50 protein-coding genes and 1 riboswitch (1 of these 51 running past the window's edge) are annotated in these 57,671 nt (G+C 45.0%); of the genes, 15 read left to right on the top strand and 35 right to left on the bottom strand.

Translation table 11 applies throughout. From position 1 onward, the window contains the following. A partial coding sequence (locus tag DXA36_RS33365; protein ID WP_207666380.1) for a hypothetical protein occupies window positions 1-193 on the top strand: 193 nt, incomplete at its 5' end. 104 nt (window positions 194-297) lie between these two features. Here DXA36_RS33365 and DXA36_RS25280 read toward each other — a convergent pair. The 8 genes from DXA36_RS25280 to DXA36_RS25320 form a co-directional block, all read right to left on the bottom strand. Next, window positions 298-1,413: a slipin family protein gene (locus DXA36_RS25280; RefSeq protein ID WP_118682159.1), complete on the bottom strand. Its 1,116-nt coding sequence runs from the start codon at window positions 1,411-1,413 to the stop codon at window positions 298-300. A 730-nt stretch (window positions 1,414-2,143) separates the two neighbouring features. Beyond that, entirely contained in the window at window positions 2,144-3,379 is a 1,236-nt protein-coding gene (locus tag DXA36_RS25290; protein ID WP_118682161.1) for an RtcB family protein, read from the bottom strand. A gap of 222 nt (window positions 3,380-3,601) precedes the next feature. Continuing rightward, window positions 3,602-4,573: an ArsR/SmtB family transcription factor gene (locus DXA36_RS25295; protein WP_118682162.1), complete on the bottom strand. Its 972-nt coding sequence runs from the start codon at window positions 4,571-4,573 to the stop codon at window positions 3,602-3,604. Between the two features lie 23 nt (window positions 4,574-4,596). Next, window positions 4,597-5,745 carry an enolase C-terminal domain-like protein gene (locus DXA36_RS25300; RefSeq protein ID WP_118682163.1) on the bottom strand — a complete coding sequence of 383 codons (1,149 nt, stop codon included), beginning with the start codon at window positions 5,743-5,745 and terminating at the stop codon, window positions 4,597-4,599. A 50-nt stretch (window positions 5,746-5,795) separates the two neighbouring features. Beyond that, the gene (locus tag DXA36_RS25305; RefSeq protein WP_118682164.1) at window positions 5,796-6,686 is read right to left on the bottom strand and encodes a carbohydrate ABC transporter permease; all 891 of its coding nucleotides are present in this window, start codon (window positions 6,684-6,686) and stop codon (window positions 5,796-5,798) included. A gap of 10 nt (window positions 6,687-6,696) precedes the next feature. Further along, window positions 6,697-7,632, bottom strand: a complete 936-nt coding sequence (locus DXA36_RS25310; protein ID WP_243114740.1) for an ABC transporter permease — start codon at window positions 7,630-7,632, stop codon at window positions 6,697-6,699. A 114-nt stretch (window positions 7,633-7,746) separates the two neighbouring features. Next, the gene (locus tag DXA36_RS25315) at window positions 7,747-9,438 is read right to left on the bottom strand and encodes an extracellular solute-binding protein (RefSeq protein WP_118682165.1); all 1,692 of its coding nucleotides are present in this window, start codon (window positions 9,436-9,438) and stop codon (window positions 7,747-7,749) included. Between the two features lie 474 nt (window positions 9,439-9,912). Then, window positions 9,913-10,926 (bottom strand): hypothetical protein, encoded by a 1,014-nt coding sequence (locus tag DXA36_RS25320; protein ID WP_118682166.1) that lies wholly within the window; start codon window positions 10,924-10,926, stop codon window positions 9,913-9,915. 357 nt (window positions 10,927-11,283) lie between these two features. Between DXA36_RS25320 and DXA36_RS25325 the strand changes: the two genes are divergently transcribed. Genes DXA36_RS25325 through DXA36_RS25340 form a run of 4 tightly spaced genes read left to right on the top strand, consistent with a single transcriptional unit; the run spans window position 11,284 to window position 15,365 of the window. Then, the gene (locus DXA36_RS25325) at window positions 11,284-11,721 is read left to right on the top strand and encodes a MarR family winged helix-turn-helix transcriptional regulator (protein WP_118682167.1); all 438 of its coding nucleotides are present in this window, start codon (window positions 11,284-11,286) and stop codon (window positions 11,719-11,721) included. A 55-nt stretch (window positions 11,722-11,776) separates the two neighbouring features. Next, window positions 11,777-13,117, top strand: coding sequence for an MATE family efflux transporter (locus tag DXA36_RS25330; protein WP_118682168.1), 1,341 nt, complete (start codon window positions 11,777-11,779; stop codon window positions 13,115-13,117). Further along, window positions 13,101-14,396: a WYL domain-containing protein gene (locus tag DXA36_RS25335; protein WP_118682169.1), complete on the top strand. Its 1,296-nt coding sequence runs from the start codon at window positions 13,101-13,103 to the stop codon at window positions 14,394-14,396. The genes DXA36_RS25330 and DXA36_RS25335 overlap by 17 nt, the downstream gene beginning before the upstream one ends. Window positions 14,397-14,399: 3 nt before the next feature. Continuing rightward, window positions 14,400-15,365 carry a WYL domain-containing protein gene (locus DXA36_RS25340; RefSeq protein ID WP_118682170.1) on the top strand — a complete coding sequence of 322 codons (966 nt, stop codon included), beginning with the start codon at window positions 14,400-14,402 and terminating at the stop codon, window positions 15,363-15,365. On the opposite strand, the gene DXA36_RS25345 is transcribed toward DXA36_RS25340, so the two are convergent. Both DXA36_RS25345 and DXA36_RS25350 read right to left on the bottom strand, forming a co-directional pair. After that, window positions 15,343-16,149, bottom strand: coding sequence for a CPBP family intramembrane glutamic endopeptidase (locus DXA36_RS25345; RefSeq protein WP_118682171.1), 807 nt, complete (start codon window positions 16,147-16,149; stop codon window positions 15,343-15,345). The genes DXA36_RS25340 and DXA36_RS25345 overlap by 23 nt on opposite strands. A gap of 135 nt (window positions 16,150-16,284) precedes the next feature. Beyond that, the gene (locus DXA36_RS25350; protein WP_118682172.1) at window positions 16,285-16,950 is read right to left on the bottom strand and encodes an HAD hydrolase-like protein; all 666 of its coding nucleotides are present in this window, start codon (window positions 16,948-16,950) and stop codon (window positions 16,285-16,287) included. A 441-nt stretch (window positions 16,951-17,391) separates the two neighbouring features. Here DXA36_RS25350 and DXA36_RS25360 point away from each other — a divergent pair, with 441 nt between their 5' ends. The 9 genes from DXA36_RS25360 to DXA36_RS32735 all read left to right on the top strand — a co-directional run bounded on the left by DXA36_RS25360 (window position 17,392) and on the right by DXA36_RS32735 (window position 24,497). After that, window positions 17,392-18,180, top strand: coding sequence for an ABC transporter ATP-binding protein (locus DXA36_RS25360; protein WP_118682174.1), 789 nt, complete (start codon window positions 17,392-17,394; stop codon window positions 18,178-18,180). Between the two features lie 9 nt (window positions 18,181-18,189). Then, window positions 18,190-18,993 (top strand): ABC transporter permease, encoded by an 804-nt coding sequence (locus DXA36_RS25365; protein WP_118682175.1) that lies wholly within the window; start codon window positions 18,190-18,192, stop codon window positions 18,991-18,993. A gap of 104 nt (window positions 18,994-19,097) precedes the next feature. Beyond that, on the top strand, window positions 19,098-19,847 hold the full coding sequence (locus DXA36_RS25370) for an ABC transporter permease (RefSeq protein WP_243114744.1): 750 nt from the start codon (window positions 19,098-19,100) through the stop codon (window positions 19,845-19,847). Window positions 19,848-20,062: 215 nt separating this feature from the next. After that, the gene (locus DXA36_RS25380) at window positions 20,063-20,749 is read left to right on the top strand and encodes a response regulator transcription factor (RefSeq protein WP_118682178.1); all 687 of its coding nucleotides are present in this window, start codon (window positions 20,063-20,065) and stop codon (window positions 20,747-20,749) included. Between the two features lie 195 nt (window positions 20,750-20,944). After that, window positions 20,945-21,868: an ATP-binding cassette domain-containing protein gene (locus DXA36_RS25385; protein ID WP_118682179.1), complete on the top strand. Its 924-nt coding sequence runs from the start codon at window positions 20,945-20,947 to the stop codon at window positions 21,866-21,868. Then, the gene (locus DXA36_RS25390; RefSeq protein WP_118682180.1) at window positions 21,861-22,547 is read left to right on the top strand and encodes an ABC transporter permease; all 687 of its coding nucleotides are present in this window, start codon (window positions 21,861-21,863) and stop codon (window positions 22,545-22,547) included. Before DXA36_RS25385 ends, DXA36_RS25390 begins: the two co-directional genes overlap by 8 nt. A 13-nt stretch (window positions 22,548-22,560) precedes the next feature. Beyond that, complete coding sequence (locus DXA36_RS25395) at window positions 22,561-23,298, top strand: ABC transporter permease (RefSeq protein WP_118682181.1); 738 nt, start codon at window positions 22,561-22,563, stop codon at window positions 23,296-23,298. Between the two features lie 45 nt (window positions 23,299-23,343). After that, window positions 23,344-24,243: a sensor histidine kinase gene (locus DXA36_RS25400; RefSeq protein ID WP_118682182.1), complete on the top strand. Its 900-nt coding sequence runs from the start codon at window positions 23,344-23,346 to the stop codon at window positions 24,241-24,243. Next, entirely contained in the window at window positions 24,222-24,497 is a 276-nt protein-coding gene (locus DXA36_RS32735) for a hypothetical protein (RefSeq protein WP_147366651.1), read from the top strand. The genes DXA36_RS25400 and DXA36_RS32735 overlap by 22 nt, the downstream gene beginning before the upstream one ends. A gap of 39 nt (window positions 24,498-24,536) precedes the next feature. Here the strand turns inward: DXA36_RS32735 and DXA36_RS25405 are convergent, their stop codons facing one another. The 22 genes from DXA36_RS25405 to DXA36_RS25505 all read right to left on the bottom strand — a co-directional run bounded on the left by DXA36_RS25405 (window position 24,537) and on the right by DXA36_RS25505 (window position 53,052). Beyond that, window positions 24,537-25,847: a glycerate kinase type-2 family protein gene (locus tag DXA36_RS25405; RefSeq protein ID WP_243114741.1), complete on the bottom strand. Its 1,311-nt coding sequence runs from the start codon at window positions 25,845-25,847 to the stop codon at window positions 24,537-24,539. 306 nt (window positions 25,848-26,153) lie between these two features. Continuing rightward, complete coding sequence (locus tag DXA36_RS33135) at window positions 26,154-26,300, bottom strand: hypothetical protein (protein WP_182479261.1); 147 nt, start codon at window positions 26,298-26,300, stop codon at window positions 26,154-26,156. A 270-nt stretch (window positions 26,301-26,570) separates the two neighbouring features. Continuing rightward, window positions 26,571-28,247, bottom strand: coding sequence for a thiamine pyrophosphate-dependent enzyme (locus DXA36_RS25410; RefSeq protein ID WP_118682184.1), 1,677 nt, complete (start codon window positions 28,245-28,247; stop codon window positions 26,571-26,573). Window positions 28,248-28,307: 60 nt separating this feature from the next. Then, the gene (locus DXA36_RS25415; protein WP_118682185.1) at window positions 28,308-29,687 is read right to left on the bottom strand and encodes an FAD-dependent oxidoreductase; all 1,380 of its coding nucleotides are present in this window, start codon (window positions 29,685-29,687) and stop codon (window positions 28,308-28,310) included. 18 nt (window positions 29,688-29,705) lie between these two features. After that, on the bottom strand, window positions 29,706-31,079 hold the full coding sequence (locus tag DXA36_RS25420; protein ID WP_118682186.1) for an FAD-dependent oxidoreductase: 1,374 nt from the start codon (window positions 31,077-31,079) through the stop codon (window positions 29,706-29,708). A 59-nt stretch (window positions 31,080-31,138) separates the two neighbouring features. Next, entirely contained in the window at window positions 31,139-33,703 is a 2,565-nt protein-coding gene (locus DXA36_RS25425) for a hypothetical protein (protein WP_118682187.1), read from the bottom strand. A gap of 16 nt (window positions 33,704-33,719) precedes the next feature. Then, window positions 33,720-34,556, bottom strand: coding sequence for a carbohydrate ABC transporter permease (locus DXA36_RS25430; protein WP_118682210.1), 837 nt, complete (start codon window positions 34,554-34,556; stop codon window positions 33,720-33,722). Between the two features lie 14 nt (window positions 34,557-34,570). Further along, complete coding sequence (locus tag DXA36_RS25435; protein ID WP_118682188.1) at window positions 34,571-35,497, bottom strand: carbohydrate ABC transporter permease; 927 nt, start codon at window positions 35,495-35,497, stop codon at window positions 34,571-34,573. A gap of 149 nt (window positions 35,498-35,646) precedes the next feature. Beyond that, the gene (locus tag DXA36_RS25440) at window positions 35,647-37,074 is read right to left on the bottom strand and encodes an extracellular solute-binding protein (protein ID WP_118682189.1); all 1,428 of its coding nucleotides are present in this window, start codon (window positions 37,072-37,074) and stop codon (window positions 35,647-35,649) included. A 74-nt stretch (window positions 37,075-37,148) separates the two neighbouring features. Further along, on the bottom strand, window positions 37,149-38,417 hold the full coding sequence (gene larA / locus DXA36_RS25445) for a nickel-dependent lactate racemase (RefSeq protein ID WP_118682211.1): 1,269 nt from the start codon (window positions 38,415-38,417) through the stop codon (window positions 37,149-37,151). A 22-nt stretch (window positions 38,418-38,439) separates the two neighbouring features. After that, window positions 38,440-39,393 (bottom strand): D-2-hydroxyacid dehydrogenase, encoded by a 954-nt coding sequence (locus tag DXA36_RS25450; RefSeq protein ID WP_118682190.1) that lies wholly within the window; start codon window positions 39,391-39,393, stop codon window positions 38,440-38,442. Window positions 39,394-39,430: 37 nt separating this feature from the next. Then, window positions 39,431-40,333: a sugar phosphate isomerase/epimerase family protein gene (locus tag DXA36_RS25455; RefSeq protein ID WP_118682191.1), complete on the bottom strand. Its 903-nt coding sequence runs from the start codon at window positions 40,331-40,333 to the stop codon at window positions 39,431-39,433. Window positions 40,334-40,348: 15 nt separating this feature from the next. Further along, window positions 40,349-41,614, bottom strand: a complete 1,266-nt coding sequence (locus DXA36_RS25460; protein ID WP_330425100.1) for a glycerate kinase type-2 family protein — start codon at window positions 41,612-41,614, stop codon at window positions 40,349-40,351. 264 nt (window positions 41,615-41,878) lie between these two features. Further along, window positions 41,879-43,024 carry a CdaR family transcriptional regulator gene (locus tag DXA36_RS25465; protein ID WP_118682192.1) on the bottom strand — a complete coding sequence of 382 codons (1,146 nt, stop codon included), beginning with the start codon at window positions 43,022-43,024 and terminating at the stop codon, window positions 41,879-41,881. 202 nt (window positions 43,025-43,226) lie between these two features. Further along, window positions 43,227-44,180, bottom strand: a complete 954-nt coding sequence (locus DXA36_RS25470; RefSeq protein WP_118682213.1) for a D-2-hydroxyacid dehydrogenase — start codon at window positions 44,178-44,180, stop codon at window positions 43,227-43,229. Window positions 44,181-44,216: 36 nt separating this feature from the next. Further along, the gene (locus DXA36_RS25475) at window positions 44,217-46,295 is read right to left on the bottom strand and encodes a beta-galactosidase (protein WP_118682193.1); all 2,079 of its coding nucleotides are present in this window, start codon (window positions 46,293-46,295) and stop codon (window positions 44,217-44,219) included. Between the two features lie 16 nt (window positions 46,296-46,311). Continuing rightward, window positions 46,312-47,175, bottom strand: a complete 864-nt coding sequence (locus DXA36_RS25480; protein WP_118682194.1) for a carbohydrate ABC transporter permease — start codon at window positions 47,173-47,175, stop codon at window positions 46,312-46,314. Next, window positions 47,168-48,070: a carbohydrate ABC transporter permease gene (locus tag DXA36_RS25485; protein ID WP_243114742.1), complete on the bottom strand. Its 903-nt coding sequence runs from the start codon at window positions 48,068-48,070 to the stop codon at window positions 47,168-47,170. The genes DXA36_RS25480 and DXA36_RS25485 overlap by 8 nt, the downstream gene beginning before the upstream one ends. 70 nt (window positions 48,071-48,140) lie before the next feature. Next, window positions 48,141-49,532 carry an ABC transporter substrate-binding protein gene (locus tag DXA36_RS25490; RefSeq protein ID WP_118682195.1) on the bottom strand — a complete coding sequence of 464 codons (1,392 nt, stop codon included), beginning with the start codon at window positions 49,530-49,532 and terminating at the stop codon, window positions 48,141-48,143. A gap of 21 nt (window positions 49,533-49,553) precedes the next feature. Next, window positions 49,554-50,456 carry a sugar phosphate isomerase/epimerase family protein gene (locus tag DXA36_RS25495; RefSeq protein ID WP_118682196.1) on the bottom strand — a complete coding sequence of 301 codons (903 nt, stop codon included), beginning with the start codon at window positions 50,454-50,456 and terminating at the stop codon, window positions 49,554-49,556. Between the two features lie 13 nt (window positions 50,457-50,469). Next, window positions 50,470-51,723, bottom strand: a complete 1,254-nt coding sequence (locus tag DXA36_RS25500) for a glycerate kinase type-2 family protein (RefSeq protein ID WP_182479262.1) — start codon at window positions 51,721-51,723, stop codon at window positions 50,470-50,472. A gap of 201 nt (window positions 51,724-51,924) precedes the next feature. Beyond that, complete coding sequence (locus DXA36_RS25505) at window positions 51,925-53,052, bottom strand: CdaR family transcriptional regulator (RefSeq protein ID WP_118682197.1); 1,128 nt, start codon at window positions 53,050-53,052, stop codon at window positions 51,925-51,927. Window positions 53,053-53,301: 249 nt separating this feature from the next. Next, a riboswitch (TPP riboswitch) is annotated at window positions 53,302-53,405 on the top strand. Window positions 53,406-53,554: 149 nt separating this feature from the next. Between DXA36_RS25505 and DXA36_RS25510 the strand changes: the two genes are divergently transcribed. Next, entirely contained in the window at window positions 53,555-54,115 is a 561-nt protein-coding gene (locus DXA36_RS25510; protein WP_118682198.1) for an energy-coupled thiamine transporter ThiT, read from the top strand. Between the two features lie 148 nt (window positions 54,116-54,263). Here the strand turns inward: DXA36_RS25510 and DXA36_RS25515 are convergent, their stop codons facing one another. From DXA36_RS25515 to DXA36_RS25525, 3 genes are all read right to left on the bottom strand, one after another. Then, the gene (locus DXA36_RS25515) at window positions 54,264-55,145 is read right to left on the bottom strand and encodes an aldose 1-epimerase family protein (protein ID WP_118682199.1); all 882 of its coding nucleotides are present in this window, start codon (window positions 55,143-55,145) and stop codon (window positions 54,264-54,266) included. A 92-nt stretch (window positions 55,146-55,237) separates the two neighbouring features. Next, complete coding sequence (locus DXA36_RS25520; RefSeq protein WP_118682200.1) at window positions 55,238-56,065, bottom strand: energy-coupling factor transporter transmembrane component T family protein; 828 nt, start codon at window positions 56,063-56,065, stop codon at window positions 55,238-55,240. After that, window positions 56,058-57,671: the 3' portion of an ABC transporter ATP-binding protein gene (locus DXA36_RS25525; protein WP_118682201.1), read on the bottom strand. The gene runs 96 nt beyond the window's last position; 1,614 of the gene's 1,710 nt are visible here — the last part of the coding sequence; its start codon lies off the right edge, out of view — the gene reads right to left on this strand; it ends in the stop codon at window positions 56,058-56,060. Before DXA36_RS25525 ends, DXA36_RS25520 begins: the two co-directional genes overlap by 8 nt.

A 57,671-nucleotide genomic window follows, 5' to 3' on the forward strand; every position in this document is an offset into this window, starting at 1 on the left:
CGGGGCAGGCAACCCACAGGGCACCGCCGCATCCGCACATGAGGAAGAATCCATTTTGGTTTTCACTGCTTTTATATACGCAAAAAAGGTCGCAAAGAGACTTTTATCCGCCTCTTTGCGACCTGTGGGTTATTATAAAACAATTTTTTTTATTTGTAAACAGGAAATTTTTCTAAGTTGTCAGATAATCTGACAATAAATTGTATTAGTTCTTAGTTGTCTGATAATTATTGAAGTTTAGCATCACGGTATCGCCGCGAATCCTGCCAGGCATTCCTTAATCAGTCGGTTCTACTCCTATCCGGATACCTCCTTTCCCAATGTCAGCTCTGAAAGCTGCTCCAGAACACTTTTACCGCCGTTTAAGGTGATGCTGCCCACCTTATCGCAGATTTTTTCCAGATATTCCATTTCCTTAAGCCGCATGAGCGTTTTATTTTCTTCCATCAGCTTGGCGGTGTTTAACAGGCTCCGGGTGGATGCCACCTCTTCCCGGCGCATGATAACATTGGCCTGGGCTTTCTTCTCCGCGACCAGGACGGTGTTCATGATATCACGGATTTCACCGGGAAGGATGATGTCCTTAATGCCTACGTTTGTCACCTTCACACAATATTCTTCCTGCTTTTCCTTCATTTTTTCCAGGATGATACCCGAAAGTTCCTCTTTCCCGGCAAGCAGCTCATCCAGACGGCATCTGCCCACATATTCCCGGAGAATGAGCTGGGCACAGGTATAGAGCAGCGATGCTACACCCTCCACCCGCTCCACCAGCTTTTCCGGGCTGGTGACGGCATAATTCAACACCACATTCAGACGTACCCCCACCTTATCTGCGGTGAGGATCTCCTGACCGGATATATCCATCTGCTGGATTTTCATATTGAAAATCTTGCAGGTCACCTCACGGCCATAGTTCCAGAAATAATAGGTGCCTGTGGACAGGCGCTTTTCAAAATGCATATCATAATACAGCAGGCCGGCTTCCCCGTCTTTAATTGTGATCTTTTTATAGTATTTTACAGGCATCAGATCCATGTAAATACGGGGAAGGGTATCTTCCATGCAGGGCTGTGTGATGTCAACAAGCCGGAACTCATTTTTTTCATATACGTTCCAGAACAAAGTCTCCGCACGGGTGAGCACCTCCCGGTATGCCTTATTCACGAAACGGATGGCGATGCATTCGTCGGGAATGACAACCTTCACCACACGTGAAGCAAAATTGTTATCCTGCATGAGGATTTCCTCCGGTATGCCGCAGGTTTTCACTTCCCCTGTCATGGGGATGATCTCCACCGTATAGCCGAAAACCCGGGGATATGTATATTTACCGGCAGTGAGCAGGCGGAGGAACTTACCGTTCCTGCACAAATAACCGCATTCCTGTTCTTTGATAATATAGTTTGTCATATAACGCACTTCCTTTCTTTTGAAGTAACTGTTTATCACCCTTCCCCGCTCTTGTCCCCGGGGAGGTATTCTGGCCCTTTGGCCCGTTCCCTCAGGCGGGATGTTATTCCATGGGTGCTTTATATCCCATGGAGAGGAGACCAATCTGCAGCGGCAGCCTCATCTGCCGCTGCAGATGTCCTGGGCTCATCGGAATGTTTGGGAGATCCAGCACCCATGGAACAACATCCCGCCTGAGGGCGCGGGTCAAAGGGCCAGAATACCTCCCCGGGGACAAGAGCGGGGAAGGGTGATGAACAGTTACCTTTTGAAAAAGAATCCTGTCCCGCTTCCTCCTTTTTTGGCGGGTCCTTTTTTAAGCTTCCCCGGCAAACGCAAGGGCGGATGCCGCCGCTTTCCGGCAGCCCCTGCCTTACGCCCTCAGAAACGGTATCCAAAGAGACACTGGCCGCAGAAGGAGACTGCGAAGGCGGAACAGTTCCTTTTTCCATGGTGGAAACATTTGGTAGATGTTTCATAATGATCGCTATACCCGCTTAGCTACGTGTGATACACGGTGGGATTCGAACCCACGACAAATCATGCTCTTTCGGAGAACCCTGACCGGCAGGAACCCTCCTCTATGCCAACTGTCCGGAATACCTCTCCGCCAAAGGCGGCGGCACCGTTGAGGCACGCCGCCGCATCCGGTTTCCCGTAACATGCGCGGCCCTGTAAGCCTCAGACAGTATCAGCCCTTAACAACGCCTATGGTTTTCAGCCGTTTTACGGGCACCACCAAATCGGTCTGGTTATCCATGACGTCTTCGATATTTTTGTAGGCAAACCGGCTTTCCTCCGCCACATCCGCCTTTCCTTTCTTTCCCAGAATAACACCCTGCTTCTGCAGATCCAGCATAACCTCTTCACAGGTGAAGGCCGCCATGGCGCCCTTCCGGGAATACTGCCGTCCCGCCCCATGGGAGGAGGAACAGAAGCTTTCGGGGTTTCCTTTTCCCATCACCACATAGCTGTAGCTTCCCATAGCACCGGGAATTACGGCCAGCTCTCCGTTTCCGGCACGGACCGCACCTTTCCGGTGGACCCATACGTCCTCCCCATAGTGGTTCTCCAATGCCGCATAATTATGGTGGCAGTTGATATCCCCTGAAAATGCGAGGGACAGATCCGTATATTTTCCGATCCATTTTTCCAGGATTGCCTTGACGGCGAGAAGCATTTTCTCCCGGTTTTCTTTGGCAAAATCCATAGAAAGCTGCATCCAGTCCAGGTAATGCCGGCCCTCACTGGTATCCGCCGGCAGGAAAGCAAGCCGGTATTCGTCGGGCACCTGGGTATACCATCTTCGGCCCAGCTCCCGGGCCTTAGTATGGAAATAATCGCAGACGGATTTTCCGAAATGACGGCTTCCGGAGTGAAGCATCACCGCCAGATATCCGTTATCGTCCTCCTGAAGCTCGATGAAATGATTCCCGCCACCCAGCGTTCCTATCTGGAAATATCCCGCCTCCAGCTGGCCCAGCAGCTCGGCGTCCTCCTCGTACCGATCCATCTGCTCAAAAGCCACATCCAGAGTGTAACAGGGCATTTCTGTCTTATGGTGGGCAAATCCTACGGGGATATTCCGCATGATGTCTCCGATTATGGCCTGGATGAGGCTGCCGTTTCCGGTCATTACCTCCCTGATATCCTCCACTTTAATATTGGTCTCGGTATAAGCCATGCCGCAGCCGATATCCACACCTACAGCATTGGGAATCACTACGCCTTTTGCGGCGATGACACCGCCGATGGGCATTCCCATTCCGGTGTGAGTATCGGGCATCAGGCTTACCCATTTATGTAAGAATGGAAGCCGGGAAAGATGATATGCCTGTTCCATACACCCCTTTTCCAAATCCTTTTCCTCCCTGAGCCATACCCGAACCGGGACCTTCATCGTATCCGCATTATACATTACAAACATATCCTCACTTCCTTTCTTCTTTTTTATCCGCAATGTATCTTGGTTACAGGCTTATCATAAGGGATTATATGGTAATTATCATTTAAAAAAAGGTGCGAGGTTAAGAAACGGAACTTTCTCCGGTTTGGGTACGGCATCACCGCGTCCTTCTTTAGAAGGATCCAAGAAGGGGCTGCGGCCTCCTTATCAGAAGCCGGCAACCCCTTTCATTCCCGCAGCTTGCTACGGGATATTTGACTTTTCCAGCTGATACCCCAATTTAAGTACCAGCGGCTGTGCATAATTCCCGAATTTATCTCCGAATAAATTCACACCCCCTTTATGTACAGCATCCTCCGCAACACCGATTTTTACACTGATATATGGAAGCTCGGAAAAATGGATGTCGGAAATCGTAAGCCTGCTGGTCCTGATCCCATCGAGATATGTGCCGCTCTCATCCAGCCTCCATGTGATTAAGAATCCATATTGCGTCGATAATATGCTGTTCCAGGAAGGCGTCAGAACGCCTCGGGCGCCCCCGCAGTCGCAGGGGCTTTCAAAAATCCCAAGTTTTTCTCCGTTTACATAAACACTGATATCGCTCTTCCACGGATCCCTGTACATCGACGCTTCCGAACACGTTTCAAAGGATATTTCCAGCCATTTCAGCATAATATCATACATAAATGCAAAGGAGAAACGATATTCCAGAAAACCGGAATGAAACCAGACTCTCTGGGCGAGAAATCGATCCGGATGAAAAAAACAAAGCGGGTTATCTTTTTCCCCTATTATCGAATACTCATTGCACATACCACAGGTGGACGTGATCTTTTGTGCGTCGGTATAGCATCCTATCGGCATATTCATGGTAAGACTTTGGGGTGTCTCGTCCGTTTCAACGGATCCGATCCTGTTCAGATTGAAAATCACCTGCGATACGCAGGGCGAGCAGAGCTTTAACATGCCACGTTCCTGTGATTTGTTTTTGGCAATAATCAGCCCGCTCTCTTCTAAAATACACACCGAAGTCGAAACGGTAGACATGGGGATTTGCAGTTCCTCAGACAGTTCACCGATGCTTCTGCTTCCGGACTGCAGTGTTTCAAGAATAGCAAGTCTTGTTTCCGATGAAAGCGCCCTTGCCATCTTCCGCAGACCATGCTTATCATTCAAACTGAACTTTGCTGTTTTCTTCCCGCTGTCTATCATGTCAAGCCCTCCGCTTCCTCCCTTCAGGAATCCGTTATGTCACAGGCCCAGATAAGTTCCATGCCAAAACCCGGTTTGTCAGGAATCCGTATCGTACCTCTTTCCAAACAGTAGCCGTCAATATCCACACCCTCTATCGATCCCAGAACAGCCTCCACACAGGGGATGTGATGCGGATAGGCGGCGGCCAGATGCGTACAATAATGGGTTTTGGTTACATTCCCCCATGCATGCGGGGAAGCCAGCCAGCCATTACGGCTGATTTCCTTCATCAATGCTCTCCATTTGGTAAATCCATACCCACAGACATCCGGCTGCCACACATCAAGAAGCTTCTTTTCTGCCAACCCTCTTAACAAGGGGATATCCGTTCCGGATTCTCCGTCCGCAAGCAGGGTTCCCGGCCGTTCTTTCGATAAATAGGCTTTCAGCTTCCGGTTTTTTTCTTCTTCTTCACGGAACGGCTCTTCAAACCAGAATATTTCCGTATCACCGATTCCTTCCAGAAAAGCAAGGGTATCTTCCAGCGTATACCCATCGTTTGCATCCACCATGAGCGCAATTCCCGGCAGCGCTTCGTGTATCCGTCTGACGATCTCCATATCCCTCGCCAGTCCTTCGTCATGCTCCATCCAACGATACCCCCGGCCGATTTTTACTTTCAGCATGGTATGCCCCAAACGCACATCCTCTATGCTCTCCTGTATCACCCGATCTACCCCAAAGGGTGCATCCTCCGGTATGATATCGTTCATGTAAACCGCCCCATCATACACAGGTGCTCTGAGCGCCGATTCCGGATTGATCATACGGCATACCGGAATTCCCAGAATTTTCCCGGCCAAATCGTGCAGAGGGATATCATAGGCCTGCAGCTTTTCGTCCCGGATTCCCGTCCCGGAATCAAATAATTCCGTAAAGGGACGTTTCCGCAAAAGCTCCCGGCTCTTTTCCGCTTCCGCCATACCTCTGCTCAGCTGTCCCCAGCCTGAAATCCCATCTTCCGTTGTCAGTTTAGCCACCTCAATCTCTCCGCCGAAACCATGATAGCCCCGGATTGCATTCTTCCCATGCAGTCTCGGATATCTGGCCCGGCATCGGAAAAATTGCACCCTTTCAATTTGATGCCTTTTTAACTCCTGATTCCATTCATCATAACAGGATTGTTTCATTTCTTATTTCCTCCTCCTTTTCTTATTCGCTGATTTTGGGTTATCCGATTTCAGCCCTTAATCGATCCAATCATAACACCTTTCGTAAAATAACGCTGTACAAACGGATAAACAAGCAGCATAGGCACACAGCTGACAACAATAACCGCATATTTTATTGTAACACCGAGTTTAGAATTTTCCGCATAGGAACCGTCTCCTGAACTCACCTGATTCGCTAAAAGAATATCCCTCAGCACCAGCTGGAGATTGGCTTTCTCCGAAGAACGCAGGTAAATCAACGCATTAAAATACGTGTTCCAGGAATCAACCGCATAATACAGGGCAATCACCGCCAAAATGGGTGCCGATAACGGTATTACAATCCGGAGAAAATATTTCGTATAGCTGCAGCCATCCAGGAATGCCGCCTCCCTTAATTCTTCAGGGATTGTGGAGTTGAAATACGTTCTCATGATAATCATATTTGTCGTTGAAATCGCAGTCGGTAACAGCAGTCCCCAAACGGTATCCACCAGATCCAGCTTGCTTACGAGCAAAAAAGTCGGAATTAAACCCCCGCTGATATACATGGTAATTGCGACAAAGACAGTGATTAGATTCCTTCCGGGCAGCTCCTTTCTGGACAGGGGAAACGCCAAAAGCATGGTAAGTGACATATTAATAAGAACGCCGAGGCCCATATAAATAATACTGTTCCTGAATCCATTCAGAATTTGGGAATTTTGTACCAGCATCTTATAGCCTTCCAGGCTGAATTCCACCGGCCACAAATAAACCTTTCCCAACGATATGGCATCCGAGGAACTGAAGGAAGCGCTGAGCACATAAATCAAAGGATAGGCTTCCACGATTAAAATAAGAATACCTGCAATATTGAAGAAAAGGCTGACGGCTCTATCCTGCGGAATTTCTTTTTTCCCTTTTACTCTCTGTATCATTACCTGCCTCCTACCATAGGCTCGTCCCATTCACCCGCTTGGCAACCGCATTGGCGATCAGCAGCAGAAGAATATTACATACGGAATTAAAAAGACTGATTGCCGTTGAATAATCGAAATTGCCTTCCAGGATACCCACCCGGTATACATAGGTGGATATCACATCGCTGGATGCCTGATTCAGGCTGTTCTGCATTAAGAGCACCTTCTCATATCCGATATTCATAATCTGCCCGCAGCGCAGCAGCAGCATGATCGTAATGGTACTGCTGATCCCCGGAAGCGAAATATGCCATATTTTTTGCAGCCTCCCCGCACCGTCTATGGAGGCGGCTTCATAGAGAGTGGTATCAATTCCTGCCAGGGCAGCGATATAGAGAATGGCATCCCATCCCATATTCTGCCAGATACCGGATATAATGTACATCGGTTTAAAAGCATTCACTGATGCAAAATAATTGGTCACAGGCAGTCCGAACCACTGTCGGATCATATTATAGACTCCGGTATTGGGATTCAGGATTAGCTGCATAATGCTGACCACAATGACCGCCGAAAGGAAATGCGGGATATAAGCAACATTTTGCAGCGCTTTCCTGAATTTCCCGTTCCGCAGTTCTCCCAGCAGCAAGGCCAGAAAAATCGGGAAAGGAAAACCAAACAAAAGGCTCAGGATGTTAATCGTCAGTGTATTCCCCACAATCCTTTCAAAATAAAAACTGCTGAAAAAACGTTCAAAATGTTCAAAGCCAACCCAATCGCTTCCCCATATTCCTTTTGCCGCACGATAGTCCTTAAAAGCTATCATGATGCCGTACATAGGCGTATACAGGAACAAAAGGTACCATATTACAGGGATCAGGAGCATCAAATACAATTCCCTGCATGCCAGAACCCGCTTCCATAAAGATTCTTTTTTTGCCTCACCGGATAACACGTTTCTCATCCCCCTTTCACGTAACCGTTCAGACAAGCCTGAACGGTTACCCTTCTCCTCCCTACCGTATCAATTTTCCAGGTTACCGGCCGGACGCCGCACTCGTCATAACGGACAGTAACCTTACGAAAGGGAGTCATAGTAAGCCTGATAATAGGATACCAACTCTTCAGCGCCCAGCGATTGTAATGTGGCGCAATAGTCATCCCAGGCATCAAAGCCCATTTCTCCTGTGATGAATTTTGCCTGACATTCCGAAACATAAACATCAAGATCCGTCCGGATCGCGTCCACCTTTTTCTGGGTATCCGAATCGAATAACGGTGTGCCGTAAACCGGATCTTTCTGGTAATACGGTTCCCAAACGGGAACATTCTCCTGTACTTTGGCGGAATAGATATAGTTTGAGTTCTTTTCATTTCTCCAATACCCAAAACCGCCCCCGGGAAGCGGGCAGGCGTCTCCCACCGCTACAGCAACACCCCTTTCATCCTGAAGCATATCATCCGTATAATCCCATGTCCCATCCTCATACTTCTGGCAGGTAATCCCTATCAGATCTTCATTGAAACAGCCAATTGTCATAGAGCCTTCTTCCGTAAAGAAATAGTCAAGGAACCGGAACGATACCCATGGTGTTTCGTCTGCCGCAGTGATAAACGTATTGCTGCCCATGCTGTTGGACGCCAATTGAATCACCGGCTCCTTTCCATTCGGGCTTTTAACAGGCGCCAAAGCAACATACTGGCCGCTTACCGTCGTAAAGAGGTCATCTGAGGACAAACCGAACACGCCGCAATTCCCGGAGGAAATTTTTCCGATTGAGGAGTCACCCGTCTGCGTATAAACCTCATTGTCCAAAAGGCCTTCGGTATACAAGACATTCATGTACTGAAGCACTTCTTTCCATTCCTCCGTATTTTTCAGAAAGCTGACCTTGCCATCCTCCAATCGGATATTTTCGTAGTCCAGGTTATAATACAGCCCGAATAAGCCCGAAATAATATCCACCCTGGCCGTATGTCCTGCGCCGGAATCCTCCACTGCGTAAGGGATTTCGTTATCCCTGCTGCCGTCACCATCTGCATCCTCATCACGAAAAGCACGCAAGACATCCAGGAGCTCATCTGTCGTCGCAGGCATTTCCAGGTTGAGATTGTCAAGCCACTGTTTGTTGATCCAGAGATTCCTGTGGCTTGTCAGATTCGGCTTCAGCGTATTAATGCCCGGCAGAGTATATAATTTCCCATCGGAAGCTCTTGCGGAAACAGCAACTCCCGGATACTCCTCAAGCAGCGGTTTTAACCCCGCGGAATACGCGTCCATTAATTCATCAACCGCGATCACCTGCCCATCCTCAATCGCAGCGGACAGGTTTGGAATAGCGCCCTTCATAATAATGTCCGGCAGGTCATTTGTTGCAAGCATCAGATTCATACGCTCATTCCAACCGTCAGCACCCACAACAATCCATTCAATTTCGATATTCATTTTTTCTGCAATATAACGAAGTGTTTCCATTTCTTCCACATCGCCAATGTTGCCTGGCTTTTTTATCATAATTGTTTTCTTTACCGTTTCCTTTACAAGCGGATATCCCTCTTCCTTAAAATTGGTATCCGCTTTCGCCCGTACGATAATTTCCGGCAGTTCTCCCGGTACTTCTTCCCCGGTTTTCCCGTCCTCTTCCGCATTCGTACTGCCCGCGGTATTACTCACTTCTTCCCCGCCGGTTCCTCTCCCGCATCCTGCCAATAAGGAACCAAGCATCGTGATAATAAGAAATAAACGAATAAATTTCCCAAATTTTTGCATAAAAAAAACACCCTCCTTTAACCTAGTCCATAAAGATACCATACCAGTTCCATTTTTTTGAAATACTCCCAAAAATGAACCCTTTTGTTTTGTGCCATTATCCTATAGGTTTTGAAAGCGCTCTCTTAATTATAAGATATTTTTCATAAAAAAAGACGTTTTATGAAGTTCAATTTCATTAAAACATATGATTTATTTGGTGTCAACCTTTCCGCATTCATTCAAAAAAGCCGAACAGGCCAACTGTACTATTTCAATTTTTGGGTTACCGGCAAAGTGTAATGCACAGCCTGCCCGGGGTGTCCGGCTTCCTCCGCTAAACAGGGGCGGATTCCTGTTTGGTTCCTTTTCGTTATGCGCTCCTGCGCGATCGGGCCTGTACCCCGCGCAGGAACACTCCCGCTTTGTTGAAACCGCAGTCCTTGTATTCCGGAGTTCCGGCCTGTTACAAATATCACGATACCCGTTCTTTTATCAGTCTACCAGTAACTCATGCACTTTTTCTGCCGTAAGCCCGCATGATTTTGCAATCTCCGATTCGCTCATACCCTCCGCAGAAAGTCTTCTTGCCTTTTTTACCAGAAGTATTCCTTTTTCGACACCCATTTTCATTCCTTTTTTCATGCCGTTTTTCATTCCGGTCTTAATCGCTTTTTCCTCAATTGCTTCGCTCAGATTACACATTTCGTTCAGCTCCTCTCCCAATTTTTCTTCCATTTTCATACCGTAGTCCCGTACCAGTGAATCTTTCTTTTCCGTGATATCCATTCCAGGGGACAGAAGCGTGTTAAGGAATCCATGGAGTGTTCCTTCCGTACCCTGTTTCAGCTTCTCATTCAAACAGATGATAATTACTGACAGCTTATCATAGTTCCTCCTAAGTTCCGGAATGTTTCCTATGATATCCTGCTTTATTATCCGGTATTCCGCCATGGCGTTTCCAATGTGCCGGGGCGCATTCATACAGATAAAAATAGTATGTACTTTTTTCAGTTTACTATATTCTGAATGTTGAAACTCCCTGTCCAGCTGCTCTGACAGCATCCGTGCCCCATAAAAAATACCGCGGGTTACAATCCTGTATTTTTGGTAAAATTTCTTCTGTGCCTCCACGTTTAGCAGCAGCTTGATTCTGGATTTATTGCCGCGGGATCTTTGACTGCCACGGGCAGGCAGAAAAGCCTTGAAACGGATGTCATAGGTTACCCTTCCCTCTCCGGGGATACTGCTTTCTGTATTCTCTCCGTTTATCGCCCGATCATCCATCTTTTTTTGGCCGGGATGCAGGGCAGCGCTGGCAATTTCGATATCGGGTTCAATCCAGAACGTTATTTCTTCTACGGAATAGGGGGCGTATTCGTGTATTGTCCCTTTTAATATCCGTGCAAGAACCTGCCGGCTTCCCAGAATACGCTTTACATGCTCATCATACTGTGCCTTTATCCCGGCAGCATCCAGCTCCCGGGATATCCATGTTTTTTTCTTCATCCATACCTCCTGTAAGCGGCAGGAACCGATGAAGTCATATCCACTGGGCTTCTGTAACAATTCCTGCCATATTCTTAAAATGTGATTGGTGGCAGAAACTGCCTGAATGTGCGAACGCACGTGTTTATCCATACGACTATAATTATGATACTTTATATTTGTAAGAATGTCAACTTATACACAGCTTTCAGACGTAAATATGTTACAGCTGAGCTCTCCCTCTTTGCCGGTGTGACCGGAATATCGTTATCACACAGGCGAATCGGAAGAATGTTGAATAACAATATTTCTTGACAACAATATTCTCATCTGGTAAATTAGTCTGTAATCAGACTAATTTACCGGAAAGGGTACTCAATGGATCCCAATATATTAGAACAGTTAAAACAGTATTATTCTGCCTGGCGGGCAACCAATGCCATATATGAGGAGTGGGCCAAAAAGTATGGGCTTTCTTATTATGAACTGCTGGTGCTGCTTTCTTTATGGGAAGGGAAGGAGCCCTGTACGCAGAAGCAGATCTGTGAGCAGTGGACTCTGCCGAAACAGACGGTTCATTCCATACTCCGGAATTTCCGGGAACGGGGCTGGATATCGTTCCATGTATTGGAAAACGACAGGCGGAATAAGGGGGTCTGTTTCACGCCGTCCGGTTCTGTTTTTGCCGGAGAGGTCATGGAGGCGCTTCAGGCGCTGGAATGCAGGGTATGGGAGCGTTTGGGGGATGAAAAGGGGAATGCCTTGCTGGAAAGCACTTCGCTCTATGTAACTTATTTCAAAGAGGAAAATTCGTAATGGTAAAGGTACGGAACCGTTGCAACATGTAGATTAGCAGACAGGAGAGTTAAAAATGAACAACCGTAAAATTTTTTATCAGGCAGTTATCCCTTCCATGCTGGCGTTCGCACTTTCGGGTATTTATTCCGTGGCGGATGGTTTTTTTGTGGGGAATTCTCTGGGGGATAATGCACTTGCCGCCATTAATATAGCCTATCCTCTTACCGCTTTTATCCAGGCTGTGGGCACCGGGATCGGGATGGGCGGTGCGGTGCAGTTTGCCATTCATAACGGCTCCGGCGACTATGGGCGCAGCCGGCAGTTTTTTGGGATTTCCCTGTTACTGCTCACACTATCCGGCCTGCTGTTTACGGCGTTTTTTCTCGTGACCGGCGGACCTATTCTCCGGGCATTCGGGGCCAGGGGCGTTATTTTTGAATTGGGAGAGGAATACTTCCGTTATATCGCTTATGGTACATTATTTCAGATACTGGCAACAGGAATCGTGCCTTTTATCCGGAATATGGGAAGCTCCGTAACGGCTATGCTGGCAATGATCGGGGGATTTGTCACCAATATCCTTCTGGATTATCTTTTTGTATGGGTGCTTCCTTACGGAATGGCGGGCGCTGCGGCAGCCACCGTTATCGGGCAGGCGGTAACTCTGGCCGTGTGCGTTATCTTTTTGCTGAGGAAACGGGAAAGGCCTTCCTTATCTTTTCATAAAGAAAGCCTGCTTATGGCGGGGAAGGTGCTGTTTGTAGCCATTTCACCTTTCGGGCTCACCTTTTCCCCGAATATCACGCTGATCCTCATTAATAAAAGCGCGGTTTTTTATGGAGGGGATATGGCGGTGGCCTGTTATGCCTCCATCAGTTACCTTTCTTCCGTTGTCTTTTTACTGCTGCAGGGTGTGAGTGACGGAAGCCAGCCGCTCATCAGCCTTTGTTATGGTAAGAAAGAAGGCGCGAAGGCGGTGTCTTACCGGAATATGGCTTATCGGTTTGCACTCGGGGTATCTGCCGTATGTATGCTGGTTATCTTTTTTAACCGGGGAAATGCCGCCGCTTTGTTTGGGGCCTCCCGTGAGGTTACGGAACATGTGGGGCGTATCTTTCCTGTTTTTATTGCAGGTTACCTGTTTGTGGGCTTTTCCCGGATCACCACATCCTATTTTTATGCAACGGAGAAAAACCGGCTGGCCTACCTTCTGATTTACGGGGAGCCTCTATGTCTGCTGCTGTTCCTCTCTATATTTCCGAAGCTGTGGGGGATTGAAGGGACCTGGATAACTATCCCGCTCTCCCAACTGTGCATGATGCTGCTAAGCCTGCTGTTTATCCGAAAACAGGGGCGTCAAAGCAAGGAAAAGACAGAACAAGCAGGGGAGGGGTCTTATGCAGGAATTTCATGAACTGATTAAAAATTTTGATAAGATAAGAGACTATATGCGTCAGTTCTTTGTGTACGGATTTAAGGTGCGCAGTGATTTTGATGCCAAAAGCGCCCGCACCTATGATAATGAAAGACGGCGTATTGAAAGCTGGCTGGGGGATTATACCTGTTCCGGTTACACTTCCAAAGGAAAGCACCTGTATATCAGTGTGGACGGCAAAACCATCCCCCGCAATCCCCTGTACGCGGCCTGGAAGTCCAAAACCTTTACGGATAATGATCTGCTGCTGCATTTCTTTCTGACGGATCTGCTGACAGGCCGGGAGCAGGGAATGACGGCAGGTGAAATTTGTGACAGTATTGTCACTTCATATGGCTGTATCTTTGACAGCCAGACCGTCCGGCTCAAGTTAAAGGAATACGAATCACTGGGGCTGTTTCTTTCCGAAAAAAAAGGCAAGGCTTTGTATTACCGCCTTGTTCCGGATCTGCCCTGTGAAAAAGAAATGACTGCCAGCGATCCGGAAACCGTTCCGGGGTTATGGGGGCGTATTCTTACTGCGGTAAAATTTTTCCAGGAAGCGGCGCCTTTTGGGTTTGTGGGAAGCACCATTCTGGATCGGAGCGGCATACAGAATCAATTTTTTCAGTGCAAGCACCATTTTATCGTCCATACGCTGGAGGATGGTATCCTTTCGGACTGCCTGGAAGCTATCCGCCAAAAATGCGCTGTCCGCCTGGAAAATAAAAGCAGCCGCAGCGGAAAGCTCACGGTTATGGAAGGGATTCCCCTGAAAATTCTGGTGAGCACCAGGACCGGAAGGCGGTATCTGTGCCTGTACCAGGAAGAAAGCAGACGTTTTAACGCACTCCGGCTGGACTGTATCACCAGAATACAGCTTCTTCAGGAGTGTCCTTTCTATGAAGAGCTTTCCCTTAAGCTGGGACGCAATCTTCCTCATTGCTGGGGCGTATCTTTCGGAGGCCGCAGCAGCAGACTTGAGGAGGTATGCATCAAGCTTTCTATAGATGAAAAAAAGGAGCCTTATATCCTCAACCGCCTGTACCGGGAGGGACGGGGCGGCGAGGTGCTGCGGATACGGGAAAATGAATATCTTTACAGCGGGTTTTTCTTCGATACCAATGAAATGCTTTCCTGGGTAAAGACCTTTACCGGGAGGGTTATGGATATCCAATGTTCCAATCAGGCGGCTGTCAATAAGGTTATGACGGACTGGGAACGGATGTATCAGATGTACTGCGGCTGCGACAGCGCAGACAGCGGGGAAACGAGGTGACAAATGGAACTTTTTCATGAAATATACAGCTGTTACATAGATGTGGTGCGATGCATCCTCACGGAGGCGGAGCAGTCGCCAGTCACGGCCGGGCGGATGGAACAGCTCGCAGCCGAAAAGGCCTTCGGGGAAAGCGCGCTGGCGATTCTTCCCAAGCTGACAGGGGGTGACTGGCCCCTTCTTGTCCCCTGCGGGGATGATGCATTCCGCTCCCGCCTCACCCATACGCCTCATGTTCCATTGAGTACGCTCCAGAAATCCTGGCTGAAGGCGCTGCTGGCAGACGGGCGGATCCGTCTTTTTTTCAGTGATGCCGAGCTGGAGGAGCTGAAGGATATGCTGGGAGATGTGGAACCGCTATACCGAGAAGAAGATTTTTATTATTTTGACCGGTATCGGGACGGGGATCCGATAGCGGATACGGCGTATCGTCTGCATTTTGCAACGATACTCCGGGCGCTTCAGGAAAACCGGATCCTGCTTGTGTCCTATGAAGGGAAACAGGGGCCTGTTTCTTTGGAAGCGGCGCCTTATCAGCTCCAGTATTCCTCCAAGGATGACAAGTTCCGGCTCTGCTGCCTGAAATACAGCAGAGGCGCCTTCCGGCTCAATACCCAATTAAATCTGGCTAAAATCAGGGACTGCCGTCTTTCTTCGGAAAGCTGTCCCGCTCATACGGCAAAATACCGGTTCCGTCCGGTCAGCCGGGCGCCGGAACCGGTTCTTCTGCAGATAAGCGGGGAACGTAATTCCCTGGAACGATGTATGCTGCATTTTGCAAGCTATGAAAAGCATACCGAATACGAGGAAGAACGGGGCTGCTACCTGTGTTCCATCTATTACGATCTGGCCGATGAAACCGAACTGCTTATCGATATCCTGTCCTTCGGGCCTGTGGTGCAGGTCCTGGGACCGGAATCTTTTCTGGAGCAGGTAAGGGAACGGGTCAGGCGGCAGCATTCCTGGTAAACAGATACCAGAAGCTCACCCCGGAAACCGCCAGCAGCCCGGCACATACAAGGGGCTGCGCAAGGACATTTCCCAGACCGGCCACATTGATAAGAAGGAAAACGGCAAGGTTGCCTGCCCCATGGAAAATGACAGGGGCCAAAAGCGTACCGTACCGCTCTTTGACCCAGGCCAGCATGATGCCAAGCAGGGATGCATACATGCCCTGCACCAGATTAGCGTGGTAAATGCCGAATACCACGCCGGAAAATACCATGGCAGCAGGCGCGCCGAATATTTCTTTGGATTTTCCATAGATAATCCCCCGGAATACCAGCTCCTCCGAAAGAGGGGCGGCTATCCCATACAGGCAGATACCCAGCCATAGAGGAACATCGGCCTGCTGCTGCGCCACCTGCTGAAAGGTTTGGGAATGCCGGGCCAGATCCAGATATGCAATGATGATATTCAGCCCCAGAGACAGGGAAGCCGCCAGGAGGATAAACACACAAGTCCGCTTCCAGGCGGGCTTCTTTTTTATCCGGAAATCCAGGGAGGATTTCCAGACCGCAAAACACGCCAGGCCTCCTGTCAGTATCATTATCAGGTTCGTCAGGCCGCCGGCCAGCCCCTCATTAACCGTTCCGGATCCCCCGCCGCCTGTCATGCCGTATTCCAGCAGGATTCCTGCCAGAAGCAGTCCCGCCGCTTTTCCGGCTTCATATACCAGAAGGGCCGCGATGACAGACAGCATCGTCCTGAAAATCTGCGGTTTACCGGAAAATAAATTCTTATTCTGATTCATAGCAGTCCGGATCCTCCTCAATCCCCAATACCTGCAAAACGTATGAAAGTCTCCTGCGAAAATCCTTTTCAGTCCCGGGAACGCCCTGCAGACAGCGGGCGGAAAGCCATTCGGCAACTGCGAAATTTGAGGATATTACTTCTCACGCAGGAGCAAAACCTTTCCCAGCTCTTCCAAATCATTCACCACATATTCGGCTCCTGCGGCTTCCAGTTCCCCCGCCGCCGCGTAGCCATAGGTAACTCCAACCTGATGGATCCCATTTTCCCTGCCGCCTGTGATATCGAACTTTCTGTCGCCCACCATGACAATATCATCATAGGGGATGCTGCCATCCGGGAAATAACGCCGCAGAACCTCCTCCACCACTTCTTCCTTTTTGCTGCGTGAGCCGTCCGGTTCACTACCCACCACCACGTCAAAATAACCGTCTATATCAAAATATGCCAGTATCTTCTCCACAAAATACCCGGTCTTGCTGGATGCAACAGCCAGGTGACAGCCTGAAATCTTCAATACCTTCAACAGCTGTTCCATATCCGGATATAGCGTATTCTCGTATAATCCTTTTTCAGAAAAGCGCTCCCGATATTTGACCACCGCTTCTTCGGCCTGCTCTGTATCCATTCCATAGAACTCCCGGAAGCTGTCTCGAAGCGGCGGGCCGATAAATGGCTCCAGCTTATCCAAATCCGGCTCTTCAATCCCCATGGAATGAAGGGCATACTGAACACAAGCGGTGATACCCGGCTTAGGATCGGTCAATGTTCCGTCCAAATCAAATAAAATATAGGAAAACACGGCTTTATCCTCCTGATCTTTTTCTCACTATAGCAAAGTTCATACCAGAAGTCAAAAGACTTCCCCCGATCCTCTTTACAACAGAAGGGAGTCTGAAAAAAGCAGGAAAACTTTGGTATAAATGCACAAATTCCAATATCGATTTTTGTACGGTATTTTCTTGACATTCATACGTCCGAGTGTTATCCTAAAAGTCCGCCTGAAAAGGATCCGGGTCGTTTACTGCTTCTTTTTATATATCCGGGCGGTATCTTTGGTTTTCAGACAGTGACGCTGTGCTGCAAGCAGCCTCTCACCGTTCTTAATACAGGGATTACCCTGTTTCTTACTCCGCAGGCCCTTTTCGAGGCCTTCGGAAACAGCATCTATCTGTTCCCATACGTTTTTGTTCCAACGAATAGACCGCGCATTTATGGACCTGGAAAGGGGTGAATTTTTTCCATGATCGAAGTATCCCATATTACCAAAACCTACCGCGTGGCACGGCGTGACGCCGGCTTTCTCCATGCCTTTCACAGCCTGTTCCACAGGGAATATGAACGGATCCGTGCTCTGGACGATGTTTCCTTTACCATTCAGGACGGAGAAATGGTAGGTTACATAGGGCCGAACGGAGCCGGCAAAAGCTCCACCATTAAAATCCTCAGCGGTATTCTGACCCCGGATTCCGGGGAATGCCGGATTAACGGCCGGGTTCCCTGGGAAAACCGCGTCCGCCATGTGGCGGAAATCGGGGTGGTATTCGGACAGCGGTCCCAATTATGGTGGGATGTACCGGTGGCCGATTCTTTTGAGCTGCTCCGGGATATTTATGGTATTGACGAGGCGCTTTACCGGAAAAACCGGGACGAGCTTACGGAGCTTCTGAACCTTTCCCAGCTTCTGAGGACTCCCGCCAGGCAGCTTTCCCTGGGACAGCGGATGCGTTGTGAAATTGCGGCTTCCCTCCTTCATTCGCCGAAGCTTCTTTTTCTGGACGAGCCGACCATCGGCCTGGATGCGGTATCCAAGCTTGCCGTGCGCGATTTCATCCGGCAGCTGAATGCGGCCCGGAAAACAACCGTAATCCTCACCACACATGATATGCAGGATATTGAAGCCCTTGCCAGCCGGATTCTTCTCATCGGAAAAGGGAAAATCCTGATGGACGGCACTTTGGATGATATCCGCAGAGGCGGGGAAAGCATTGATGAAACCGTGGCTTCCCTCTATCAGCAATATGATATATAGGAGGCGGGCATGAAAAAATATCTGTCTTTTTTCCGTCTGCGTTTCAATACGGGGCTGCAGTACCGCTCGGCGGCTCTTGCAGGCATCGTCACTCAGTTTTTCTGGGGGATGATGGAGCTTCTCACCTTCCGGGCCTTCTATCAGTCGGATCCTGCCGCCTTTCCCATGACGCTGCAGGCTGCCTGTTCTTATGTCTGGATACAGCAGGCGTTTCTGGTATTATTTATGGGATGGAATATGGAAATGGAAATTTTTGATTCGATACGAAACGGGAATATTTCCTACGAGCTGTGCCGTCCTCTCGGCATATACCCTATGTGGTTTGCAAGAAGCCTGGCTTACCGGCTGTCCCGTGCGGGGCTGCGGTGTCTCCCTATTTTACTGACGGCAGCACTGATCCCAGCTCCTTATGGGCTTTCTGCGCCCGTTGATCCGGGAAGCTTTTTCCTTTTCCTCATCACTATGTTTTTGGGACTTTTTAATGTGGTGGCATTTTGTATGCTCATCTATATGGTATCCTTTTTTACCATTACGCCGGACGGCATCCGTATTGTGGCATTGTCCGCAACCGAGCTTTTCCAGGGAGCCATCATCCCTCTTCCCTTCTTTCCGGATGCCGTGAGAAAGGGAATAGAGCTGCTGCCTTTTGCCGCCATGCAGAATGTGCCGCTGCGGGTATACAGCGGTGATCTGAACGGGGCTGCTTTGGAAAAAGCCATCCTTCTTCAGGTTTTCTGGCTTCTGGTCATGGTGCTTGCAGGCAGGCTTCTGGAACAGCTGGCAATGAAACGTATCGTGGTACAGGGAGGTTAATTATGTTTTCAACTACACCGGCAACAAATGACCCGCTTACCGGCGCATCGGCCTCTTTCCGGAAAAAAGCCGCCGACAGCTTCCGGCTTTACAGGCATTATTTTATGATCCAGCTGAAAAGCGCCATGCAGTATAAAACCTCTTTTTTTCTGACCTGTATGGGACAATTCCTCGTATCCTTTAATGTATTTATAGGAATATACTTCATGTTCCGGCGGTTCCATACGGTCAAAGGCTACAGCTATAAGGAAGTACTGCTCTGTTTCGGGATTACCTTGATGGAGTTCGGCCTGGCGGAAGTTTTCGCCAGGGGTTTCGATACCTTTGCCTCCATCATAGGGAATGGTGTTTTTGACCGGATTATGGTAAGGCCGCGCGGCCTGATTTTCCAGGTTCTGGGACAGCGGATTGAATTCACCCGTATCGGAAGAATGATCCAGGCGACGGTGATGTTTGCTTATGGACTGGCGGCAGGCGGGGTTGTCTGGAGCCCTGCCAAGGTATTTACCGTCCTTTTTATGCTGGCAGGAGGGGCCGCACTCTTTTCCGGTATTTTTCTTATCTATGCGGCGATTTGTTTTTTTACCCTGGAAGGGCTGGAATTTATGAATGTCCTTACGGACGGAGCCAGGGAATATGGAAAATACCCTGTGGATATTTACGGGAAACGGGTCCTTCTGTTCGCTACCTTTCTGGTTCCTTATGCCTGCATCCAGTATTATCCCCTTCTTTTTCTTTTGGATCGCGGCAAATGGTGGTACAGCCTGCTTCCGGCAGGAGGTTTCCTTTTTCTGATCCCCTGCTTCCTGCTGTGGCGGGTGGGGGTGAGGCATTATAAATCCACCGGGTCGTGATTAGTAATGCGGCAGATTACTAGGATCGCAGCAGTTCAGATGGCCCTTTGTGCCCTGCGGCATATCCCTCCCCTCCTTTTCCCTGGGGCTGCCTGTTTGAGTATCTCTTCGCTTCATGCTATAATGGAATCACACGGCGGCCTTTTCCCCTGTAAGAGAACGGCCGGAAAGAATAAGCCCAGCCGGGATTCACAGCAGGAGGGTAAAGAAAACAGATGTATCGTATTTTACTAGTGGAAGACGATTGGGAAATCAATAAGCTTTTAGCCGGTTTTCTCACGGAAAACGGGTATCAGGTACGAAGCCTGTATAACGGCCTGCACGCTGCGGATTTCCTGAGCCGTGAACCGACAGATTTGGTTCTTCTGGATCTCATGCTTCCCTACCGCAGCGGGGATCTGGTGCTTGCGGATATCCGGAAACAATACACACTTCCCGTCATTATTGTTTCTGCAAAAGAAACAACACAGAATAAAATCGACCTGCTGCGTTTGGGCGCGGATGATTATATTACCAAACCTTTTGACATGGAGGAAGTACTTGCCCGGATAGAAAGCTGTCTGCGCAGGGTACAGTTTCAGACAGCCGCCCCGAAACGGCTGCAATACAATAATCTGGTCTGGGATGGGGATAAAAACACCGTTTTCCTTAATAACCAGGAAGTTCCCCTGACCGCAAAGGAGCTTGCCATACTGGAATTACTGATGAGATATCCGGATAAGGTCTTTTCCAAAGCCAATCTGTTCCAAAGCATCTGGGACGCGGAATATCTGAGCGAAGATAATACGCTGCATGTGCATATCAGCAACCTTCGCAATAAATTAAAAGCGGTTTCTCCGGAGGAGGAATACATTGATACGGTATGGGGAATCGGTTACCGCCTGCATAAGGCCGGGGATTGATTCCCCATACCCGTTCAGACAGGTCTGCGCAGTAAATACGCAGATCTGTCTGAACGGTGGCTTTATTTATTTTTTATTGTTTTCTTTTTCCGCTTAAGGAATTCTTTATGTTTCTATTGTAAAGTAAAAAATACAGGAATACAGGAAAGGAAAAGTCGAAAAACGTGCTGTTGCACACAGACGGGAGCAGGAAAAATGAAAACTATGGTACTGGAAGCCCGGGGGCTTACGAAAATGTATAAGGAAACGGCCGCACTGGATCACATAAATCTGCGGCTGGAAAAGGGGAAGATCTATGGTTTTATCGGCCAGAACGGAGCCGGAAAGACCACTTTTCTGCGGCTCATAACGGGCCTGGCTTTTCCTGCCTGCGGAACCCTGGCGTTATGGGGAAAGACAGACCGGAAGGAACTGCAGGAGCAGCGGAAACGTATCGGCTGTATGATTGAGACTCCGGCCCTTTATCCCAATCTGACCGCCCGCCAGAACCTGGAGGTGCAGCGGCTGCAGAGAGGTATTCCCGACAAAACCGTCATCGGTACCTGTCTGGGCATGGTTCATCTGGAAGATACCGGAAAAAAGGCGGTGCGGAATTTTTCCCTGGGGATGCGGCAGCGGCTGGGCATTGCCTCCGCCCTGCTAAACATGCCGGAGTTCCTGATTCTGGACGAACCCGTTAACGGCCTTGATCCGGCGGGCATCGTAGAAATCCGTAACCTCCTGAAGCTGCTGAACAGGGAGTACGGAATGACGATATTGGTCTCCAGCCATATTCTGGAGGAGCTTTACCAGACCGCTTCCCATTTTATAGTAATAGACAAAGGGAAAATCCTGGAAGAACTTTCCGATCAGGAGCTGGAAGAGCGCTGCAGGCGCCATATCGCAATCCAGTCATCCGAGCCGGAAAAAGCTCTTCTTCTGCTGGAGGAAAAGCTGCATACGGAGAAGCTGCAGCTCATGCCAGACGGTACGATCCGCTTGTATGATCATCTGGATAACAAGGAATCGATCGCCCGGCTGCTGCTGGATGCCCATATCCTTGTAACCGGCCTTCAGCTTTCCGGTGATACCCTGGAGGATTATTTTTTACGCAAGGTGGGAGGGGTTTCCCATGATTAATCTGTTAAAAGCCCAATATTATAAGCTTCTGCATAAACAAAGCTTTTGGGGACTGCTTCTCTTTTCCCTTGTCCTGGGAAGTTTGCTGCTGCTGGACAGCCGGAATACAACGTCTGATCTGCTGAAGGGTTCTCTCTATAACCTCCCGCAGATGTATTTTATACCGCTTATTTTTACCGCCCTTTTTGCGGGGGAAGATTTTGAAAGCCGGACGATCCACTGCCTGGTCAGCGCCGGCCATACGAGAGGGGCCGTTTTTTTCACCATCGCTTTATCCTGTCTGACGGCATGTACCGCTCTGTATGCGCTTCCTTTGTTGTTTCATTATATAGCTGCGGCTGTGCTGGGGCAAAATCCTTCCCTCCCCTTCGGCGCACTTCTGCTTACCCTTGCCGCGATTCTTGCCATGGGAATGCTGCCGCTTTTATTTGTCTTTCTTTTCAGGGACACGGGCAAGGCGTTTGCTATCCCGATGGTTCTTTTCTTTCTTATGATTTTTGTGCTGAACAGCAGCTACGCCCCGGCTGCCAGTATCGTTCTGCCCATGGGACAGCTGCGGCTTTTGGCCCTGGATGAAGTAACATTCCCCGTTTGGCTGCCGCTGGGAATTGATTGTTTCTGGATTGTGCTTTCCTGTCTTATTGCCTGTGGGAGCTTCTGTCGTTCGGAATTGAAGTAAAGGAGGGAATATTTTGCATAATTTACTGAAAATGAACAGGTACAGCCTGCTGCGCAGCCGGATATATTGGTGCGGATGTGCCGGCACTTTTCTGCTCGGCCTTCTGACGGGAAGCACCTATGAAACGGATGTGCTGGGTGCGGAAGGCGGCATTGCCGTTACCCTTTCGGATATTTTTATCGGGATGGTATATGATTCCACCTTTCTTCTTATTATTGCTTCCAGTCTCCTCGCCCTGGTATTGGGCCGGGAATTTTCCTGGCGTACCATCAATCAGGAGGTCTGCGCCGGGCATGGACGAGGGGCGGTTTTTGCCGGCAAAGTGATTACGTACCTGCCCGCATATAACCTCATGGTGATCCTCTATCCTTTTGCCGGATGCATCCGGGAGGCCTCCCGGTTTGGGCTTATTGACGGAGGGGACTTTCTTTCGGTCATAATAAAGGCGGTTCTCTATTCCTTCCTGTTAAACAGCGCCGCCTTCCTTTATGCCGTATTTTTCTGCTGCCTGTTCCGCAACTTAGCGAAAGCGATTGCTTTTACCGCAGGCCTAAACTTTGTCCTCAGTCTGTATTTGGGGTATGGTATGAAGCTGGGGCTTCCCCTTTCGTTTCTGCCCATCTATCAGATCCGCAAGGCGGTGAGCACCCAGTCTCTGTTTGTTCCGTCCTGTTGGCTGACAGCGGCGGTATACGCAAGCGTTATGATTTTTCTTTCCTGGCGTACATTCCGCAAATGTGATTTGAAATAGAAAAAAGGTAACTATTCATTCAGGTCTGGACAAGTACGAAAAGAGGTGTTTTTTATCCGTATCCTGACTGGTATTCTCGTATTGTTTTTATTGGTTCTGCTGATCAAATATATCCGTTTGAAAAAGCAGATAAGGTATCTTACAGAGCAGACAGAAGCGCTGGCGGCAGGCCGCACCGAAAAAATGCTGGATATGTCTCTGGTGGACAGGGATTTGGAAAAGCTTGCCGGCAGTCTGAATGCGCATTATGCAGGCCAGCGCTATACGGTAGCCTGCGCCATGCAGCATGAAGAGCATCTGAAGGAATCCATTGCCAATATCTCCCACGATCTGCGTACCCCGCTGACCGTCCTGACGGGTCATCTGCAGCTGGTTCTGAAAACCGGACTGACAGAGGAACAGAAGCAGCGTGTGGAAACGGCGCTTCACAAGGCAGGGAGAATGAATGCTCTGATCGGGGCTTTTTATGAGCTTTCCCTGCTGGATACGGATCAGACGGCGCCGGTAAAAGAATGGATTAATTTTTCGAATATGCTTCTGGATTTTCTTACGGAAAATGCCCCTTTGCTGGAAAGCCGGGACATCCTGCCGGAAATCAGCCTTCCGCCCTGCTCGGTCTTTCTGGAAACCGACCGCGGCATGATGGAACGTATCCTTCAGAATCTGCTTTCGAATGCGGTGCGGTACTGTGATGGGATCATTAAGATAAGTCTTGCCGAAGGGGAGAACGGCAGGGCTGTTTTCTGTGTGGAAAATAATCTGGCGGCCGGATGCATCGTCGATACAGAGCGGATGTTTGAGAGGTTTTATACGGGAGATCCGTCAAGACATGGGGCTGGAACGGGGCTGGGGCTGGCGGTTGTCAGGGGGCTGGCGGAGAAGCTTGGGGGCGAGGCGGCGGCAGGGAGGGAAGGGGAGATGGTGTGGGTGAGGGTGGTGGTGTGATGGGGGATGGTATTTTTTGCTGTCTTATTTGTTTTGAAGGCCAGCGCCTGCTATCCTTTCCAGAGGTACATATCTCTAAACAACGCATGTACGTGGATACCACGAAACGGAATGGTGATATAGAATGGGAAACGTCATCTGCATGGCCCGGGATTTATTACCTCTGGATGAAAAAAACTGGTATGTACCATTCTGGCTTATTTAAATTCCCGAATCACATTCTTAAGGCCAACACAACAAGTGTGCCGACCTGACTGTATAGTTCCAATTCCTGTTCATTTTCCCACCCGATATCATTTAATTAACAAGACCGTTACATCATTAACATTCGTTCCCGTAGGACCTGTCATTATCAGTCCGTCAATTTCCCGAAGCGCATGATACGCATCATTATCCATCAGGTACTCACCAATATCCATTCCTTTTTCTTCCAGCGCTTTTACGGTATAGCCGTCTACGATTCCCCCTGCGGCATCGGTAGGGCCGTCCGTGCCGTCAGAAGCCAGCGAAAACAAAACCGTTTTATCCATCCCCTGAATTCCTGCAGCAGTCTGAAGAGCAATCTCCTGATTTCTCCCCCCCAGCCCGTTTCCTATGACCTTAACTACCGTTTCTCCTCCGATTATAACCGCACAGGGTGTTTCAATCTTCCATGGATTGTTTTTCCGTATCATTTTAGCCGTTTCAGCAAACCATTTGCCCAGTTCCTTTGCCTCACAGCCTGTGCTGGTAGAAAAAACATATGGTTTATATCCCAATTCCCGGGCATGTTCTGCTGCCGCACTACACAGCTCCTCCACATTCCCTTTAACAATATTTGTTATATTGGAAACCAACGTTTCTTCCGCTTTTTCCAGCACGCGGATCACTTTATCTCCTACATCCAAATGATATTTTTCAATGACTTCCATAACCTCCGGTGCATTGGTATCATCCGCGTACGTCATTCCGGAAGCAATCATTTCCGGATGATTACCCACCACATCTGAAAGAATAATGGCATATCCCCCTGCAGGCTGAATATGTTTGGCCAGCTTACCTCCCTTAATTGCTGATAGATGTTTACGTACCGTATTGATTTCAACGATATTGGCACCGCATTTCAGCAGAATTTCCGTCACTCGTGTTACTTCCTGAAGAGTAAGGCCGGGAGCCGGCATTTCCACCAAAGCAGATCCTCCCCCCGACAGAAGGAGCAGGACCTCCTCCTTATCGGTTATCCGGTCTGCCAGTTCCAGCACTTTTCCGGCGGCAAGCATGGAATTATGATCCGGGAAGGGATGAGCCGTTTCCATAATGTGAAACCCTTCAATGGGTCCCCTGGAGTGTCCATACTTAGTAACTACAATTCCTTCCACAATACGGGGGCCCAACAGTCTGGCTGCCTCATCCGCCATGCCCCATGCCGCCTTACCTATTGCAATGACATACACTGGTTTTGTTATAATTACCTCATCCAGGACTTCTCTCACAGCCTTCATCGGCAGTACATCTTCGATTGTCCTTTGTATGATCGTTTCTGCATCCCGGCGCATGGCTTTTATTTCATAGATACCAGAATCATTTCCTGTTCTTCCAATTGTTCCAGCCTGATACATTTCCATTCCCCTTCCTGGCATATGGGAAGCGTTTCTCCTGATACCAGGGAAACTGCTTCCACGATAGGATTAGCCGAAATTTTTATAATGACGGATCCTGTCGGCAGATTATCCGTAACGCTTCCAACCGGACCATCACAGCCGCATAATTCACAAGATGCAGGTTCCGCTTTTCCTTCTGGATATACGCATCACACTGGATATGCCTTTTTCTTTCCTATACTTACAGGAAATTTTTCCTTTGCCGTATATCGTACCGCTTTTTCCAGAAGCATATTGCTCCCTTTCAGATAATTGCGTTTCCTAGTTCATTCAGTCGCCACTGCTGTCTTTGCCGATGCCTGTAACCGTACCGATTTTCCGTAAACCAAGAAAATACCAGATGCTGCACTGCTCTCCAGGCTTTTCCTCCCCTTCTTTATCCATCAGTCCGTCCTCTGTTAAATCGGTCTGCCCCATAAAAATGTACGCTTATGCCATGGGATAATATTCCGTTTATTTTCCAAATTCCACTCCCGCAATTAAGTTCACATCAAGCTCTGCCTTTTTAAAATCGAAGAAACCTTTCTATATCTACATAGTCTACAGCAGAACAATACATTTCACCATTATTTTCAACAAATTTTGCGTATATAAAAACAGACTTACAATTTCGTTTAAAAATACAAAATCAGAGGCAGGCGGATTTTACTCCGTCTGCCCCTGACTATTTACCAGCCGTTCCTGTCATTATACCCACGACTTAATTGCTGCGATAGAGTTTCCCATATCACATAATTGTTCTTTTACACAGATTGCATCAATTACATAGGTCTTACCTGCTGCTTTTGCCCTTTCAAGGGCATCACGTAATTCTTCAGGAGTAAAAACACGCTCGCCCATACATCCAAAGCCTTCAGCTACCTTGACATAATCAATCGTTCCGTCCTGGTTGCAGGGCATTCCAACCGCATATTCAAAGCCATAAGCACCCTTCTGGTTCTGGCGTATCAACCCCAGATTTGCATTGTTTACAATAACAACAATAATAGGTTTATCAAAAACCGTTGTTACAGCGATTTCTTCTCCCATAAAAGTAAATCCAAAATCGCCGAGAACTGTGACCGCATAATTTTCCGGATGTGCTACTTTTGCTCCAAATGCAGCAGGAATCTCAAAACCAAGTGTGCCAGCACCTCCGGAAGGTAAATATTTACCGGGTTTATCTATCTTCTGTAACTGTCCTGACCAAATCTGTACAATTCCACATCCTGTAGTGAACATAGTATTCCCATCAAAGGCTCTGTTTACTTCATGAAATACTCTGTGGGGCATAATTGGGATACTGTCATAATCCGTCTTTCTTGCCATTTCTTCCCGTAATATCGGAAGAACAGCCACACGTTCATTAGAAAAATTCTTAAGCTTCTTCGTCCTGGCAGCTTCTTCAAGCTGCTTAATCGCTTCAGCAGCATCAGAAACAATACCCAGATCCGGTTCAAATACCTTTCCTATTTGTGTTTCACAGATATCAATATGTATAAATTTTCTGTCTCCGCGGTACACCTTCAGGTCCCCTGTATGTCTATCAGAGAAACGACATCCGATACCCAATACTACATCCGATTCAAGCAGATATTTATTTCCGATTGGCTGCCCGACCTGGATTCCTGCATGGCCGGCATTTAACGGATGATTTTCGGGAATTCCGCCTTTAGCCATATAGGTTGTTATTACAGGAATCTGATATTCTTCTGCAAAATGAATTAATGCCTCTTCCGCTTCGGCAAGGCGTACGCCACCTCCCATGATGATAACCGGATTTTCGGCCTCAGAAAGCATTTCTATCGCCTTCCCTATTTTTTCAGGGTCTGGCATCGCTTTACTGATTCCTTTCGGTTCATAGGAATCTATCTCAAACTCCAGCTCTCCCATCTGTACATCCAGAGGAAAATCTATCAGTACCGGCCCGGGCTTTCCTTCTCTCATCAAATAAAAAGCTTCTCTCATCATATCCGGTATTTCTTCGGCCTTCATGGGGCGGAACACTTTCTTTGTTACTGTATCCGCAATGCTTACCATATCAACACACTGGAATGGATCCTGATTCAGCTGCCATGTGTTTGCCTGTCCTACAATTGCCAGGAGCGGAATAGAATCAATGTTGGCCGTATATAATCCCGTAACAAAGTTAGTTGCCCCAGGACCTGCCGTACAGATAGCAAGTGCAATTTTATGACTGGCCCTGAAATAAGCGTCTGCCGCATGGGTACAAGCCTCTTCATGCCTCATCCCATAATGTGAAATTGGTGCGTTTTCTAAATATTTATACACCGGGTTAATGCCCGCCCCCGGTATACCAAAAGCATCAGTAATTCCTTCTTTTACCATAATCTGGACGATTGCTTCTGCTGCTTTTATTCTCATAATTACTCCCATCTACATGCTTAAGAGCACATTGAATTTGTTATTTTATACAATAAGTTCCTATTGCCGATCCTGATCAAACCATACGTTATCCGTTTTGAGAGCTGTATAAAGTTCCTTATAAGGCAAATCTCTAACGTTATCCGTTTTCAGTGTGACGCACAGTGCCGCAGCAGTTCCTGCCGCCTGTCCCTGTGCCATACAGGATACTGTATTTCTTGTTGACATATGTGCATGGTGATCAGAAGTAACCATCATACCAACGGCAAACAGATTTTCCATGTTTTTAACCAGCATTGCCCGGTAAGGGAATCCATAGGTTTCACCATTCTTTACCTGGAAATGGGGCGCTTCATCATGGAAACCGTAGGAAAACACGTCATCACTGAAATGAACGCCATTTATTACTTCCTCATTGCTGATGTCATACTCGCACGTAATACATCTTGCTCTTCTGATAGTCACGGCAGGACTGGTTCTCGCAATAAATGCATTCTCACTTCCCGGAATAACCTCTTTCAAAAGCTTTAATGCTTCAAACTGCCTTCTGCGCAGTTCAAACTCGGCTGCAGATAACTCTTTTACATCTGTCGGGCTTGCCGGCATATGGTAATTCAGCTTAATAAACATAAAATAATTATCATGTAACGTGGTTGTCACCGTGTGCATTCCAAGTTCAGCCGCTCTTTTCCCAAAACTGGGCTCAAGCTTATTCCAGTTACCGTCAACTCGTATGAGCTGTCCGTCACGGCCGCTCCGGGGACCAAGCGCATATTCTTTTAAAGCATCGTTCTTCTTCAGGAACTGGTAATACTTATCAATATCTATACCTCCAATACCCATGCTGTTCGCAACTGCATAATCATTGGGTTCCGTATAGCCGGCACCGGCTCTGGCACAAACATCTCCATATCCGGTGGAATCAATAACCATTTTAGCAAGCAATACCTGACTGCCCTGATGATTGACAATAACCACTCCGGTAACTCTGCTGCCTTCCGTCAATACCTCCGCAACCATAGTATTGACATAGATATCAACGCCTTCTTCCCGAAGCATCTGCATTGCTACGTATTTGTATACTTCCACATCCACGCAAAGGGTATCGGAATCATATCCATAATTCATTAACGTCTCATTATGTCCGGATGCACCATGCAGCGCTGTCAGTCTGTTAATCATCTCTTCAGGCAGTCCCCTTACGACTTTTCTTTTCTCAATTCCGGGAAACGCTTTCCATAGGTTATAAAAGCTGTGAAGTCCGCAGCCTCCCTCTGCCGCAATTCCTCCCACATAACCTTTACTTTCGATAAGTGCTGTTTTAACGCCTTTGCGGGCTGCTGAGATAGCCGCAAATACACCGCTGGTTCCACCCCCGCAGATAATAACATCATACTTACTCGCAGGAAATTTTCTTTCCGATTGCAGTACATATTCCATAATAATGCCCTCCTTTTCTTAATCTAAAAAGACATTCTGTTCCTTCAAAACCCCTCTCAGCTTATCAACATCAAGCTGTCTTGGCTGACATCCCTGCTTGGCACAAAGCGCTGCCGCAGTCCCTGCCGCCTGCCCCTGGGCCATACATGACACTGTATTCCTTGTTGACATATGGGCATCCCATTCACTGGTAATCATACGGCCGGCAACAAGCAATCCTTCCACTTTTTTGGGCAGAAGAGCACGATAAGGAAGTCCATAATATTTCCCATCCTTAATCATGATACGTGGCGCACAATCATGAAATCCATACAGCATTACTTCATCCGGGAATCTCGTTCCATTCACGATCTCATCAAGAGACATATCGTGCTCACATTCTATCACCCTTGTCAGCCTTACACCAACTCCCACAGGTGTCCAACTCACATAAGCTTTTTCAAATCCCGGTACGTGTTCCCGAAGCATCCTGGACAATGTCATAACCTGACGGCGGAGCTTGAGCTCTGCTGCACTTAACTCTTCTGTATTAGTTGCATCCACAGACTTCAGGTTCGCAGAATTAATATAACCATAATTTCCCTCATACAGCGAGAATCCCAAAGGTCCCCACATTCCGCTTTTTTCCATATATTCCTTGAAAAGCGGGAGCTTTTTCAATTCAAACCCCAAACGTATTATATCATCTGTCTCACTTCCCTTATCCGCTCGGATCAGTTGGTTAACCATATTATTTTCTTCCAGAAAATGCATAAGTTTCGGCATATCCACGTTCATCATTCCAAAAGGCATACCGACAGAAGTTGTATCATGTCGTTTGATAAACGGAGCACCTGCCATTGCAGCTACATCTCCATCACCGGTAGTATCAATCACATTATCTGCCAATATGGCTTCTCTTCCGGATTTTCCCTCAATAATAACACCAGTAATCCTATTTCCATCTTTAATAACATCCGCAACCATCGTGTGCAGAAGTACTGTCACCTTGCATTCTTCCAGCATCTCGAATGCCACTTCTTTAAATATTTCCCAATCGATCAACGTAATTACTGAGTCATAGCTGCCGCCCTTTTCCTGCTCCAGATGGCCGGGTGACCCTCCCTTCTGTTTCATACGTTCTATTATTTCATCGGGAATTCCTCTGACTACCTGAACTTTCTCCACACCTGGAAAGGCCTTATACAGGTTAAAAAAACTATGCAGCGGGCCTGCCCCGTTGATCATGGTTCCTCCCACAAAGCCATATCTGTCTATTAAAATGGTTTTGGCTCCATTTCTCGCGGCAGCAATTGCTGCCACGATCCCGGCTGTTCCTCCTCCGGCTACAATCGTATCACATAAATAATTAACAGGTGTCTGTTTTTCTTCCTTTATATATCTTTTTTCCATCACAAATCCTACCTTTATGTTCTGTTGCGTTTATAATTTCACCCTTTTATCATAATGTATTATTTATTAACGGTAATTACATGATAAGGATAAGGATAAACCGAATTGTAGATTCCTGGATACATACTGCAGATACCATCCTTTTTCTGAACAGTAATATATACCATCAAATCCCAGTCTTCTGTTACATATTTGCCCGGAATTACCGCTTCATAATTCTCTCCTGCTTCCTCCATTACTGATGTAAGGAATAATCCTTCCGTCTGATTAACGTGTCTGTAATGAATTACCGGGGCAGCCGGCCACCTTCCAATTCCGGCTTTACTTACTTTAATTCTGATATCAATACCGGCTTTTGCCTCAGACGGAAAATCTGAGGACAAACACAACTCTTTTTCCTCTTTTTCAACATTATCCAAAATACCCGTCACATCGGAGGAGACTACTAATTTTTCTATTGTTCTCAGGTCTGCATCAAGTTCTTTTTTCAAATCTCTCCAAGTACCGCGTCTTGTGGTGGAACCTGCTGAACTGAAATCCAAATCATGATAGTAAGCCTTATCTCCTTTTTCTGAAAGAAGCTCCCAATAGCTTATTGCCTTCCTGAACAACAACTCGCATTTTTTTAAGCGGGACGTATTTTTATTCTGTTTCCACCAGGCCAGTTCCAACGCCGCTCTTATTTTATAAGAATGGTATCGGGCCATATCACAAAGCATATGAAGATCAACCATTAAGGCCTTGTATTCCGCATTATCCTCTTTTTCCGGTATGGCCTGCGCCTGTTTGATTTTCTCCTCCACATCCCCTGCCAATGTCTGAAGCCACCCCGCATACTGCATTGGTGTATATTTTCCGGCCATTGTACCATTCACACAATCCTTCACATACTCTTCTATGCCGTAAAACATACCATGATCACTTGGCTCTGTGGAACCGTATGTAATTTGTTTCTGAAAATCATACGGTTGGGGTGTGTACAAATTATTCTCATCAAACAGCGCAAAACCGGTGCTCATCTCAGTCCAATAACGCAGCGATGGGTGAACAGGCATATGTACTGTTGTAATCATCGGAATAATCCTGCTTGCCTCTGCAAGCGCCTGTTCCAGAATACGGCCTCTTCTTTTCCCAAAATGAGCTTCAAATTCTCTTAGCCATACCTTTTCCGGAGTATCTGTCCGGTAGCCCAACCGACCAAACATCGTATACCACATCCAGAATCTCTCATCTTCCCATGTACCCGAACGCAATGTCTCATCTGCAAAAGTGTCCCATGCTTCTTTATGTGATAACTCATGACCATATTTCAGAGATAAAGGTGCATTAACCTGGAACCCCGCCGCCTGGGATAAACTGCAGCTCTTGGAAAAACGTCTTGCATAATCTGCATCTCCCCACAAAAATAAATTCGTTGACCCATAATTCCATAATCTGAAAATCACATTATAATACCGGGGCTTTTTTAACATATCAGCATAGGAATATCTCCGTGAATGATTGAAGTTGTCAAGCTGCGCCAGCTCTTCGCTTCTCATTGTGGAAAGATGATATGGCAAAGCTGCATGTTCACACCAGTATTTTGTAGGTACTTCTACCTTCAGCCCTCTTCCGAACGCATGTCTGACCATTGCTTCTGTCAGACCTTTTGCCCGTAAATCAAGCGTAAAAATTTTTCCCAGTTCATTTCCTGCATCTGCTACTGCATCTGCGCAATGATTCCAGAAGGCTTCTGCAGACACCTGCGTTCCCACTCCCGACTCGTGATTCACCCTGAACTGTACAATGTCAATGTCCGGAACCGCCTTTAGCAGGGCCTTCATCCCGCAATAGCAATATTCACTGAGTACATTTTCATCTTCCGGCAGGCCGGATACAAGCTCATCCTGTTCTGTCGTCCATGGTCTTTGCTGCCAGGTTGCCAGAACAAACTGAATTCCATACTCATGACACAGTGAAACAATTTTGCGAAGCATATTCAAATTCTGTTCTCTTTGTTCAGAACTGAATACCTTCATCCTGATTTGAGGATATTCTTTTACTTCTGTAAAAAAAGGATAAGGAGGAGACATATAAGCCGTGTCAAACCCCAAAATCAAACAGAAACGGTTAAATCTTGCCTGCGCCAGTCTTTCAAGATAATAATGCCAAAATTCTTCCGCCAGAAACCACTCATTATCCAGATGCCCCAGAAGATACCGATCCATACACCTTACTTCATTCTCAGGAATCTCTGTTCTGTCCTCTGCGTTAACAAGTGCATCGATTCCCTCTGCCCGTATCTGCTCAGCCATTTCTAAAAGTGTGTACATAAGTCCTGTCTGATCCGAACCGGAAAGCAGAAGTATGTTCCCAGCCACAGTCCCGCACCATTTTTGAATCGTACTTTGAGGCTCTCTTACCAATTTTGCTCCGGTGCTTTTCAGAAGAACTTCTATCCGTTGATCCTGTATACTTCCCACAACAAGAACAAATCCATCCGTATCTTTTTTCTCCGTAAAATGATTTAAAACTTCAATCTGATATCCCGCTTTCTTGATGGCTGTTTCCATTCTATTTTTACCGTAAACTGCACAGCCCTCAACATCAAGATAACAGACACTTAGTTTTCTGTTTTCTCCCATAATTCTTTTTCCTCCACTATTCTTTCATCCCTGAAGTCGCAATTCCAGCCACAAACTGTTTCTGGAATATGAGAAATACTGTAAATATAGGAATCAATGAACAAACAGACGCTGCCATGATTGCCCCATAACTGGATGCATTTTCATCTTTAAAAAAATTCAATCCCAAAGGAATGGTAGCCAGTTCTTTACTTCTGATATATACTAATGCTGATTCATATTCATTCCAGGAAGATACAAACTGAAAAATAATCAGGGCACTGAATGCAGGTACGGCAAGCGGTAATATAATCTTTGAAAATATTGTAAAATGATTAGCCCCGTCAATTTTTGCAGATTCGCTCAGTTCTTCCGGTATTGACATAAAAAACTGTCTGAGCATAAACGTTCCGAATGCAGTAAACATACCAGGAAGTATCAGTGCCCAATGTGTATTATAAAGTCCAATAGTCCTGAACATAGTAAATCTTGGTATTAACATCATTTGCGCAGGAAACGCAAGTGTCGACAGATAAATCAGAAATATTACGTCTCTCCCTTTAAATTTAATCTTGGCAAACGCATATGCTGCCAGGGAACTTGTAAATACTTCACCTGCAACCGATAATATAGTCACCTTTAGGGAATTACCAAAAAAAGTAGAAAATGGAACGTCGGAATTCCATACTCTGTTATAATTATTCAAGGTAAAATTATCCGGAATCCAGTCGATCGGAAACGCAAATATAGTATTATCAGGTTTAAAAGAAGCTGAAAGCATCCAAGCAAACGGCAGCAGCATCGCAACTGAAATAACTCCCATCACTATGGTAAATATAATTTTGACTATCAGTCTTTTTTTACTGTAACTCAATCCAATCCCCCCTATCATCCTTCATTTTTTCTTGTGAATATCATCCTGCCTATTGTAAATATAAACACCAGGAAGAACAATATCCAAGCCATCGCTGTTGCATATCCTATTTCATTATATTGGAATGCATTTTTATAAATATAATATACCAGTACTGAAGATGAATTTCCCGGTCCTCCCTTTGTCATAACCTGTACCGGAGTAAATACTTGAAATGAACTTATGAAGGATATCATCGTCAAAAAGAACATCGTATTGCTCAGGGAAGGAATGGTAATATAGAAAAATTTCTGAATACCATTGGCTCCGTCAATTTCTGCAGATTCATACAAAGATTTGGATATCCCCTGCAAACCTGCAAGTACCACAATAATATTGTAACCTATACGCTGCCAAATACCTACAATAATAATAGAAAGTAAAGATGTACCCGTAGCATTTAACCAACGAGGCGGATTTTCAATTCCCAGCGTCATCAATACCTGATTAATCGGACCATATGCCGGAAGAAATAAAATCATCCAGACCACAGATACTGCTACCATTGAAGATACGTTGGGCAAATAAAATGCCAGCCTCAGAATTCCTTTTCCAAACACATATTCATTCAAAATTACCGCAAATATCAATGCCAGAAAAATAGCAACAGGCACAAGTACGATACCATATATTAATGTATTGATAAGTGAACGGATAAATACTTCATCATGTAATAATCTTGCGTAATTATCAAGTCCGACAAATTCCATATTTTTAAAGCCTGACGCAAAATTCCACTTAACCACACTTAAACCAAGCGCTAATATCAACGGTATTAATTTGAATGCAACATATCCTATGAAGTTTAATGCCAGAAACGAATAGCCCGCAAGATTCTCTTTTGTCTGGAGCTTCATTGTTCCTGGTTTTGTTTTTCCTTTCCATTTTGATCCAGAAATCATAATCACTTCCTATCAGACCGATGGCTCTTTAGCGCAGCGTGCTCCTCTATAAGCAAAACATTTTATCAATTATAATGCTTATCATATGAGGAGCACACCAGCCTGCGGGAATCCCCGCCATCGTCATACTTTTATGAATTAACCAGTTTTTATTTTGCCAAGTCTGCCGTAATTGCCTCATCTACGCTCTGCTGCAGCTTGCTTAATGCCTCTTCAACACCCATCTCACCACTGAATACAAGGGTCATTATGTTTTCCAAACCTTCCTGAATCGCTACATATCCCTGCTTGATCGTACAGTCTTTGCTTACAAGTACCCGATCCTTCATCATTGTATCCATCGCCATATCATAATCAAGCCCTGGTTTCTCACTGAAAATAATTTCGTTAAATGCACGTTTATCTTCTTCGTTGTCAAACTCAACAGCAGGATGCATTGCTTTGGGTCCTGCAAATAAATCTGCTCTGTCTATACAGATATATTTTAAAAGTTCCCATGCTGCTTCCGGATTTTCCACATTAGCCGGTATACTTGCTGTTGACGAATAGCAGGTGGTAATTGTCTGCCCTCCGTCAGGCGTAGGCATATCCACCATACCAATATCTGTTCCCTCCGGTATTTCGCCATAACTAGATTTCAAATAAAGACATCCGTAAACCGGTGCAACCCACATTGCATACTTTCCATTATAAAGGCCGGCCATACCAACCGGGTCACTATAATACTGCAATGCAGTAATCTCATCAACCGGGACAATACACTGATCCTTAAAAGTCATATCTACAAAAAACTGAAGGCTTTCGCGCATCTCATCACTACCAAAGGTTGATGCTGTCAGATCATCATTATAATATGCATTGTTACCTAATTTCTGTCTTGCTATCAAATCCCAGTAATTATCCCCATTGTTGCCTGCGGTATCAAGCATTGCGCCATATACCTTATCTGCACCGCTGCCGCTGGTTAACTTAATTGCGGTTTCACGGAAGTCTTCCCATGTCCATCCAGACTGAGGATATTCAAGGCCCGCTTCATCAAACATTTTTTTATTAAAGAATACCATATTAATATTATTGCAATACGGAACCGAATAATAATCGCCGTCGATATTCTGCGTCTCCTCAATCGCCGTTCCCAGCTTTTCTCCGTATTCCCATCCTTCTTTATCAAAAAACTGTTTTAATCCAAGATATACGCCATCATCGGCTCTCTGCCTTAAATCGGTATGACTTGCCTGCGTCATTACGTCGATTTTCTCTCCTGAAGCTAACGCTGTATTTATTGTCAATGTCGCGGCATCCGCAAGTTTTTGATAAACCAAATTATATTTTCCTGCATAATCGGCATTAAAACTTTCAAGCAACGGGGTAAGGTTTTCCGGGTTAGACCATGCATAAAAATCAAGTTCATACACATCTCCCGTCCCTTTATTTTCCTGTCCTCCATCTGCCGCCGCGGCCTGCGGGGAGCTTTCTGCTGTTGACGCTGTCTCACTGCTGTTTCCACAGGCGATTGTCATACCTGTTGTTACTGCCACTGTAAGTATGATTGCTACATTCTTTTTCCATCTGTTCATTATAAAATCCTCCCAATTTTAATTTATTGTTTTTTACCTCTGTTGCTTTCCTGCCCTCCCTTCTTCATTCATTTTCAGACTTTGATGATACTTGTCAGCCCATCCGGAATAACCGTAACCTTCTTTTTCCCGCCAAGCAGTGTATCAGCCATTGCCAAGGCCTGTTCTAAATTATCTGCAGGAATCATATGCATCTGTCTGACAAGTTCCGGCGCTGCCTTACTTACCAGAATAACCTGGAATTTGTTTACGATTCTTGCAAATATCTGTGACTGCCATTGATCCTCGAATGTTTCATTCCTGCCGGTTGCCAGAATTTTATCCAGTATTTTCCCTGAATCCTTCTCTTGACTAAATGTCTTGTAAAATCCCTCTGCTCCGCATCCATCTCTGCATTCTGACACCATAATAATAACGCCGCCTTCTTCACAGCAGGTCTCTGCAGTTGCCATTCCTTTTACCGATTGATATATATTTTGATCCATTGGAAAACCATTATTAGATGTAATGACAACAGGGGATATTACCTTATCGGTTTTACATAATTTTTCAATAAATTCTACCCCCTTTAAATGCGCAGCTTCCACATCTCCCGCAAACGCACCAATTACCCTGTGCCTAGAGTTAATTACCACATTTACGATATAGTCAAGTCCTCCTTTACGAGCTGCAAAAACCATATCTCTATGAATGGGATTCCCCTCCAGAACACCATATTGAGCCATCGGATCAGCAATAAATTCCGCACAATGATTTGCATATACTGTTCTTCGAGACGCAATCCCCGGAAGAACACTTTTTCTTCCTCCTGAATAGCCAGCAAAGAAATGGGGTTCTATAAAACCTTCCGCAACAAGCAAATCAGCTTCCGCGGCTGTTTTATTAATAAACAATTCTCCTCCGGATGGCAGTATTCCCAAAAAGGCCTGTTCCTCGTCATCACAGTCATGAATCATAATGGGAACACGTTTTACCATTTCCTTCCCGAATTTTTCATTCAGCTCATTTTGTGTTGTCGCTCTATGGCATCCGGTAGCAACAAGAATTGTAACCTCAGCATTTGGATTTCCTCTTTTAATTTCCTCCAGCATAAGGGGAAGAATGAATCGGCTGGGTACCGGTCTTGTATGGTCGCTGGCAATTATTACTACTTTATTCTTACCTTTTGATAACTCTTCCAACCTGCAGCTTCCATGAGGTCGTTCCATTGCCATTTTAATAATTTCAATTTCTGATTCCTGTCTTTCGTAACGATCTAAATTACTCGTTATAACTCCCGCTATTCGATCATCACTGATTGTGGTTTCCAAAAAGCTTTTTCCAAAAGGCATCCTGATTTTCATATCTACTCCAGACATAGCGCAGTTAATTTACTACATTATTCCGCTTTCCTTCAACAAAAGCTTTCAGATTGGCAACAGCAATATCCATAAGCCTTTGTCTGCTCTCTTTGGAGGCCCATGCAATATGAGGCGTTAAAATACTGTTATAACAACCTAACAGAGGATTATCCGGACGAATCGGTTCAGCAGACACAACATCGCACGCTGCAGCATAAACTTTCTTTGTTCTCAATGCCTTAGCCAAATCTTCTTCTTTAATTAAAGCCCCTCTGCTGGTATTAATAAGAATAACCCCATCTTTCATTTTGCTGATATTTTTCTCATTAATAATTCCTTCCGTTTCTGGAAACAGCGGGCAATTAAGTGAAATTACATCTGATTCCTTCAGTAATTCATCAAGCGTTACATATTGACCGATTTCCTTTCCTGAGTCATTTTGATAAGCATCATATGCAATGACCTGCATTCCAAAGGCTTTTGCCAGTTTACCAACAGCCTGTCCGATACGTCCAAACCCGATTATTCCCATTTTCTTTCCCGTAAGCTCCATTAGCGGATACTTCCAGAAACACCAGTCCTCATTATCAGACCATTCTCCCTTTTTTACAGCGTCCGAATGTTCTGCAACATGATGACAGATCTCTAACAGTAAGGCAAAGGTCATTTGGGCAACCGCTGTGGTGCCATATGTCGGGATATTGCATACGGGTATTCCCTTTTCTCTTGCTGCATTTATATCCACTACGTTATACCCCGTAGCCAGCACTCCAACATATCTAATCTGCGGACAAGCCTCAAAAACATCTCTGTCTAAGGGTGTTTTATTAACTATTACAGCCTCTGCATCTCCTATGCGGGAAATAATATCTTCTTTCGCTGTTCTGTCATATACCGTCAGAACCCCCAGTTTTTCAAATCCTTCCCAGCTTAAATCACCGGGATTCTCTGTATAACCATCTAAAATTACTATTTTCATAATTAATCCTTTCCATGGCTTCCATCTCTAAAGTCATTTAATCTTCCAAAAGAGCCCAGGCTCTGTTAATCACCCTTTTAGTACCGGCAAGCACCAAATCCCCGTCCTCTTCCTTCCACGGCTTTACTTCAAAAGAAAGAACATACGGATTGGCTGCATCCAGGAACCCTTCTTCTTTTATTACCCTGAAAAAATCCAATAACTGAACAATATCATTGGCACTGTCCGGAAAACCAAACCGGGGATGCTGGTCTCCATATGCCTCATACCCCTTTTTTACCACTGCGTTGCCTATATGAAAGTGGGTAATATAAGGTTTTAGTGTCTGAATTACAAACCTTGATGTTTCATATGTAGTAGGAAAATGAGATAAATCAACAATTAGGCCAAAATTACTACATTTGCTTCTCACGTCTGCAGCAAACCGTGCGGCATAGGGAGCCGGACCGATTAAAGCAGCTTTATCCATATCATAATCAAATACTTCCAGTTCTACATACATATCCTTTGAAGCCGCATATTCACATATATTTTCAGTTGTTTTAAGTAACTGTAAATATGCCTCATCTCTGGTATCTTTTTCCCATTTTCCAGCCAGAAATGCAATACCCTTTGCTCCCAGATATTCTGCTTCATCTACTGCTTCCAGGAGTGTCTGTTCCGCTTTTTTCCTGCCTTCCTCATCCACATTATTAGGATTCAGCGCCGGCCCCAACAGTCTTGGCTGTGCTCCATAGCAAACCTTCATATGAGCCTGTTCCAGCATTTTTTTAACCTGTTCACGAAGAACAGTATCTTTCACCTGAGTCACTTCCAGTGCATCGAAATAATCATCACAGCAAATTGTTTTAATAGAATCTAACAGTTCATATCCTGCGGGGGGATGGCTCATCCATTGGATAGTTCCAATTTGAAAATACTTATGAATTGAATCTCTCATATACCTTACCTCACGTTATTTACATAGAATAACTGCTATATCATTTACATTGGTTCCTGTAGCTCCTGTCCTGATTAGATTCCCGATTTTATCAAGTGCATGATAAGAATCGTTATTTTTTAATACATCTTCACAGCTAACTCCTAATGCTTCCAGCTTTTCTGCAGTTCTGCCATCCACAATTCCTCCGGCCGCATCCGTGGGCCCGTCCGTTCCGTCAGAACTGATTGCAAAAATAACCACATTATCCAACCCTCGTATTCCCTCTGCTGCACTCAATACAATTTCCTGATTCCTGCCGCCTTTCCCATTACCAAAAACTTTTACAATAGTTTCTCCTCCCACAATGATCGCACAGGGTGGTTTTATGCTATAATCTTTCTTTTCCACTACAGTATGTGCTATAGAAGCAATGAATTTTCCCGCCTCCCTCGCCTCACAATCAAGAGTATTGGATAAAATATATGGCTTATATCCTAATTCATTCGCGTATTTAGCCGCAGCTTTGCAAAACTCGCTGACACTGCCTGTCAAATATGTTTCCACATTATCCACACATCTAGGCGTTTCCTTTTTTAAAGCATATAAAATATGCTCCTTTAACTTTAATCCATATTTTTGTATAATACTGAATGCATCTTCACACGTAGAAGTATCCGCATAAGCCGGCCCTGAAGCAATCATATCCAGTTTATCACCCAGAATATCAGACAATACAATCGCATATATTTTTGCCGGTGCACAGTACGCTGCAAACTTTCCACCTTTTACATCGGATAACCTTTTTCTTATTGTATTAATTTCCGTAATACTGGCTCCACAATTTAAACACTGTTGAGTAACTTCCTGAATATCTTTTAAAGTAATTCCCTGAACGGGTTTCTCAAATAAAGAAGAACCGCCGCCAGAGAGCAGGAATAAGATATTATCTTTTGCTGATAATCCCTTTACCATATCAATTATTTTTTGAGTACCCATAATTGAATTATTGTCCGGAATCGGATGACCAGCTTCAATAATTTCAAAGTTCTTCAACTTCTGCTTTGAATGTCCATACTTTGTCAGGATAACTCCTTTACGAATCTGATCTCCCAGTATCTCCTGACATGTATTGGCCATTTTCCATGCTGCTTTCCCCACTGCTACAACATAAACATTCTCTATGCTTTTTCTGTCACTCAATACGGTACGGACCGCCTTATCAGGCAATACCTCTTTAATTGCCTTTTGGATTATTATTTCAGCGTCCCGATATTCTATATCCATTTTCTGTTTATACACCTCTGCTTTCCTCACTTAAGCAAATATTTTTTTAATTTTCATTAAATTCCGTCCTGTTTGTTATTCCCTCTCTTGCTGATGTTGTGTTTATATTATAGAAAGAGGAACCCTTTTTTCCCATGTTTGTGCAAACAAAGATGCCTGGCTTTTTTGTTTTTTAAATACAAAAAGTCAGGCATCGCTTTACTGTTTTATACATCTCCGGGCAGACCCACACAGAAGTTATTGTTACGCCGCCGTACCGCTTCCAGGAAATGGGGCTTATCAGACTTGGTATATCTGTTCTTTTCTTTTCAGATAAAAATAAAAGCCATTTACAAATTCCCTATCTTTATTGTTGCCAAGAGGATCCACGTTCAAGGTTTCCCTTATTTTATCCAGCCGGTAAATCAGGGTATTTTTATGTACATGCAAAAGCTTACTCGCATCACCGAGATTAAAATTCGCCATGCGCAGCGCTTCCATAATCTCCTTAAAGCTCTCAACGAATTTATCCTCGAAATTTTTTTCAATGGTATAATAAGCTACCTGCAGCTCCGTCAGTGGGAGTACCGACATAAAATACATATTGCAGTGATCATAAAAATAGAAGCTGCCTCCCTTTCCCATATTCTTCTTCAGCCATCTGCAGTGAATGTATCCCATACGGTAATTCATAAAATCAGTCTGGAAGGATCCTACATAGACGGTAAAAGAACAACCTGCACTCCGCATATACCGCAGTCCATCCCCGATAGCTTCCCCTACTACATATTTGTAATTTTTCATCAATTCCGGCAGAGGATGGTTCAGGGCTTTATACAGAAGGATATCCCCGTCCCTGGTCAGACAGATTAGATCCTGGGAGGAATGCTCCCTGCCATTTCTGAAGGCACTCAGCACATTTTCCCTCAGTTCCTGGCCGCTTTGTATATTTATCAGCACCGGCATCCTGATTATATCTTCCTTTAGCTGCAATGGCTCCATAAAACGCTCCCAGTCCTCCCTTTGCAGATCTTCATTATAAAGAATAATATTTAAAAGCTGTTCCTTCAGATTCCGCCTCTGCATCTTCTCATACTTAAACAGTTCATGCTCCAGCATGACCTCCACCGACATCTTGATGACCAATGCAATCGGCATAACCGCATCCGGTTCCCCTGTTATTCCAATGACTCCTTCTTTCCGCTTTTTATAATAAATCGCCATGTTGACGCCTTTTTTTACACCAAACTGGGTGTTCTCATTGTCAACTATGATAGTGTCCTTATCACCCCGGATAATCTGCAGAGCCACTTCGTGGTACGTTCCGATCCTGGAGGTGTTTTTACTGGCGATAATAATTCCCTTTTCGTCCATTATGTTAACATTATATTCTGTATATTGGGTGATTCTTTCAATGAATTTTTTCGCCAGTAATGCATCAATCATTATATTCTCCAAATTCCTCTGCTGTTTTGTCCGATTGTTATTTATGTATGATAACATTTTCTATAAATAACAATTAGGTTTTGAAAAACAAAACAGGATATGGTTTTTGGTTCTGGAATACAAAGATAAAATACTTTTCGATTCAAATGAATAGGAAAAGCTGCCAGAGCATTCCCTGCAGCTTTTCCACAAACAATTAGTTTTAATTCACCACATTTATCCATTTGCCTTCAATAAAAGCTTTAAGATTTGCAACCGCAATATCCATCAGTCTCTGTCTGCTTTCCTTAGGCGCCCAGGCAATATGAGGAGTTAAAATACTGTTATAGCATCCCAGCAGCGGATTATCCGGTCTGATTGGCTCTGTTGACACCACATCGCAGGCTGCCGCGTATACCTTTCCGTCCTGCAGCGCCTTTGCAAGATCTTCTTCATTAATCAGCGGTCCCCTGCTTGTATTAATAAGAATTACTCCCTCCTTCATCTTATTAATATTTTTCTCATTAATAATCCCCTCCGTTTCCGGAAACAAAGGACAATTTAACGAAATAACATCTGCTTCTTTCAGCAGCTCATCCAAAGTTACATAAGTTCCGATCTCTTTTCCGCTTTCGTTCTGATGGGCATCATATGCAAGCACATCCATGCCAAAAGCTACCGCTAATTTGCCTATTGCCTGTCCAATACGGCCAAATCCAATAATTCCCATTTTCTTTCCGGCCAGTTCCATCAATGGATATTTCCAAAAACACCAGTCTGCATTATTGGACCATTCACCTTTTTTTACAGCTTCGGAATGTTCCATAACATGGTGGCAGATTTCAAGCAATAAAGCGAAAGTCATCTGAGCAACTGCCGTTGTTCCATATGTAGGAATGTTACATACTGGTATCCCACGCTCTCTTGCAGCCTTTATGTCAATCACATTATAACCGGTTGCTAAAACACCAACATATTTAATTTGGGGGCATGCCTCAAAAACAGCCTTATCCAGCGGAGTCTTATTCACAATCACTGCATCGGCATCCCCAATTCTATCTATTACATCTTCCTTCGCTGTTCTGTCATATACAGTTAATTCACCAAGACTTTCAAACCCTTCCCAGCTTAAATCTCCGGGATTTTCCGTATATCCATCTAAAATCACAATTTTCATATTCAACTTATCTCCCATTTTTTTGTCTGTTACATTCTAAATTCTTATAACTGCAACATCCTTCCGAGCTATTCGGACATTCACACTGTTATTATCTGATTGTTTGAATTCAATCCCCCTTAAAAGCACCGGATTTTCTATTCTGTCTGAGAATACGGCTTCCACACTCTGCTCCATATCTGAAAAATTATAGATCCAGGCATATTTATTATCACAGTTTTCCCAAAGACGGATCGTGACCTCCTGATTATATGGAGCAAATGCCGCAGGCTGCATACCTGCAAATCTTAAAAGTGATGAAAACCATCGTCTGCTGACCTCATTTGCATGATGCTGATATCCATAGCCTGGCATGGAGCCTACAAGCATGGCTTTTCCTTTTCCGCAATTACTGGAGACAATTGCAATTTCCCCGTTTGAATAATATCCTTCCGCTTTTCCCTGGGTAACTTGGAATACCTGCCGGTAAACACCTGCATTGATTTTTCCATGCATTGAATCAATGGTTATATTCTTATTGGCATCCGGCCCAAGGTGAACAGAAGTCTGTATACATCCAAATACATCTTCAAAACCCCGGTTAGGCTGCATTGTTTCAATCGCATGCCCGCAATCATTAAAATAGCCGAAGCATCCTTCACTGATCAGCGTGCCTCCTCCCTTGGTCCAGACCAGCAGTTTCTTCATATCCCGGTCAGAGATTCCCACAGGATAAGGAATATATATCATATCATAATTATCGATCTGCGTCATTCTGATAATATCAGCCTGGATCCCGGAATCCACAAATGCCTGATAGCATCCTTTCAGACAATCTGAATAAATATTAGTATCATTAAATAATGAATAACAAAGGGCCTGCGCATCTTCCAGAAGCAATAAGCCAACCTGTCCCTTAACCGGTTTCGCCTTCCACAACTCTGCTGTAGCCTTATCATGGCACCAGGCTGCAAGCTTTTTAATTTCCTCCGACCTTACTGTCCGATCTCCATTCGGCGCATACCATCCATATGCCTGAAATAAATGTCCCTCATTAAGTCCCCTGTAACGGGGATTAATAAATGCAGATGCCCCTGTTCCGATACTCATTAATGCATCCATTCGAATATTTTCGGGAAATGCCATTTCATCTTTTTTGGTTTCTGCATCCGTTTTATCGCTTCTATTTTCCCAGGTTGCATCACCTATGGCCTCTGCCCTCCAGAATTCTTTGTCTCCGGATGCAGATCGGATCATATCTCCACCCATTAACGCGCTGCATTTATTTTCATACCAGAGAGTATATCCAAAAATATCTGGATGCTTTGCATATCTCCAATCATCTCCACAGCATGTGGCTATATCGCTATGTGCCTTGGCATTACCGTGCGCAATAATATTATGGGTAGAATCCGCCTGCCTTAAAACATCAATTCTAAATTGGAACCATCTTTCCTGCTGATCATTCTGGAAGCGGATCATATCAAAAAATTCCGGATGAGGCCCTGTCATTCTGGGCAATCTGATCTGTGACCAGTCTGTATAGCTATGCCGGCACCATACGCTGTGAAGCTTATCCAGTGTCCCGTATTTATTTTTCAGCCACTCCTGGAATTCTCTTTCCGTTGCATCACAATAACATAAGCCATCCGGACTGTATAAAGAACATTCATTCCACACGTCATACCCAAGAATACCATCAACGCCTCTGTAATGTTCCCCCATAGCCTGCAGGAATCCGGCCACCCCATCCCGGACCTCCTTGTGATCCATACACATGGAATGCGTTCCTCCGGCCATGGAACTGTCATTCATTTTATTAAATTTTTTATTTCCGTTTTTATCAGTAATTCTTGCATCCTGATTCTCCGCAAAAAACCAATCCGGAATGATTGTAGACATCTCCGCTATAACGGTCCGTATCCCATACTTATTTCCCAAAGCTATCAGCTTATCATACGGTTCCCAATTAAATACTCCAGGAGAGGTTTCAATTGCTGCCCAGGGAAACCAATGTCTGAAATGAGTAATTCCGTCTTCTGCGGCTTTTTTGTAATCATTCTCCCAGTCGCGTTCTGCCGGAGCGGAATATCTAAAGTATACGGCACCAAAATCAATCGTTTTTTCTGTACTCATAAGTTTTCTCTCTCCTTTATCCCTTCACAGCACCTGCTGCAATTCCTTCAACAATATTCTTCTGTAATGCAAAATATGTAATCAATAAGGGAAGCATTGACAACAAATAGCTTGCAAAAATTAAATTCCATTGTGTACTTGCTTCGCTCCTGAAAACATATTGCACTAATGTCAATGTCTGATGTTTCTTCGTCTGCAAAATCAACAACGGATACAGGAAGTCGTTCCAGATTGACATCGTATCCAATATTATTAATGTAGAAACCACATGTTTTAATAAGGGAAAATAAATTTTCCAATACATCTTAAAAGGACTGCAGCCGTCAATTACAGCAGATTCCGCCAAATCATTCGGCACACTTTTAATAAACCCCATAAAAAGAAATACGGCAAAGGGAATATTTCTTCCGATATAAGAAATACATATACCAGGAATTGAATCCATAAGATTTAAATTTTTCATCAATTTTACTGAAGGACTGAGTGACAGATAAAATGGTATCATTAGCCCTGCAATGAAAAAATAATATAGATTCCGGACAAACCTGTTTTTTGTTCTGTGCATAACAAAGGTTCCCATACCGGTCACAAGAACTATTAAAATTACGCTTACTGCCGTAATAATAAAAGTATTAAAAAAGGTTCTCGGAAAATTAGTCATCTGCCAAGCCTTTATAAAGTTAGAAAGCTCAAAGCTTGTTGGAAATGATAAAGGATTCATTAATGCCTGAGAAGGTGTTTTGACCGCTAAAACAATCATAACATAAAACGGGAACAGAAAAACACAGGTGAATAAAATCATCAGTATTTCACTGACAGTTCTTCTTACCTTCACCGGACTTATGCTGTTTTTTTTCTTTACTATCTGCTTATTATCCAATGTTATTCTCCCTCTTTCTCAGAACGACCAGTTCAAATAGTGAAAGCACTATAATGATGAGCGCCAGAATTACCCCCATTGTAGTACCGTAACCCGCCCGATAGAATTCAAACGATTCACGATAGATTGTCAATGACAATAGCTCACTGGAATTTCCCGGCCCGCCTCCTGTCAGTGCAAATATCAAATCAAATTGTTTGAAGGCACCCTCCATAACCAGTACAATATTAATTGTAAAGGAAGGAGCAATCAGAGGAAAAGTAATATAACGGAAATGCTGAAATCCTTTGGCCCCGTCTACCAGCGCCGCTTCTTTAATTTCCTTATCGATATTTTGAAGGCCGGCCAGATATATAACCATTGTATATCCTACCCCTTTCCATACCGAAACAAAAATACCGGCTGCCAGAGAGGTTGCTTTATTACCAAGCAGATTATATTTCATAACTTCGATACCCAGCATGTCACCCAGCATGGCAATTGGTTCCGTAAAAAGATAGCTCCAAATATAACCTACAATCAGTGAACTCAATACTACCGGCACAAAAATAAATGTCCTTAAAAGATTTTTAGTCTTAAATTTCTGGTTTAAAGCTAATGCCAGGGCCAGCGCACAAATATTCTGAATAACAGTCACCCAGAAAGCGTATATAAACGTATTGTAAAGCGGTTTTAAAACAACAAAATCATGAAAAAAAGTTTTATAATTCTGCAAACCAATAAAGTTAAATTTGGGGTTTAAACCATCCCAATCCGTAAAGCTGAAAAAAACCCCTTCAACTACAGGATACGTAGAAAAAATCAAAAACAGTATTAACATTGGCAGAAACATTATCCCGTATTGAAAAATATTTAGAGCTGACACGGATATTTTTTTTCTTTTATTATGATTCATATAGAATGCGCCCTTCCTTAGTGAAACAGGCCCATGCCCTTAATCCCAGGAGCATAGGCCTGCTATTTTCCTATTCTCTCATACTGGATCTTAATTCTTCAAATCCTGTCAAAAATTCTTTATCAGCATCCAAAAGTCTCTGATGCTCTTTTTCCAAGTTTGCAAGAGTAGTATCCAGATCTGTTCCTCCGATCCATTCCTGAACAATAGTTTTCATGATTTCCTTTATTCCGGGAATCCATTCTCTCTCAGAATAACCTACATATTTTCCTTCATTCAGAATGGGAATCTGATCCTGCAGGGATGCATCAACAAAGCTTGTATCCGCACCTTTTACAATAGGAACTGCATTTCTTGCTTCGGCAAGCAGCGTATTATTCTCAGGCAGGTATAAATATTTATAAACATCAATTGCCGCCTCCTTATATTTTGTTCCCGACCAGATGGATATACATGAATCAAAATCTGCAATCGTTTTATATTCATCTTCACTGTCATATAAAGGGAATGGTATGTACTTGAGTTTTCCTTCTAACTCAGGGTTCATTTCTTCAAGCTTTTTAATGGTGCTTGGACCGCTTACCATAAAAGCGCCTTCTTCTCTTGCAAATCTGGTTAAAGCATTGTCTACATCCAGTCCAAGACTGTCAGGATTTGCATATTCCAGGATTTTTTCATACGTCTCAAATAATGTTCTCCATTCTTCACCGTCCCAGCTTTTATCACCCGTACAGCACTGATAATAAAAGTCAGGATTCTTACCGGAAACTATCTGATGAAGATAACAGAATACAAAACCTGTAGCCCCCGAACCATCCTTTGCCGGAACTATAAATGGATATTCCAATCCATTGGCTTTCATTTTGTCCATATCCGCCAGAAATTCGTCGAATGTCTTCGGAGTCTCTGTAATTCCCGCCTTTTCAGCAATGTCAGTATTATACATTAATCCCCATAAAGAAAATTCAACCGGATATGCATAATCCTTTCCATTATAAACATTCATCGGTTTTTTAATATCCTGAATGGTATCCCGGATTCCTATATCAGTAATATCCAGTAAATTACCTCCCTTTGCATATGTGTTAATCTGCGATCCCCACTGATACTGGAAAAGATCCGGTGCATCGCCTGCTGCCAATTTGGAGGCCATTGCGGAATTAAATCCGGCAACACCTCCCGGAAGAACGGTTACTTCAACAGTAACATTGGGATGTTCGCTATTATAATTTGAAAAAATGGTATTCAGTGCTGTAACACATTCGGAAGCTCCCGTTGCAAACTTCAATGTAATCTGTTCCTCGTTTCCAACTTCATTAACTACATCTTCCGCCCCCTTATTTTCCACATTTTCCGTCACTTCATCTCCGCCGTCTACTGTCTCAGTTGTTCCTGAGCAACCACCCAAAGCAGTTGCCGCCAATATACCGGCCAATACGCATGCCATAAACCTTCTCTTCATAGTTCATATCCTCCTCTTATTTTAATCATCTAAAAGAGCCCATGCTCTATTGATAACTCTCTTTGTACCTGCTAAAACTAAATCCCCATTCTCTCCATTCCAGGGTTTTACCTCCAAGGAAAGGACGTATGGATTCTCTTGATCGAAGAATCCCTCTTCTTTCAGTATCTTAAAGAAATCCAATAGCTGCTGCGTATCGTTCGCACCCCCGGGGAAACCAAATCTGGGATGCTGATCGCCATATGCTTCATACCCTTCCTTCACAACAGCATTACCAATATGAAAATGTGTTATAAAGGGCCGCAATGTCTGTATAACAAATTTTGAAGTCTCATATGTGGTTGGGAAATGAGATAAATCCACAATAAGGCCAAAGTTACTGCACATACATTTCATATCAGCTGCAAATTTTGCTGCATAAGGCGCCGGACCTATTAAGGCCGCCTTATCCATATCATAGTCAAATACTTCCAGTTCGACTGTCATCCCTTTTCCAGCCGCATAATCACATACATTTTTTGTAGTTTTCAAAAGTTGCTGATATGCTTTTTCTTTTGTCTTTTCTTCCCATTTCCCGGCCAGAAAAGCAATACCTCCCGCCCCTAAATATTCAGCTTCATCCACAGCATCCATAAGAGTTTTTTCTGCCTTAAGTCTGCCATTTTCATCGATATCATTTGGATTCAATCCCGGCCCCAGCAGCCTTGGCTGTGCTCCATAGCACACTTTTATGTGTGACTGCTCCAGCATTCTCCTTGCACTCTCACGTACTGCCTCTTCTTTCATCTGCGTTACTTCCAACACATCAAAGTAATCATCGCAGCAGATAGTTTTAATGGAATCCAACACCTCATAGTCTGCAGGGGGATGACTCATCCACTGAATTGTCCCAATTTGGAAATACTTATGTATCGAATCCTTCATAACACTTCCCTCCTTATGCTTTGCAAAGAATGACTGCTATATCATTCACATTAGTTCCTGTTGCACCGGTTTTAATTAATCCCCCTATCTTTTCCAAGGCATGATAAGAATCATTATTTCTTAATGCCTCTTCACATTTTATTCCCAGAGCTTCCAACTCTTCGGCTGTTTTTCCATTCACAATTCCGCCGGCTGCATCCGTTGGTCCATCTGTGCCGTCTGAACTGATTGAAAATACTACCACATTTTCCAAATCCCTTATTCCTTCTGCGGCGCTTAACGCTATTTCCTGATTCCTGCCGCCTTTTCCCCTCCCGGAAACTTTAACCACTGTCTCCCCGCCTACTATTACCGCACACGGCGTTTTTAAACTGTATTCTTTCTTTTCTAATACAGTACGTGCAATAGATGCGATGAATCTTCCGGCTTCTTTTGCCTCACAGTCTAATGTATCGGACAAAATATAGGGAATGTATCCCAATTCTTTTGCATACTTCGCTGCTGCTTTACAGAATTCGCTTACACTGCCTGTCAAATATGTTTCTACATTATTCACGTATCTCGGTGTTTCTTCTTTTAAAGCAGAAAGAATATTTTCTTTTAACTTCAGATCGTATTTTTGAATAATATGAAAGGCATCCTCACATGTAGATGTGTCTGCATAAGCTGGTCCTGAGGCTATCATATCCAGTTTATCTCCCAGAATATCTGACAATACAATTGCATAAACTCTGGCAGGCGCACAATATGCAGCAAATTTCCCGCCCTTGACATCCGATAACCTTTTTCTTATCGTATTTATTTCTGTAATATCAGCCCCGCATTTTAAACATTGCTGTGTTACTTCCTGGAGATCTTCCAACGTAATTCCACGAATTGGTTTTTCAAATAAAGAGGAACCTCCTCCGGATAATAAAAAAATAATATTATCTTTTTCTGTCAGCGTCTTAACCATGTCAATAATCTTCTGCGTTCCGGCAATTGAATTATTATCAGGTATAGGGTGACCCGCTTCAATAATTTCAAATTTATCAAGCGGTTTTTCTGCATGACCGTATTTTGTAAGAATAATACCTTTTCTAATGTGCTCGCCAAGAATTTCCTGACATGTATATGCCATTTTCCAGGCTGCTTTTCCGATTGACACTACATAAACATTTTCCAGGCTCTTTCTTTTATTCAATACGGTTCGGACTGCTTTATCCGGCATTACTTCTTCAATAGCCTTACGGATAATTATTTCAGCGTCCCTGTATTCTGCTCTCATTCTCTGTCCATACACCTCTGCTTTCTTTCATAAGCAAGGTATTGATTTGCTCACTGCTGTTTTGTATAAATTAATTATAGTCATGCTTCACGAAATCTTCTCGTCCTCCTTCTACAAAGAATTCCGCCTTTTTTTGTGTTGTCAATACAAATAAAAAAGGAATGAAACTATTTCTCATTCCTCATTTGAATTTTCAGTTTTCTATTTTCTCAAAAGATAATAATAAAAGCATTCCATAAATTCCCTGTCCGAATTTTTCGCAAGAGGATTCATGTTAAGAATTTCCCTGATTTTATCCAGCCTGTACACCAGCGTATTCTTATGTACATGCAGCCAGTCACTGGCATTATTCAGGTTATATTCCTTTTCAATTAAAGCACCTATCGTTTCAAGATAATTATCAATAAACTTTTGTCCCAGCTTCTGCTTGAGCATCAAAAACAGCGTATGGAATTCTGTCATTGATGCCATTGACTCCAGATATTTCACTATATAATCATAAAAATAAAAGCTTCCTGATTTTCTTATATTTTTCTGCATCCACAGGCAATACAGATAGGCCTGACGATAGTACATGATGTCATTTTGTAAAGGCCCTATATATATCCCTGACTTAATATCCGCATGCCTGATATACTGCAGAAAGGCAGCGAGATACTCTGCAATCATATATTTGTAATCCTGCATGATATATCCGATCGGGCAGTCAATGGATTTAAAAATCACCAAAAAACCTTCCCTGGTAATGTCAACAAAATCCTGTCTTGAAAAATATTTGTTGTCCTCCAGAAGCTGTCTTAGTTTTTCCCCGCTCACCGTACTGTCCTTACATTCTATCAAAATAGGCACACGCACCATATCTTCTTCCAGATTCAATGCAACAATATATTTTGTTAAATCCTCTCTGACAAAATCATCACTATACAAAATCAGGTGTATCAGCTGTTCCTTTAAATTATATTTTCTCAAGCTTTCAAATTTATAGGATTCATACTCCAGCATTAATTCTACAGACATCTTAACAATTTTTGCCACCGGCATTATTTCCCTTGGATCACCTGACAAACCAACTACGCCTTCTTTTCTTTTATTTACATGAACCACCATATTAACACCGCATTTTACGCCTTTATCCGAATCTTCTTTCGTTACAACCCTGCTGTCCTCATCTCCTTTCATCAGCTGAAATGCTACCTCATGGAAAGTACCGACCCTTTCCTTCATTCTGCTCGCTATGATAATCCCGTCCTCGTCCATAATATTAATATTATATTCCGTAAACTGTGATAGTTTATCTATTAAACGTTCCGCAAACAACCTGTCAATCATCTTTAATATACCTGCCAGTTCTATTTACTACTAATTAATAGTATATATGTATTTTCTTAATCTGGCTAGAAATAATTATTAACATTAGTATATAATATTTACCATATTTGCTAAAGCGCCAACATCTTCCATTATATTCTGACCTTATTCTATGTTTCGTTATAATTAACAGCTGCAGAAGTACACTTTTCTCAGTACATACTTGACTTTTTTGTGTTGCCAGTTTATAGTAAATAAGAATTTAATACAGATGCACGCTAGGGGAGCCGATTGCTGAGACTGAAACCGATGGTTTCTGACCCTTACCACTTGACCCGGGTAATACCGGCGTAAGGAAGCACCTTTGTAAAAGCAAATAAGATCAACTTATACCTTCTATTATTTGTCTTTACACAGGAACGTCATATGATTGTAATTGTCTGCGTAATAATTATAAAAGTTATTGCCGCCGTTGCAGTCATTGTTTCCCCTCTTTGCGTACGAATACCAAGGAGGTTTTTTTATGAGCAAAAGTTCTATCACCGTAAAGCAAGTCGTTTATTCCGGCGTTGCCATTGCCCTGGCAACCGTCATCGCCACCGTTATCAAGCTGCCCAGCCTGCCTAACGGCGGATCCATCACCCTTTTTTCCATGTTAATCGTCTGTCTGGCCGGTTACTGGTATGGTCCGAAAGTCGGCATCATAGCCGCTCTGGCCTATGGTGTGCTGCAGTTTATTACCGGGCCTTATGTGGTTCATCCCGCCCAGGTCCTTCTGGACTTTCCGCTGGCATTCGGCGCCCTCGGTCTTTCCGGATTCTTCAGCAAATCAAAGCACGGCCTTCTGAAGGGTTATCTCGTGGGCGTAGCCGGTCGGTTCCTGTTCCATGAAATTTCCGGATTTATTTTCTATACCACTTATGTGGGTGACTTTGGGGGAAATATGGCCGCCATCTGGGCATCTACCCTTTATAACCTCAGCTATATTCTTCCGGAAGCGATTCTTACCGTTATCCTTATTGCCCTTCCCCCGGTGGAGAAGGTGATGGGAAGGCTGAAGGTTATGGCTACGGGCAGTAACTAAATCCATGAAAAAAGGTATGACGGGCAAATACCATTCTCTCTCCGCCCCTTCCATAGAAAGCGTGCCTTAAGGCACACTGAAAAACGGCCCTGTCTAAAATTCAGACAGGGCCGCCATATTGCAGAAACTATATACCGTTTTGGGAAGCTTACTGAATCTCAATGCTCCAGCTGTTCCGGTACACACCGCCGGCCTTCAGGCTTACCAGGCCCGGCTGGTCGGAAAGCTCCTCTACAACTCCCTGTCTTGAAGGAAGGGACGACCAGGGTTCTATACAAACATAAGGTGCTTCAGTTAATGTGGCATGCCAGAAACCGATATAGTCCATATCCGGGTAACTCACTGTCACACGGCGCGTACCCCTGTCTGATTTTAATGACACCATTTTCGGCACCTGTGTCAGAACAATGGCGTCATTATCGAAGAGGCTGTGCCGTAACGGTATCTTTTTCCCGTCTTCCAGAGGGAAAGGTTCTGTACTGCCATCCACGAAACACTCCGGGGAAAATCCGATTCTGACAGGTTCGTCATACTCTTTTCTGCCGGCAAATTCCAGATAATAATCTTCAAATCCAAGAGACTCCTCCATGGGAACCAGAAAACCGGGATGCCCGCCGATTCCGAAATACATAGTCTTTTCATCATGATTCTCCACCTGATAAGTAATATGAAGGACATCCCCGTCCAGTTCATATATTACCCGGTAGGTAAACGCATAGGGGTAATGTTTCCGTGTCTCTTCCCCGGCGTCCAGCCGGAAAACGATGCGATCCTCCGTCTGTTCTTCCGCAATAAGTTCCGTCACATGTACAAAGCCGTGGAGCGGCATGGGATAACTTTTACCGTCCAGCGTATATCTTCCTTCCGTCATACGGGCAATATAGGGAAAGAGGTTAGGCGCTTTTTCATCCCAGTATTGCGGATCGGCCTGCCACAGGTACTCCCTGCCGTCCCGTATAATGGACTGCATTTCGCCCCCTCTGCTGCTTATCTGTACCTGCAGTTTTTCGTTTGTAATTGATAAATTCATAGCTGCTCTCCTTATCCCTTTCCTTCCATGCTGTCAGGGCTTATATTTTTCGTGTAATATGCAAAACACGGATGGCTTTTGTATCCCATCCGTTACCGGAAAGGATTATAAAACCGGTTGCCGTCGTAGAACGTAATCACCAGCGCCCCCACGACAAAACAGATGACAAAAGCCAGTGTCAGATAATCATTGCGTTCCAGGGACTTCCCCATGTACCACGTCCTTTTTTTCTTCTTCCCGAAGCCTCTCAGCTCCATGGCATTACTCACCACATCGATGCGATCCATACTGGAAAAAATGAGAGGGAAAATAATGTTAGCCATATTTTTAAGGCGTTTAAACAGGGATGCCTTGTTGGACATTTCAATTCCCCTTGCTTCCTGGGCATGTTTTATTTTGGTAAAATCGGATTGTACATCCGGCACATAACGCAGGGCAATAGCGATGGCATATCCCACGTTATAGCTGATTCCGAGACGGTTCATACTCGCTGCAAATTCGCTGGGGTTGGTGGTCACCATGAACATCAGCACCACCGGTACCACGGTGAAATACTTCAGCATGATATTGAACTCGTAAAACAACTGCTCGGTAGTAACGCTGTAACGTCCCGCTATGTGGAACAGCACCGTCTTGGTTCCGTAGATTTCCGTTCCCTGGTAAGGGGAAAAAAGGAAAACGGTCAGCAGGTTCAGGAACAGGAAAAAAAGGATAAACTTGAATACCGTCCCCACCTGCTTCCATTCGGTTTTGGACACCTTGAAGATCAACAGGCTGACGGCCAGCATGACAGCAAGAATCCTGGTATCATAGGTGAGCATGCCCGCGATGGACCAGAGAATAAAAAACAGCATCTTCGTCACGCCGCTCAGACGGTGGATCCAGGTATTCTTGGGCGTATAAGTCAGAAGTCTAGCCATTGGCTCTCTCCTCTCTTTCATAATAGATAAACCGTTCTACAAAACCGGAAGGATCCGGGATCCCGCATCTCACCGCCAGATCATACAGCGATGTCTTTTTCAGGTATGCTTTATCCGCTATGGCTTCACTGGTCAATACTCTGGCGGGGATATCGTCCGCTATCAGCTCGCCGTCCGCAATGACAATAGCCCGGTCCGTATATTCCAGCATCAGATGCATATCGTGAGTGATCATCATAATGGTAATCCCCAGGCGGTCATTGATTTCCTTCAGAAAATCCATAATTTCCGTATAATGCCTGAAATCCTGTCCCGCCGTAGGCTCGTCCAGAATCAGGACCTCCGGATTCATTACGAGGATAGAGGCGATGGTCACCCTCTTTTTCTGTCCGAAGCTCAGTGCAGAGACGGGCCAGTTACGAAAAGGATACAAACCGCAGATCTTCAGCGTTTCAAAGACCCGTTCCTTCACTTCTTCTTCGGGAACGCCCCGTACCACCAGCCCCAATGCCACTTCATCATATATCATAGGTTTGCTGATCATCTGATTGGGATTCTGCATGACAAGGCCGATTACCTCGCCCCGTTCCTTTATGGATTTGGTGGAAATGTCCGTACCGCCCAGCAGAATGCTCCCTCTGTCCGGGTTAATAAAACCGCACACCAGATTGGAAAGGGTACTTTTTCCTGCACCGTTTTTCCCTACAATGCTGAGCATTTCCCCTTTTTCTATTTTAAATGCAATATTCCGGAGAACCGGATTTCCTGTAATATAGGAGAAATCCAAATCCAGTACCTCCAGGGCCGATTCCTTTCCGGGCCGGGCAGGAGGAAGCTGGGCCTTCCGGTACCACGCCTGTATCTTTTCCTTGTAAGGCTCCAGATCCATACTTTCAATATGCTGGGGACAGGTTTCCCGGAGAATTTCGCAGCCGGCATGCTTTAAAGCCGTGATATACAGCGGCTCCCGGATCCCTTCTTTCTCAAGGATGTCCGTACAGAGCAGCTCGTCCGGCTTTTTGTCCGCGACAATCCGGCCATCTCCCACTACCACAATCCGATCCACATCCCGGTATAGGGCATCCTCCAGCCTGTGTTCGATAATAAGCACGGTTTTACCGGTCGTCCGGCTGATTTTATCGATTAAGTCTATGGCTTTTTTCCCGGTTGCCGGGTCAAGATTTGCCAAAGGTTCATCAAATAACAGAATGTCCACGTCATCTATCAGCACGCCGGCCATGGAAACTCTTTGCTTCTGGCCGCCTGACAGCTCCGTGGGGGCATGGCTTAACAGTGATTTTACATCCACGGTTTCTGCCACTTCATCAACCTTTGAAAACATTTCCTCCTGAGGCACACAATCATTCTCCAGGGCGAACGCGATATCCTCCGCCACAGTGAGGCCGATGAACTGTCCGTCCGTATCCTGAAGCACGGTGCCGACCAGCTTGGACATACCAAAAATCCCTGCCTTCGAAGGATCCTCTCCCCCCACAATCAGCGTCCCCTGGCTTTCCCCCGGAAATGAAAAAGGAACCAGACCGTTGATACAATGGGCCAGTGTGGATTTTCCGGATCCGGAGGGTCCCACTATCAGGACTTTCTC

Source organism: Eisenbergiella sp. OF01-20 (assembly GCF_003478085.1).
Lineage (GTDB): Bacteria > Bacillota > Clostridia > Lachnospirales > Lachnospiraceae > Eisenbergiella.

Excerpts from the sequence above, each read along its gene's own strand:
- DXA36_RS25425 (WP_118682187.1), bottom strand. The coding sequence starts at position 33,703 with ATGGGAGAAAACAGAAAACTAAGTGTCTGTTATCTTGATGTTGAGGGC.
- DXA36_RS25485 (WP_243114742.1), bottom strand. The coding sequence starts at position 48,070 with ATGAATCATAATAAAAGAAAAAAAATATCCGTGTCAGCTCTAAATATT.
- DXA36_RS25510 (WP_118682198.1), top strand. The coding sequence starts at position 53,555 with ATGAGCAAAAGTTCTATCACCGTAAAGCAAGTCGTTTATTCCGGCGTT.
- DXA36_RS25370 (WP_243114744.1), top strand. The coding sequence starts at position 19,098 with ATGATCCAGCTGAAAAGCGCCATGCAGTATAAAACCTCTTTTTTTCTG.
- DXA36_RS25280 (WP_118682159.1), bottom strand. The coding sequence starts at position 1,413 with ATGACAAACTATATTATCAAAGAACAGGAATGCGGTTATTTGTGCAGG.
- DXA36_RS25295 (WP_118682162.1), bottom strand. The coding sequence starts at position 4,573 with ATGATAGACAGCGGGAAGAAAACAGCAAAGTTCAGTTTGAATGATAAG.
- DXA36_RS25300 (WP_118682163.1), bottom strand. The coding sequence starts at position 5,745 with ATGAAACAATCCTGTTATGATGAATGGAATCAGGAGTTAAAAAGGCAT.
- DXA36_RS25505 (WP_118682197.1), bottom strand. The coding sequence starts at position 53,052 with ATGATTGACAGGTTGTTTGCGGAACGTTTAATAGATAAACTATCACAG.
- DXA36_RS25465 (WP_118682192.1), bottom strand. The coding sequence starts at position 43,024 with ATGATTGATGCATTACTGGCGAAAAAATTCATTGAAAGAATCACCCAA.
- DXA36_RS25495 (WP_118682196.1), bottom strand. The coding sequence starts at position 50,456 with ATGAAGGATTCGATACATAAGTATTTCCAAATTGGGACAATTCAGTGG.
- DXA36_RS25310 (WP_243114740.1), bottom strand. The coding sequence starts at position 7,632 with ATGAGAAACGTGTTATCCGGTGAGGCAAAAAAAGAATCTTTATGGAAG.
- DXA36_RS25360 (WP_118682174.1), top strand. The coding sequence starts at position 17,392 with ATGATCGAAGTATCCCATATTACCAAAACCTACCGCGTGGCACGGCGT.
- DXA36_RS25305 (WP_118682164.1), bottom strand. The coding sequence starts at position 6,686 with ATGATACAGAGAGTAAAAGGGAAAAAAGAAATTCCGCAGGATAGAGCC.
- DXA36_RS25420 (WP_118682186.1), bottom strand. The coding sequence starts at position 31,079 with ATGGAAAAAAGATATATAAAGGAAGAAAAACAGACACCTGTTAATTAT.
- DXA36_RS25365 (WP_118682175.1), top strand. The coding sequence starts at position 18,190 with ATGAAAAAATATCTGTCTTTTTTCCGTCTGCGTTTCAATACGGGGCTG.
- DXA36_RS25490 (WP_118682195.1), bottom strand. The coding sequence starts at position 49,532 with ATGAAGAGAAGGTTTATGGCATGCGTATTGGCCGGTATATTGGCGGCA.
- DXA36_RS25475 (WP_118682193.1), bottom strand. The coding sequence starts at position 46,295 with ATGAGTACAGAAAAAACGATTGATTTTGGTGCCGTATACTTTAGATAT.
- larA (WP_118682211.1), bottom strand. The coding sequence starts at position 38,417 with ATGAAAATCAGGATGCCTTTTGGAAAAAGCTTTTTGGAAACCACAATC.
- DXA36_RS25500 (WP_182479262.1), bottom strand. The coding sequence starts at position 51,723 with ATGAGAGCAGAATACAGGGACGCTGAAATAATTATCCGTAAGGCTATT.
- DXA36_RS25440 (WP_118682189.1), bottom strand. The coding sequence starts at position 37,074 with ATGAACAGATGGAAAAAGAATGTAGCAATCATACTTACAGTGGCAGTA.
- DXA36_RS25455 (WP_118682191.1), bottom strand. The coding sequence starts at position 40,333 with ATGAGAGATTCAATTCATAAGTATTTTCAAATTGGAACTATCCAATGG.
- DXA36_RS25390 (WP_118682180.1), top strand. The coding sequence starts at position 21,861 with ATGATTAATCTGTTAAAAGCCCAATATTATAAGCTTCTGCATAAACAA.
- DXA36_RS25415 (WP_118682185.1), bottom strand. The coding sequence starts at position 29,687 with ATGGAATATGTACTGCAATCGGAAAGAAAATTTCCTGCGAGTAAGTAT.
- DXA36_RS25325 (WP_118682167.1), top strand. The coding sequence starts at position 11,284 with ATGGATCCCAATATATTAGAACAGTTAAAACAGTATTATTCTGCCTGG.
- DXA36_RS25335 (WP_118682169.1), top strand. The coding sequence starts at position 13,101 with ATGCAGGAATTTCATGAACTGATTAAAAATTTTGATAAGATAAGAGAC.
- DXA36_RS25330 (WP_118682168.1), top strand. The coding sequence starts at position 11,777 with ATGAACAACCGTAAAATTTTTTATCAGGCAGTTATCCCTTCCATGCTG.
- DXA36_RS25290 (WP_118682161.1), bottom strand. The coding sequence starts at position 3,379 with ATGTTTGTAATGTATAATGCGGATACGATGAAGGTCCCGGTTCGGGTA.
- DXA36_RS25340 (WP_118682170.1), top strand. The coding sequence starts at position 14,400 with ATGGAACTTTTTCATGAAATATACAGCTGTTACATAGATGTGGTGCGA.
- DXA36_RS25385 (WP_118682179.1), top strand. The coding sequence starts at position 20,945 with ATGAAAACTATGGTACTGGAAGCCCGGGGGCTTACGAAAATGTATAAG.
- DXA36_RS25470 (WP_118682213.1), bottom strand. The coding sequence starts at position 44,180 with ATGAAAATTGTGATTTTAGATGGATATACGGAAAATCCCGGAGATTTA.
- DXA36_RS25435 (WP_118682188.1), bottom strand. The coding sequence starts at position 35,497 with ATGATTTCTGGATCAAAATGGAAAGGAAAAACAAAACCAGGAACAATG.
- DXA36_RS25320 (WP_118682166.1), bottom strand. The coding sequence starts at position 10,926 with ATGAAGAAAAAAACATGGATATCCCGGGAGCTGGATGCTGCCGGGATA.
- DXA36_RS25405 (WP_243114741.1), bottom strand. The coding sequence starts at position 25,847 with ATGGAAATGTATCAGGCTGGAACAATTGGAAGAACAGGAAATGATTCT.
- DXA36_RS25450 (WP_118682190.1), bottom strand. The coding sequence starts at position 39,393 with ATGAAAATAGTAATTTTAGATGGTTATACAGAGAATCCCGGTGATTTA.
- DXA36_RS25315 (WP_118682165.1), bottom strand. The coding sequence starts at position 9,438 with ATGCAAAAATTTGGGAAATTTATTCGTTTATTTCTTATTATCACGATG.
- DXA36_RS33135 (WP_182479261.1), bottom strand. The coding sequence starts at position 26,300 with ATGGGGCAGACCGATTTAACAGAGGACGGACTGATGGATAAAGAAGGG.
- DXA36_RS25520 (WP_118682200.1), bottom strand. The coding sequence starts at position 56,065 with ATGGCTAGACTTCTGACTTATACGCCCAAGAATACCTGGATCCACCGT.
- DXA36_RS25380 (WP_118682178.1), top strand. The coding sequence starts at position 20,063 with ATGTATCGTATTTTACTAGTGGAAGACGATTGGGAAATCAATAAGCTT.
- DXA36_RS25345 (WP_118682171.1), bottom strand. The coding sequence starts at position 16,149 with ATGAATCAGAATAAGAATTTATTTTCCGGTAAACCGCAGATTTTCAGG.
- DXA36_RS25515 (WP_118682199.1), bottom strand. The coding sequence starts at position 55,145 with ATGAATTTATCAATTACAAACGAAAAACTGCAGGTACAGATAAGCAGC.
- DXA36_RS25410 (WP_118682184.1), bottom strand. The coding sequence starts at position 28,247 with ATGAGAATAAAAGCAGCAGAAGCAATCGTCCAGATTATGGTAAAAGAA.